The sequence below is a fragment of the Bacteroidales bacterium genome (assembly GCA_035353855.1).
Classification (GTDB): Bacteria; Bacteroidota; Bacteroidia; order Bacteroidales; family CG2-30-32-10; genus DAOQAK01.
This window is the reverse complement of record DAOQAK010000036.1, coordinates 1-42,115: the sequence shown is the minus strand read 5'-3', so window position 1 is coordinate 42,115 and position 42,115 is coordinate 1. Positions and strand designations below refer to the sequence as shown.

General features: G+C 32.5%; 37 protein-coding genes and 1 riboswitch. Of the genes, 24 read left to right on the top strand and 13 right to left on the bottom strand.

The features are described from left to right. Positions 1-205 precede the first annotated feature (205 nt). Entirely contained in the window at positions 206-2,665 is a 2,460-nt protein-coding gene (locus PKK00_10240) for a DUF5916 domain-containing protein (protein HNW98775.1), read from the bottom strand. Between the two features lie 920 nt (positions 2,666-3,585). After that, positions 3,586-6,036: a TonB-dependent receptor gene (locus PKK00_10235; GenBank protein ID HNW98774.1), complete on the bottom strand. Its 2,451-nt coding sequence runs from the start codon at positions 6,034-6,036 to the stop codon at positions 3,586-3,588. A gap of 52 nt (positions 6,037-6,088) precedes the next feature. After that, positions 6,089-6,200, bottom strand: a riboswitch (TPP riboswitch). Positions 6,201-6,295: 95 nt separating this feature from the next. On the opposite strand from PKK00_10235, the gene aroQ reads away from it, so the two are divergent. Continuing rightward, positions 6,296-6,715, top strand: a complete 420-nt coding sequence (gene aroQ / locus PKK00_10230; protein HNW98773.1) for a type II 3-dehydroquinate dehydratase — start codon at positions 6,296-6,298, stop codon at positions 6,713-6,715. Between the two features lie 361 nt (positions 6,716-7,076). Here aroQ and PKK00_10225 read toward each other — a convergent pair whose 3' ends face one another. After that, positions 7,077-8,105, bottom strand: a complete 1,029-nt coding sequence (locus PKK00_10225) for a glycosyltransferase family 2 protein (GenBank protein ID HNW98772.1) — start codon at positions 8,103-8,105, stop codon at positions 7,077-7,079. Positions 8,106-8,177: 72 nt separating this feature from the next. Here PKK00_10225 and yidD point away from each other — a divergent pair, with 72 nt between their 5' ends. Genes yidD through PKK00_10205 form a run of 4 tightly spaced genes read left to right on the top strand, consistent with a single transcriptional unit; the run spans position 8,178 to position 10,337 of the window. Beyond that, the gene (gene yidD, locus PKK00_10220; GenBank protein ID HNW98771.1) at positions 8,178-8,666 is read left to right on the top strand and encodes a membrane protein insertion efficiency factor YidD; all 489 of its coding nucleotides are present in this window, start codon (positions 8,178-8,180) and stop codon (positions 8,664-8,666) included. Beyond that, positions 8,663-9,187, top strand: a complete 525-nt coding sequence (locus PKK00_10215) for a hypothetical protein (protein ID HNW98770.1) — start codon at positions 8,663-8,665, stop codon at positions 9,185-9,187. The genes yidD and PKK00_10215 overlap by 4 nt, the downstream gene beginning before the upstream one ends. A 39-nt stretch (positions 9,188-9,226) precedes the next feature. Beyond that, complete coding sequence (locus PKK00_10210) at positions 9,227-9,541, top strand: hypothetical protein (protein HNW98769.1); 315 nt, start codon at positions 9,227-9,229, stop codon at positions 9,539-9,541. After that, positions 9,474-10,337 carry a hypothetical protein gene (locus tag PKK00_10205; protein HNW98768.1) on the top strand — a complete coding sequence of 288 codons (864 nt, stop codon included), beginning with the start codon at positions 9,474-9,476 and terminating at the stop codon, positions 10,335-10,337. The genes PKK00_10210 and PKK00_10205 overlap by 68 nt, the downstream gene beginning before the upstream one ends. Here PKK00_10205 and PKK00_10200 read toward each other — a convergent pair. Continuing rightward, entirely contained in the window at positions 10,331-11,797 is a 1,467-nt protein-coding gene (locus PKK00_10200) for a GWxTD domain-containing protein (GenBank protein ID HNW98767.1), read from the bottom strand. The genes PKK00_10205 and PKK00_10200 overlap by 7 nt on opposite strands. Before the next feature lie 321 nt (positions 11,798-12,118). Between PKK00_10200 and PKK00_10195 the strand changes: the two genes are divergently transcribed. The 5 genes from PKK00_10195 (at position 12,119) to PKK00_10175 (ending at position 15,828) form a co-directional block, all read left to right on the top strand. Beyond that, the gene (locus tag PKK00_10195; protein HNW98766.1) at positions 12,119-12,529 is read left to right on the top strand and encodes an Rrf2 family transcriptional regulator; all 411 of its coding nucleotides are present in this window, start codon (positions 12,119-12,121) and stop codon (positions 12,527-12,529) included. A gap of 2 nt (positions 12,530-12,531) precedes the next feature. After that, a complete protein-coding gene (locus tag PKK00_10190) occupies positions 12,532-13,377 on the top strand; it encodes a 4Fe-4S binding protein (GenBank protein HNW98765.1) in 846 nt (281 codons plus the stop codon). Between the two features lie 101 nt (positions 13,378-13,478). Further along, entirely contained in the window at positions 13,479-15,125 is a 1,647-nt protein-coding gene (gene hcp, locus PKK00_10185; protein HNW98764.1) for a hydroxylamine reductase, read from the top strand. 80 nt (positions 15,126-15,205) lie between these two features. Next, positions 15,206-15,541 (top strand): cupin domain-containing protein, encoded by a 336-nt coding sequence (locus PKK00_10180; GenBank protein HNW98763.1) that lies wholly within the window; start codon positions 15,206-15,208, stop codon positions 15,539-15,541. Further along, the gene (locus tag PKK00_10175; protein HNW98762.1) at positions 15,538-15,828 is read left to right on the top strand and encodes a nitrous oxide-stimulated promoter family protein; all 291 of its coding nucleotides are present in this window, start codon (positions 15,538-15,540) and stop codon (positions 15,826-15,828) included. The genes PKK00_10180 and PKK00_10175 overlap by 4 nt, the downstream gene beginning before the upstream one ends. A gap of 61 nt (positions 15,829-15,889) precedes the next feature. Here the strand turns inward: PKK00_10175 and PKK00_10170 are convergent, their stop codons facing one another. Continuing rightward, on the bottom strand, positions 15,890-17,557 hold the full coding sequence (locus tag PKK00_10170; GenBank protein ID HNW98761.1) for a glycosyltransferase family 39 protein: 1,668 nt from the start codon (positions 17,555-17,557) through the stop codon (positions 15,890-15,892). A gap of 150 nt (positions 17,558-17,707) precedes the next feature. Between PKK00_10170 and PKK00_10165 the strand changes: the two genes are divergently transcribed. The 6 genes from PKK00_10165 (at position 17,708) to PKK00_10140 (ending at position 25,587) form a co-directional block, all read left to right on the top strand. Further along, positions 17,708-19,300, top strand: a complete 1,593-nt coding sequence (locus PKK00_10165; protein HNW98760.1) for a hypothetical protein — start codon at positions 17,708-17,710, stop codon at positions 19,298-19,300. Further along, complete coding sequence (locus PKK00_10160; protein HNW98759.1) at positions 19,297-20,571, top strand: DUF5723 family protein; 1,275 nt, start codon at positions 19,297-19,299, stop codon at positions 20,569-20,571. The genes PKK00_10165 and PKK00_10160 overlap by 4 nt, the downstream gene beginning before the upstream one ends. Further along, positions 20,571-22,022 (top strand): T9SS type A sorting domain-containing protein, encoded by a 1,452-nt coding sequence (locus PKK00_10155; GenBank protein ID HNW98758.1) that lies wholly within the window; start codon positions 20,571-20,573, stop codon positions 22,020-22,022. The genes PKK00_10160 and PKK00_10155 overlap by 1 nt, the downstream gene beginning before the upstream one ends. Positions 22,023-22,042: 20 nt before the next feature. Further along, complete coding sequence (locus tag PKK00_10150; protein ID HNW98757.1) at positions 22,043-23,509, top strand: glycosyltransferase family 39 protein; 1,467 nt, start codon at positions 22,043-22,045, stop codon at positions 23,507-23,509. Positions 23,510-23,670: 161 nt separating this feature from the next. Then, on the top strand, positions 23,671-24,246 hold the full coding sequence (locus tag PKK00_10145; protein HNW98756.1) for a LemA family protein: 576 nt from the start codon (positions 23,671-23,673) through the stop codon (positions 24,244-24,246). A 75-nt stretch (positions 24,247-24,321) separates the two neighbouring features. Continuing rightward, on the top strand, positions 24,322-25,587 hold the full coding sequence (locus PKK00_10140) for a replication-associated recombination protein A (protein ID HNW98755.1): 1,266 nt from the start codon (positions 24,322-24,324) through the stop codon (positions 25,585-25,587). Between the two features lie 28 nt (positions 25,588-25,615). Here the strand turns inward: PKK00_10140 and PKK00_10135 are convergent, their stop codons facing one another. From PKK00_10135 to PKK00_10120, 4 genes are all read right to left on the bottom strand, one after another. Next, positions 25,616-26,137 (bottom strand): GNAT family N-acetyltransferase, encoded by a 522-nt coding sequence (locus tag PKK00_10135; protein ID HNW98754.1) that lies wholly within the window; start codon positions 26,135-26,137, stop codon positions 25,616-25,618. Further along, on the bottom strand, positions 26,134-26,556 hold the full coding sequence (locus PKK00_10130; protein ID HNW98753.1) for a DUF3795 domain-containing protein: 423 nt from the start codon (positions 26,554-26,556) through the stop codon (positions 26,134-26,136). Before PKK00_10130 ends, PKK00_10135 begins: the two co-directional genes overlap by 4 nt. 112 nt (positions 26,557-26,668) lie before the next feature. After that, the gene (locus PKK00_10125; protein HNW98752.1) at positions 26,669-27,361 is read right to left on the bottom strand and encodes an ABC transporter ATP-binding protein; all 693 of its coding nucleotides are present in this window, start codon (positions 27,359-27,361) and stop codon (positions 26,669-26,671) included. 6 nt (positions 27,362-27,367) lie between these two features. After that, positions 27,368-28,831, bottom strand: a complete 1,464-nt coding sequence (locus PKK00_10120; protein HNW98751.1) for a DUF5687 family protein — start codon at positions 28,829-28,831, stop codon at positions 27,368-27,370. 149 nt (positions 28,832-28,980) lie between these two features. On the opposite strand from PKK00_10120, the gene PKK00_10115 reads away from it, so the two are divergent. Both PKK00_10115 and PKK00_10110 read left to right on the top strand, forming a co-directional pair. Then, positions 28,981-31,050: a tetratricopeptide repeat protein gene (locus PKK00_10115; protein ID HNW98750.1), complete on the top strand. Its 2,070-nt coding sequence runs from the start codon at positions 28,981-28,983 to the stop codon at positions 31,048-31,050. Between the two features lie 56 nt (positions 31,051-31,106). Next, positions 31,107-32,009, top strand: a complete 903-nt coding sequence (locus PKK00_10110; protein HNW98749.1) for a hypothetical protein — start codon at positions 31,107-31,109, stop codon at positions 32,007-32,009. Positions 32,010-32,080: 71 nt separating this feature from the next. Here the strand turns inward: PKK00_10110 and PKK00_10105 are convergent, their stop codons facing one another. The 3 genes from PKK00_10105 to mtaB all read right to left on the bottom strand — a co-directional run bounded on the left by PKK00_10105 (position 32,081) and on the right by mtaB (position 35,676). Next, the gene (locus tag PKK00_10105) at positions 32,081-32,875 is read right to left on the bottom strand and encodes an inositol monophosphatase family protein (protein HNW98748.1); all 795 of its coding nucleotides are present in this window, start codon (positions 32,873-32,875) and stop codon (positions 32,081-32,083) included. A gap of 22 nt (positions 32,876-32,897) precedes the next feature. After that, complete coding sequence (locus tag PKK00_10100; GenBank protein HNW98747.1) at positions 32,898-34,211, bottom strand: prolipoprotein diacylglyceryl transferase; 1,314 nt, start codon at positions 34,209-34,211, stop codon at positions 32,898-32,900. Between the two features lie 178 nt (positions 34,212-34,389). Further along, on the bottom strand, positions 34,390-35,676 hold the full coding sequence (gene mtaB, locus PKK00_10095; protein ID HNW98746.1) for a tRNA (N(6)-L-threonylcarbamoyladenosine(37)-C(2))-methylthiotransferase MtaB: 1,287 nt from the start codon (positions 35,674-35,676) through the stop codon (positions 34,390-34,392). 131 nt (positions 35,677-35,807) lie between these two features. Here mtaB and arcC point away from each other — a divergent pair, with 131 nt between their 5' ends. From arcC to PKK00_10065, 6 genes are all read left to right on the top strand, one after another. Then, the gene (arcC, locus tag PKK00_10090; GenBank protein ID HNW98745.1) at positions 35,808-36,752 is read left to right on the top strand and encodes a carbamate kinase; all 945 of its coding nucleotides are present in this window, start codon (positions 35,808-35,810) and stop codon (positions 36,750-36,752) included. Positions 36,753-36,904: 152 nt separating this feature from the next. Next, positions 36,905-37,417, top strand: a complete 513-nt coding sequence (locus PKK00_10085; protein HNW98744.1) for a zinc-ribbon domain-containing protein — start codon at positions 36,905-36,907, stop codon at positions 37,415-37,417. A gap of 162 nt (positions 37,418-37,579) precedes the next feature. Beyond that, positions 37,580-38,125, top strand: a complete 546-nt coding sequence (locus PKK00_10080; protein HNW98743.1) for a hypothetical protein — start codon at positions 37,580-37,582, stop codon at positions 38,123-38,125. A gap of 105 nt (positions 38,126-38,230) precedes the next feature. Further along, positions 38,231-39,178, top strand: coding sequence for a zinc ribbon domain-containing protein (locus tag PKK00_10075; GenBank protein ID HNW98742.1), 948 nt, complete (start codon positions 38,231-38,233; stop codon positions 39,176-39,178). A 122-nt stretch (positions 39,179-39,300) separates the two neighbouring features. Continuing rightward, the gene (locus PKK00_10070; GenBank protein ID HNW98741.1) at positions 39,301-40,302 is read left to right on the top strand and encodes an ornithine carbamoyltransferase; all 1,002 of its coding nucleotides are present in this window, start codon (positions 39,301-39,303) and stop codon (positions 40,300-40,302) included. Between the two features lie 219 nt (positions 40,303-40,521). Next, positions 40,522-40,953: a hypothetical protein gene (locus PKK00_10065; GenBank protein ID HNW98740.1), complete on the top strand. Its 432-nt coding sequence runs from the start codon at positions 40,522-40,524 to the stop codon at positions 40,951-40,953. A gap of 1 nt (position 40,954) precedes the next feature. On the opposite strand, the gene PKK00_10060 is transcribed toward PKK00_10065, so the two are convergent. Beyond that, positions 40,955-41,803 (bottom strand): universal stress protein, encoded by an 849-nt coding sequence (locus PKK00_10060; protein ID HNW98739.1) that lies wholly within the window; start codon positions 41,801-41,803, stop codon positions 40,955-40,957. Positions 41,804-42,115: the final 312 nt, after the last annotated feature.

Genomic DNA, 42,115 nt, shown 5'->3' with positions numbered 1-42,115 from the left:
ACTATACCAAATAATCAATAAATATTTTAGGGTGCCTTAACGCTGAAAACAGGAATGGTGAATCGTCATTGGTAAAAAAAACATATAACATTTTACTTTCAACCAAACCAGTTGCCCAAACCTACAACCATAGACTTCTATTTGCTATTTGCTCTCATCAATCCACCGCAGCAGAAATATTAAGGGGTTGGGAATAGGGGCTATTTTACTCTTTCCTTTTCTTCAGCATTTTCTTCACCGAATGATGATCGAGGTAATACAACACTTTTAACGAAATACTGTTGGTCTGTGGAGCTTCAATGGTTTTATTGATATCATCAAAATAACTCCGCACCAAAACACCTTCTTCGGTTTCAATTGCATTTTTATAAGCAAGCGACAACGTGCTGCCGGGCGCGAACTGCCACGAATACACAAGGTCGACATTAAAAACATTATAACTGAAATTATTATTCTTATCATAAGTTGTGTTATCCTCAACTTCGCCATTATCAAGCAATGTGTAATATTTAAGATATTCGCCGGTATTCCAGTAATGGCGCGTCGACAGGCTTAGCGACATATCATTCTTAAACATGTATTGCAAACCAAAATCATTTTCATAAGTTATCAGTTTACGGCCACCGTAAATAATGGTGTTATCATCTGTAATGTCCGCAAATCCTATATTATACGAATCAACATTATAGGTAAAACTGTAGCCAACCTGTAGTTTATCATTTATACGATACGTCAAGTTAGGATTAAACATGTATCCTTTTCCTTCATAGCGTTCAAGGAAATCGCCAAACTGCAAATTCAAACCGTAAATGATTGCTTTGCGCGGATTTGATGAATAGCCTGCGCTTGTATAATAATAGCGCGGGTTACGCGAATATCTTCCTTCAACTCTTGGCTCGTTGTAATCATACGTAACAAAAGGTGTTGCCATTGCACTAAAACTTAAATTCGCATAATTATTCATTACAAAATAAAAACTTATTTCACCCTGGCTTACATACTTCTTTTTAGTTTCAGGATTTATCCCATAATCAAATGATGCCGAATTATACGACTCACGGAAATATTTATTAGGCTTAAACGTATTGTACGAAACATAAACTCGTTCACGCATTTTATTCCCTATGATATAATAACCCATATCGCGCGAATCGTACGATTTACTAATGAACATATGAGAATAACCATATTGCAGGTTTCCTGATATCTTCTGGCAACCCAGGAAATACTGGTATCCCCTGTCGTCTGCATTATCTTTCAAGGAATCGAATTTCTGAAGTTTCTGACTAACGGTTCCAAAACCATCAAAAGAAATTGTTGCCTTTTTATTCTTTATGGAAAAGCCTGCATCGGTAACATTGGCATTATAATAATTTTTGTTATTCCTTGTAGTATTTGTATTTACAAGGTAAACTGAAGATGTGTTCTTAAATTTCTGGTCGAATACAACAGCATTATAGTTTGTCAAAGGCTCCGTTAGTATCTTCCTTGAATTACCCAGCGAGTCTTCAACCACAGCGTAAGCATTATCGGTAATTGCATTGAACAAACCAATGCCAAGTCCTTTATTATTCCTTCCCGAAAATTTTACAGCATTCAGAAGCCTTGTCTTCGAAGGGTTTTCTCTGATCGTTTCACCTTCACCCAGCATATAAGGAACATAATAATATCCAAAAGGTATCTTTCCTATTCGTCGTGAATAAAACAGGTTATCTTTCGTGAACAATTCTGTTCCTTCTTTGAAAAAGGGCCTGTTCTCATTATACGTTACTTCAGAATAACTAAGACTCTTCACTTTATTATCCGACTGCACCTGGCTGAAATCAGGGAGCAGCGTAAGGTCTAATGTAAACTTTTCATTAAGCCCGTATTTTAGATCAGCACCCACATTATATGAAGTTGATTTATCATAAACCACCGATTCGCCTGTGGTATATGCCGGGGCATTTTCAGCAAATGCAGTAACAAAAGGTGTAAGCGACAAACGTAATGGAGCTTTAATATTTGAAATACCTTTAAGTGTTCCCCATGCCAGGCGCGAGTTTGAAAGCGTAGGCGGTGTTAATGCCCACTGCACATATTCACCCGAACGTTTAATTTCACGTGTAAACTGGAAGCCCCACTCCTGCTCGGCAGTTGAAGGAAAACGTATTGCAGAGTAAGGTATTCTCATTTCAACCGTCCATCCTTTATCATTAATCTTAACAGCGCTTTCCCAAACAGCATCGTATGTAGGATCGGAATCTTTTGTTTCCATTTGTACTCCTGAAGCAGTTATCCCAAACACATATGCATCAAGACGATTATAGGTATCAAAGCCAATATAAAAAGCATCAGCAAGTATCGATTCACCATCACGCGAACCTAATGCATGCATAATGCTGTCGGGCGCCGAATCATAAAGCATAGCGGAAACATACACCGCATCATCATCATAAATAAGTTTCAGATCAATTTCATGTGTGGCAGCTTTGCCTTGTGTAGGACGTAACTGCAACATTCCTGTTGCAACAGGAATAGTATTCCATGCATCATCATTCAGGACACCGTCAATTTTAGGAGTAATAGTTGTCCTGCTTGCCGTATAGCTTCTTTTATCATTTTGTGCAAATGAAAAATTATATAGAAAAAGAAGAAATAAAGTTGCGTATATTTTAGTTTCCATAACCTTACGAAACGTTGAATTTTCATTTATACCGACAGAAAAGATTTTTGCAAAAATATTTTTTGTTTTCTGTACGGTATAACTCGTTCTAAACACTTTTGCCTTTACAAACCTGATAAGAACGAGTATAACTGCTATAAAGTTACAACACAGAATAAGGGGTTTCAAAATATAATCAACCATTTAAAAGAAAACTCAGTTCAATATCATAAACTTCTCATCGAAGCAAAATATTGAATGTTTTTGGCTGTTCATTGATAAAATAAAGGACTTGTTTTTCGGAAATGAATTGTCGGCTTCTTATTGATTTTACAAGTCATATACCAATTTACTTCATTCATCATTAAAAAAACATTATTTGAAAAACAAAATTTGAATTTTACTTTCGACCTTATTTCTTTTGTAAATCAATCTAATCTTGAATAGCTATTTTTCTGCAAAAGAACTCTTGTTATAAAAAGAGTTTATTAAGAATTTATTGGTTTAAGGATAAAAAAAAGCACTCAATTGAGTGCTTTTTTTATTAACTGATTTTACGCAAAATTATAATTTGTATCGATTGAAACAACATTATATTATTATACCGATTGTATATATGTAATAGTCCAATAAATTGTACTATAACATCTATGTCATCGGCATAACCATTGTAAAATTTAAAATATTCTTTGGACTATTTTAAATTAACAATTGGTATTATATGTCCCTTTAGGGACAACAGCTTGGTAAAAAAAGTACAACACACTTCTTATTGTACCGTAGGTACTACACTTTCAATACTATATAGCATTCAAACACGCTCAGCTATTTGGGTTGTGTTTATCTGCCTCGTCGGCAAGGCAGGCGGCATATACTCTTAAAATCCTTATTAATTATAGTTTTTTTTAAATTTTATTTTGAATCCTGTATAACATCAGTTATTAAAACTTCATTGTTATTCCGGCCAAATAATTTCGTCCTGCCTGCGGATAATAATAATTATTTTTAATCAACTTGCCTTTGGCATAATATGGATAAGTCCAACCATTCGATTCATATTCTTCCGATAAAACATTATTCACCAGCAATGTGAATTTTATTTCTTTCATGAATTTCGGATAAATGGAATATGCCAACCCTATATCGTTTACAAAATACGAATCGATTGCCCTGTCAGGGTTTGAAGTATTATCTAAATATTGCCTGCCAACATATTTTGACAAGAGTGTGATGAATGCATTTTTATAAAACTCATATTCTACCTGGCTTCCGGCAATTACCCGGGGTGAAAATGCAATATCGGTTTCCGAATAATTTGTATTCACTTGCGACCAGTCGTCCCAGTTATCAACGTATTCGGTAAAATCAAGAATGATGTTTTTACTAAAAGTGGCGTTCGCTTCAATATTAAGTTTTTTAACCGGCTTTATTCCCGCTTCAATTTCAACACCTGTACGGTAGCTTTTATCAATATTGGTACGGTTATATTCGCCCACATCGTTTATCTGACCGGTTAACACAAGCTGATTGGTGTAATACATGTAATAATAGTTAGCTGCAACTTTCCAGTTCCGGGATGTATGACTAATTCCTGTTTCCAGGTTTTGCAAATGCTCCGGTTTAGGACGGTTTGCAGGTGTTGACTGCACATAATCATCACGACAGGGTTCTTTATTTCCTATCCCGTTTGAAATATAAAAATCGTTAGAAGGACTGATTTTATAAACTATTCCAACTTTCGGGTTAAAGAAGTTCAGGTTAACCGCTTGTTGTACATTCTGCAGGTCATCATCATAACCAAAGAAAGAATAATAAATAGTGCGGTACTGAAGATCGGCATAAAAGTTTAATTTTTTATTTATATGATAATTCAGTTTACCGAAAATATCCACATCATTTTTTATAGCATTATCACTATAATACTTTTTATCGGGAAGACCATTGCTTGCATACTGCGCCCATGTAACCATTCCATAATGTTCGCCATCATATTTATTTGCCGCTCCGCCAATAGTAAATAAAAACTTTTTCCTGCTGTCATAATTCAGTGAATACGTAACACCATAAAAATCATTATCGAGCCAGCGCTGACGAACCAGGTCGGTTGAAGTAATAGTATCCTGACCAATGATAACAGAATCCAAACCATATTTATTCAGGGCATCATCGTTTTTAAATTCCTCATAATAACCGGCACCCTTTGTTAAATGCAGTGCTGCATTGGCATTCCAGTTTTTGTTGATCTCGTAAGAATAATGCAGCTGATAATTATCCTGCTGATAATTGTCCGTTTGATTGCTGTATGTATAATAATTGTACGTGCGACTATCTGAATTAATCATAGCATCATATTCCGCTTGTGTGATATACCAGTTATCAAGCATCTGCTGCATTCCTTCGTAATCATTCTTCAGCCTCGCTTCAGGAACACCATACCAGGCTTGATAGGTACGTTCCTTACCGGAAAATACGATCAATTTTAAAATACTTTTTTTACCATAATATCCACCCGAAACATAAAATGATTTCAAATCGGAAAAAGCCCTGTCGATGAAACCATCGGAATATAATTTTGATAAGCGGGCATCAAAAGCCCAGCATTTATTTATCAAACCACTGCCTGCCGAAAAAGTATTTTTATATGTATTGAATGAACCCAGTGAAGAACTTATAGTTGCATAAGGGTTTTCATTCAGTTTGCTTGTCTGGATATTCAGACTTGCTCCAAAAGCACCTGCACCATTGGTTGAAGAACCAACACCACGCTGAATCTGCATATTATCAACCGACGAAACGATATCAGGAAAATCAACCCAGTATGTTCCTTGTGATTCGGCATCATTGGTAGGAATGCCATTAATCGTAACATTGATACGTGTAGGATCGGTTCCACGAATACGGATACCTGTATATCCTACTCCCGTACCTGCATCTGAAGTTACCACAACTGATGGTGTCATGCTCATCATATAGGTAATATCCTGACCCATGTTACGGTTCTCTATTTCATTTTTTTCCAGCTTTGTTGAAGTTACCGGTGCATTTTCATCGGCACGGATAGCCTTAATCACAAGTTCATCTGCAAGAAAAGTTTTCTTCTTCATCAACACATTGATGACCGTGTCTCTTGTAATGTAATAACACTGAGACCATGTTTCATAACCAACATATGAAACTTCAATTTTTTGATTTCCTTTTTTTACATTTTTAAAAATGTAACTACCGTCATCCAACGAATTGCCTGTATTGAAACTGTTTCCAATTTTAACGGTAGCTCCTGTCAGTATACTTTTACTTTCAGCATCGCTCACAACACCCTTAATAGTAACCTGTGCAATCATAGGCAAATAAAGGGCAATGCAAAATGCCAGCACAGCAAATTTCTTTTTCATTTTATTAATTTTCGGTTAAACATCAGGAAAGCCTGAGGGTTTGCTTTCCATAAATTTATTTAACCATATTCCCTTCGCCGGCATTACCCGGGGCAGGTTCAATGGGTATGATCTCAGCCCGTTTTTCAATTAAAAAAAATTGTTGGGCACCCCCCTCTCAATTATACCGCAAAATTATTTTATTTATTGGATATAAAAAGCTTTTTAATATTTTTATCATAACACTTTTGAATTTTCTATATTTGCAAAAATTATATTTGTGAAACTTATAATTATCAACGGACCCAATCTAAACCTTCTCGGAACACGCGAAAAACAGGTTTACGGTGAAATTTCATTTGATGAATATTTTATTATGCTTAAAAATATTTTTCCTGAAATTGAATTGGAATATTATCAAAGCAATGTGGAAGGAGAAATCATCAATAAGATCCATGAAACCGGTTTCACTTACAATGGAATAATTTTAAATGCCGGTGGATATACACATACATCCATTGCTATTGCCGATGCTATTGCTGCGATAAAAGCTCCGGTTATTGAAGTTCACATTTCAAATATTTTTGCCCGCGAAGAATATCGCCATGTTTCGCTCATAGCGCCAAAATGCAAAGGAAGCATTTCCGGCTTTGGCCTTGATTCATACCGACTGGCAATTGAATCGTTCAATAAGAAATAACCATTGAACAGTTAAACAATTTAACAGTTGAACAATCGAACAATCAAATATGAACATTGAAAATTCTTAGTAAAACTTAGTTTCTTTGAACCTTCGTGGCAAAAAAATTAAATTCGTTTATTTAGGAAATATTATCTTTATTATGGGACGCGGACAAACACGGATGTTACGGATTTGTACGGATAATTATAAATTAAAAAATTCCGTCAACGATCAACTGTCTTCAGTCAGCAATATGTAATTTGCAAATATTTTAGGAACTAATGACTTCGCTGCAAGCGAATAATAACAATTAATGACTACGAATGACAATTAATGGCTATGAATGACTATAAAAGACTCCGCCGCACTTTACAGTAGTTTAAATAGAAAACCAATCGGAATCCAGTTGCTTAAAAGATTTTTTCTTCTTTACGTAATGCTCAAATACGATCGATTTTCTGTACACGCAAGAAACATCAATATGCTTCAATGTTTTTCTTTTCCTGACATGTTTTCCTATTGCAGAGTAAAATGCGAAATGTGCATGAATAACAGCAAAGAAATCCTTAACATGCCCTTCCGATAAAAATTTGAAAGCTGCTGCTGTATCTAGGAATAGTCTTACAAATATTACAGGGAATATTCTTTCTCGTGGAAGATTCTTGTAAAGCAGAATAAAATTATTCCTGAAATTTAAAAAAGTTTTTTTAGGATTTTTCTTCGGTAAAGTTCCGCCGCCAATATGGTATATTACTGATGCAGGACAATACATCACCCTGTATCCATTATTTTTCAGTCGCCAGCAAAAATCAATTTCTTCCATGTGTGCAAAAAAATCATCATCCAGTCCACCCACCTTATTGAAGACCGATGCTCTTACAAACATACATGCACCCGTAGCCCAGAATATCTCAGAAATATCATCATATTGATGTTCGTCTTTTTCCAGGTTTTGAAAAATTCGTCCGCGGCAAAACGGGTAACCTAATTTATCAATAAAGCCGCCGGCAGCACCTGCATATTCAAATTCATCCTTATTTTCATATGAAAGAAGTTTAGGCTGGCAGGCTCCTATCGTTTTATCGGAATCCATTAACTCAATCACAGGCTCAATCCACTTCTCGGTAACTTCTATATCAGAATTCAATAAAACATAATATTCCGCATCAATTTGTTTAAGGGCATCATTATATCCTTTAGCAAACCCATAATTCTTATTATTTTTTATAATACGGATCGTGGGATAATTTTCTTCTAAATAACTTACCGAATCATCATGTGAAGCATTATCGGCAATAATTATTTCAGAATTGGGAGTATTATATTTAATAAGAAATGGAAGAAACTTTTCAAGAAAATGTTTCCCATTCCAGTTTAATATTACAATAGCAACTTTTAATTGTGGCATTCGGTAATTTCTAAAATGCAAATTAAAACATTTTTTTGCTTAATAAAAAGTTCATTATAAATTTGTATTATCATGATGACACTTATAAACATTTTTTCAAAACTTCTTTTTTTAGTTTTTATTTTCACTTTTGGAAATAAATGTTACTCACAAAATATACAATATGATATAACTTTAATAAAAAATAAGTATAACACCTCTGATTCATCTGATGATTATTACAGAAATAGTTTTGTTAACAATACAGAAACTCTTAAATTTAAACATAAAAATTTCATATCGAGATATAATCCTTTCAGTTTAAGTGCTACTGCAATGATGTTTTTATACCAGCATGTTATTTCGCCGCAATTCTCAAGGCTTTGTCTTTATGAGCGTACCTGTTCGAATTTCAGTAAAACGGCAATAAAGGAATTCGGTCTCGTTAAAGGCATATTTCTTTCAGCAGACAGGATTATGCGTTGCAATATTTCAGCAATTCAAGATATTCACATCGACCATTTCGATTCCGAAGGATACGCCATTGATGAGCCAGCAAACTATCACTTCCGAAAAAAATGAAACGATTTATTTTTATTTTTTTATTTTTTATTTCGTTCCATTTAATATTAAATGCACAGAAAAGAATATCGTTTCAAGAACAAATTATTTTCTCCAATTATCTTGTTAAAATGCAACTTTGGGATGATATAAAAACATTTTTAAAAATAAAATTAAACGACACTACTTTATCAAAAGCGCAGAAAGATTCAATTCAATACATTGTTGGACAAGTGTATTATAAAACAGAAAATTTCGATACGGCATTTTTTTATTTTAAACTTATTGATAACAGCTCAGCATGTTATAACAATGCAATGTTGTATGCCGCATTTTGTCTTGCAGAAGTTCACAGGTACGATGAATGCGTAAAATTATTTTCATCAATTCCCCCTTCCGAAAACTTCAGCAGCGAATTCATTAATTTAGAAAGATCAGGAGCCATGCTCCTATCACGCGACACTTCAGGGTTTTCATCAGTTTCTGAAAATTTCACTTACAACGATAAAAACCTCCTTCAACAGGAAAAAAATTTAATATAACTTTCGAATGATTTTAAGAATAGAAAGAAAAAATCCGGATTGCTTGCAGGCTGCATGTCTGCAGTTATTCCCGGGTTAGGAAAAATATACGCCGGCAAACCTTACCAGGGACTCTCAAGTATGATTCCTGTTACTTTATTAGGAATTCAGGCATACGAAGCGTATCGGAAAACGGATATAAAAAGCGCCCGCTTTATTTTTTCGGCAGGATTATTCTCAATTTTTTATATAGGAAATATTTGGGGAAGTGTTTTAAGTGTTTCGGTTAAAAGAACAGAATTTAATAATGAAATTGATAATCAGATATTGCTTAATATGCGTATTCCTTTGCAAAGGATTTCAGGCAAAAACTGAAATACCTTTAGGTATAGCGTATGCCGACAGCATTTTTAATGCCGGTAATTACGCTATTGCTGCAATGGAATACGAAAAAATATTTTTCTTTTCAGAAAATTCTGAAGAGAGATCAATCGCACTTTTAAAAAAATCATATTGTTATAAAAGCCTTTCCAGGTTTGATAAAGCAACAGCAACATTAAACCGGATTGATATTGGTAGACTTCCCGATTCTGTTCAGTTTTCTGTACGATATGAAAAGGCCATCAATTCATTTTTATCAGACAACTATACTGATGCTGAAAATTATCTCGCCGAAATAAACTATTATACTCCCGACTCCTCACTTAAAGCAGAATGCCTGTTCCTCGAAATACTTACAAAAAACGAATTACAAAAATGGAATGAAGCTGATTCTTTAATTTATCTTTATTTATCAACCAATAATATAAAAATAGATTCTTCTGAATTAAAATCATTATTAAAAAAACCTAAGTTGCGAAACCCTAACACCGCAAAATTCATTTCATATATTATTCCCGGAAGCGGACAAATAGCGTCAGGACATGTTTTCAAAGGATTATCAAGTTTGATATTTTTTAGCAGCTCTGCCATGTTCACAGTCCTGAGTATTGAAAGCGGGTTTTATATATCAGGACTTACTACAGGATTGGTCATCTCCGATATGTTTTATTTTGGAGGTGCACGACATGCATCTTTTCTTGTCAACAAAAAAAATACGACAAAGAAAAATGCTTACAATAAGCAGATCCGCAACTTTCTTTTAAAGACAGAAAGCAATATGAATCAATGAGGATGATTATAGTAATCATCTGCTTTTCCACCAAAGTAATCATAACCCTTTGTTTTATCAGGATCATGTGTTGGTGTGTCCCTTTTATTTAGCTGCATTTGCCATGAAGGATTATAATATTCGCCATTTGCATTTGAATGAATAAGCTCATAATCATTGGTTACAAGGTCGGGTAAATAAAATACGAACTTTCTGTCTTTTTGGTTGGCAAGAGAATAATAATGCCATATTTCATAAGGATATGCACTGGGATCGGAAGAAACCGATGTGATATTATTTGGCGCTCCATATTGCAGATAAACACGTCCGCGATCGGTTTCATAACCTCTTTTTATAAAAGTACTATAACTTTTATTTACCTTTTTCACTTCTGCTAAATATTCTTTCCATGCTTTTTCAGGATCAATGGCATTCCTGTTTATCCAGAAATTAAGGAAGTACTGCTTTAATGTTTTAGTATCCGATAGCTTAATATTATTTTCGGCAAATGTTTTTTCAATTTGTGTTGAAATAGGATAAGTTGATTTGATATAATCTTTAAGTGTATCAATATTTGTAATATTATCCACAAATGTATTGGTAATGTCAACAGCAGCCAGGTCCTGTAGTTTCAACTGAGCATCTGGATTATTTCGCTGGAAGAACATTTTATTCGAAGCAAGGCTTTTGTTATCCTTATCTTTTACTTCAATTACAAGATTGTAATTTCCTGTTGGGAGATTTAAAATATCGAATTCATTAAAAACTACAATAACATTTTTAGGACTTTCTTTTTTAAATTTATAATAATCCGAAATTGTTTTTCCGGTTTCATATGCCTCAATATAATAATATACAAGGAATTTTTCATCTGCTTTTAAAATGGTATCCGTGTTATAAACTTCGGCATAAAATGTTATTTTGTTAATCAATTTCGGATAATAATTTATTGTAAAAGGAATTAAATCATAACCGTTTTTCGTAAGGATGCTCTTGGTTTCAGCAGCAGCTTTATATGATTCAACCAATTCAATTCCTGAAACATTAATTTTTGCACGAGGATAACTTATCGACAAAGATTCTGTTGTTGAATAAGGCCTTGCATTTGCTTTATTTTTATCAAGAATCTGAATCTCTACTTCGTAGTCACCATCTGGAAGCGGGAATCGTTGCTGGTCCATAAAAGTAAAATCAACTTTTGAAGTATCATCTATTTCAGGGCTGAGCAAATCAGTTTTTTTAAAATCTTTTAATACATCATTTTGCCTGAATACCATTGAAATCTGTACTGTTGCCTGAAATTTTCCGTTTGTATTTTGAATGAATTTTACAGTACTACCCAGAACAGATAAATAAGTTTCAATATAGGAACCATCTGTAGGGGAATGAAAAGTAGCATACGATAAATATGCCTGTATGTTTTTTGCATTAAGCTGTAATGCAAATATAATCAGTAAAAGAATAGTGTAGGTTTTTTTCATAACATTTGATTTATTACAAAGATAATGAATAATAATTATTTATTTTTTTTAACTTAGGCTATTCAAAAAGGAAAATCAATTATATATTTACAATATTATGATAAAACAATTCATAAATCCATAATGTATAAGTTAAAGGTCGTTCTTACAAAGTTTACGGTAATAATTAGCAAGACAACGGAATTTATATTTAAAATTACGACATATTAAATAATTAAATATCATTATCTTATATCATAAACTAAAAAAAATAAATAAAAAAACACTTGACATTAGAAATATTATTTATATATTTGCGTATTATAATACCTATTTACATATATGAGTAAAATAATACATATTTCTGATGCTGCTTCAATTGCAATTCACAGCCTTTCTATAATTGCCAGCTCGAAAAATCAAATTAATATTTCACAAATAGCCGAAATGACGGGTTTTTCCAAAAACCACCTTTACAAGATAATGCAAATTTTAGTAAAAAATAATTATATAAAATCAGCCCGGGGACCAAAAGGAGGTTTTGTTATTAATGGAGACAGTAAAAAAATAAACTTACTGGAAATTTATGAATTAATTGAAGGACGTGTTGTTGAATGTAATTGTACATCACAAAAAGGAAAATGTATTTTTAAAAAATGTATTTTCGGTGGGGTTCCCGAAAAGCTTTCCAAAGAGTTTAAAAATTACTTACAAAAAACTTTTTTATTAAATGTTGCACCTTTAAACATATGATCATGAAACGAAAAATTGTACATATAAACGAAGATTTATGTAATGGCTGTGGGTTATGTATTCCAAACTGCCAGGAAGGTGCATTACAAATTATTGATGGAAAAGCACGACTGATTAGTGATTTGTTTTGTGATGGCTTAGGTGCATGCCTTGGTCATTGTCCTGAAGGTGCTATTACTATTGAAGAGAGAGAAGCAGAACCTTACAATGAGAAAAAAGTAATGGATATTATTTCAAAACAAGGAGAAAATACAATTATTGCGCACCTCAGTCATTTAAAAGAACACAATGAAACAGAATACTACAATCAGGCTATAAATTATCTCAAAGAAAAAAATATTAAAATAACATTAAATATGAATAACATGGAAAAACATTCGTCGCATTGCGGTTGTCCGGGAGCAAAGGAAGTCGACATGCGTGAAGAAAATCAAAAAGAAACAAATTCGTTCGATGAAAAAATTCAATCACAACTCAGGCAATGGCCTGTACAGATGCACCTCATTAGTCCTAATGCAACATATTTTAAATATGCGGATGTGCTATTAGCAGCCGATTGTACTGCTTTTGCGATGGGAGGTTTTCATAATGAACTGATGAAAGGGAAAGCTATAGCTATTGCCTGCCCTAAACTTGATTCAGATACAGAAGAGTATATTGAAAAAATAAAAGCAATGATAGATGATGCAAAAATTAATACTTTAACTGTAGCAATAATGGAAGTACCCTGCTGTGGGGGATTACTGAAAATAGCACAAATGGCAGTTGAAAAAGCATCACGTAAAGTACCCATAAAACTAATAATTGTTAATATTAAAGGTGAAGTAGATAAAGAAATGTGGGTATAACATTAAATTAAGATTAAATTCAGATTAATTGTGATAATTTATAATTCAAAAGAAAAAATTTTTAAATATTTTTACTAAAAAAAGGAGAAAATAATATGAGTATGTTTTGTTATCAGTGCCAGGAAACAGCCAAGGGAGTTGGTTGTACCATTAAAGGTGTTTGCGGGAAAAACGATGACGTTGCTAACATGCAAGACCTTCTGATATTCGTATTGAAAGGAATTTCGATATACAGTGCTGAAGCAAGAAAAAAAGGGATAGAAAATGAAGAAGTGAATAAATTCATTTTCGACAGCCTGTTTGCAACAATTACCAATGCCAACTTCGATAAAAAGGTTTTTATTGAAAAAGTTCATAAAGGGTTAAAGTTAAGAGAAGAAATTAAAAATGATTTACAAAAAGCAGGCGGAAAAATTGAAGGTCCATTACACGAATCGGCTACATGGTATTCTGATGATGAAAAAGTATTTGAAGAAAAAGCAAAAACAGTAGGCACTTTATCTATCGCCAATGAAGATATTCGTTCGCTAAAACATCTTGTGTTGTTTGGTATTAAAGGAATAGCAGCATATGCAGAACATGCATTTAATTTGGGACATGAAGATAAAAGTATCTGGGAATTCATGCAACGCGGACTGGTTGCTACAACCAATGATTCTTTAACCAAAGATGATTTAATAAAATTAGTAATGGAAACCGGCGCTAATGGTGTAAAAGTTATGGCGCTTCTTGATAAGGCTAACACTTCTGCTTATGGAAACCCGGAACTGACAAAAGTAAATATAGGTGTTCGTAATAAACCGGCAATACTAATTTCCGGACACGACCTAAAAGACATGGAAGAACTTTTAAAGCAAACGGAAGGTACAGGTGTTGATGTTTATTCTCACAGTGAAATGTTACCGGCTCACTACTACCCAGCTTTCAAAAAGTACGAACATTTTGTAGGCAACTACGGAAATGCATGGTGGAAGCAACGCGAAGAATTTGAAACCTTCAACGGTCCAATTCTTTTTACAACCAATTGCTTGGTTCCTCCTCATATAAATGCAGGTTACAAGGATAAGGTATTTACAACAGGTGCTGTTGGTTTTGAAGGAATAAAACATATTCCGGAAAGAACAAAAGACGGACAAAAAGATTTTTCAGAAATTATTGAACTGGCAAAAAAATGTAACCCGCCACAGGAAATTGAAAAAGGTGAAATCATAGGTGGTTTCGCACACGCACAGGTTTTTGCTCTTGCCGATAAGGTTGTAGAAGCTGTAAAATCGGGCGCTATAAAAAAATTCTTTGTAATGGCAGGTTGTGATGGAAGAATGAAAGACCGCGATTATTATACAAAGTTTGCTGAAGCACTTCCAAAAGATACTGTAATTCTCACAGCAGGCTGTGCAAAATATCGTTATAATAAATTACCTTTGGGGGACATTGACGGAATTCCAAGAGTGTTAGATGCCGGTCAGTGTAACGATTCATATTCACTTGCTGTTATTGCGATGAAGCTGAAAGAAGTTTTCCAACTGAATGATATCAATGATTTGCCAATTGCATATAACATTGCATGGTATGAACAGAAAGCCGTAATTGTATTGTTAGCATTGTTATACTTAGGAGTTAAGAACATTCACCTTGGTCCAACATTACCGGGTTTTCTGTCACCAAATGTTGCAAAAATCATTGTTGAAACATTTGGAATAGCCCCGATAACTAGTGTTGAAGATGATTTAAAAATATTTTTGAGTTAAAAAATCACGCAAAGACGCTGAGACGCAAAAAAAAATGATTTATTACTTTTGCGTCTTAGCGTTAAATAAAAATTAAAAAAATGGAAACAAATATTTTTGAAGAAGCTACAATACTTGATTTTACTGAATTAGTAGAATATTCTGCCAATGGTATTGTAAGTAAAAGAGTACTGGAAAAGAAAGCAGGCAATGTAACTCTATTTGCCTTTGACAAAGACCAGAAACTTAGCGAGCACACCGCTCCTTTCGATGCAATGGTGCAGATTATAGAAGGGAAAGGTGAAATAATAATTAATGGAAAATCGTTTTTCCTTGAAAAAGGCAAAAGCATTATAATGCCTGCAAATGTTCCTCATGCGGTGAATGCTGTGGAAAAATTCAAAATGCTTTTAACAATGATCAAAGAAATTGCATGAGTATTGAAATTGAAAAACGAACAATAAAAGCCATGATAGAAATTTATTGCAAAAAAAATCATGGCACTCCTGCATTATGTGATATGTGCATAGATTTACTAACCTACGCCAACAAACGTCTTGATTTTTGCGCTTTCGGTGATTATAAACCTTCATGTAAAAAATGTAAAGCAAATTGCTATTCAGAAAAGAAACGTGAGAAAATAAAAGAAGTGATGCGTTTCTCGGGAAAAAGAATATTGTTAAAGAATCCTTGCTTGTCAATAAAACATCTCATCCGGTTTTAATAAATGTAAGGTATAGTTTTCTTTTTGTAATCGATATATTCAATATTAAAATTATTCCAAATCATTTTGTTTTATTTTCTTCTGATTTTTTAAATATTAAAATATATGATTCAGAACCCGGTTTATAACTATATGCTTCTTCGTTCCATTTATAAACAGTTGCATTGGAATAAATATCGGCAATACCGGCAATCATATATTTATTTTTTTGCAGATAAGGATCAATCCAGTTAAAAATAAATTTTTCCGAACCCGGCTGTACCAGCCATGATGTAGGCACATTGACAACAACAAAAAATTTCGGTTTTGCTTTCTCAATCTCGTTAATCATTTCTTTCTGCATCTTTAAACTGTTTTCATGAACTTCCATCAATCCATAAGTATAAATATAACCCGTTGCGGAATGTCGGTTTGCATAAAAACAAATTTGCGGCTCGGAGCCTAACACAGCTACTTTATCCGAATCATCGGAATTTGCTTTTATATATTTTGCAATGGTTAACGATTGCGTGAATGGATTAGAACCATATATGCTATCACAAATTGCATTCGGTTTCATTTTAAATAAATAATTTTTTTGCGAACTTATCCCAACGATAAAGGGAAGCACAAACAAAATAAAACTTACTATTTTTAATGCATTGTATTTTTTATCTTTCAAAGACAACTCATATAAATAACTTATAAAAATTCCGAACAATATTGAAATTGCCGGTAACACTGTTATAAAGTAATGCTGACGATAATAAAATCCAGGACATACACTTAAACACGAAAAAATAAGGAACAAAATAATAAACGTGAGTTTAAAATTCTTCTTAAGCAATGGATGAAAAAACATTGTAATTAAACCCAGCCCGGAAATTATCCATATAAAATAAAAATCACCTGCCAGTGGGAAAAAACTATAATTGAATAAAATCATAGCATCATTAAATTTCACAGCCGTTTCGTATGATTGAGCATATACAATTGTCCAGAACCAGAATTTATCAAACACTCCGTACATCTTTAAAACTATAAAAGTCAATACAACCGGAATAATTCCACCTAATGCGAAAATTAAAAATCTTTTAACATTAATGAGTATTGCATCTTTTCGCTGAATATAAAAATTAATGAGCATTATAAGTGCGCCGAAAACGCAAAATAAAATACCCTGTTGTTTCATTATTGGCGCAAGACTCAGGAATATTCCCGATAAAAAATAATGAATCATTTTATTTTCTTTAAGTGCTTTATAAAGAAACAATGTTCCTGCAAGTGCAGGTACAATTACAAAATGCGTAGCATGTCCGGCAAACCCTAAAATATTCATCCCTAATGATAAAAATGCAAATGCTGTTGCAGAGACAAGAGCCGCATATTCATTTATAAGTTTCTTCACTAAAAAGAAAATCAAAAATATTGAAGTCAGATTCATAATCAATAATCCTGCATGAACACCTTTTATTGTCTGTCCGAAAATCGACATAAAAAATGCATACATATAATATGTTCCGGGGAACTTCATGTTGTAAGCTATCTCGTAAGGAGGGATTCCCTGAAGAATCAACTGCCCTATATATGCATATTCGCCTTCATCACGCTCCAATGGAATACTCAATAAACGTAAGCGTAAAACAGTTATGAGCAGCATTACCAGTGCCAGTATAATTAAAAAGGTATAATTTTTCTTATTTGCTTTTACAGTTTTTGCTGTTGCTTTTGGTTTCGATTTATTTTGCATTCGCTTACAATTTTATCAATCAAATATTTTTTTGAAGTGTTTCAAAAATACTAAAAAATATTTCAACTGATAAATATTTACTTTGAGGATTAATTCATTAAACCGTCAATAGATATTTTCGTATATTTACAACTTTCATTTTGCTTTCAAATGAAGAATTATATAAAAATAATCTTATTCATTTTCTGTATCATATCACTATTTTCCTGCCGGAAGAATATTGGCAAAGCGAGCTGGGATATTGATGCAGACACTCCTCTGTTCAATTCATCATTAACAGTTAACAATATTCTTGCGGATTCCCTAATACAGGTAAATGCAGATTCATCATTAAAAATAGTATATAACAATACGCTTTACAGTTTTTCTACTGATTCACTGGTAGACTTTCCCGACACGATAAAACAAACTATTTTTCATATCCCATTTACTGTAACAGCACAACCCGGACAACAAATACTGAATACTACCGATAATAAAAATCTTGACCTTAATGGAGCTGTTGTAACTAAATTGATCGTAAAATCAGGGTTTATAAGCTTTAAATTTAAAAATACCATTAAAGAAAAAATCCTTTACAAGTATCGTATCCCCTGCGCTACAAAAAACGGGATTCCCTTTGAAATAAACGAAATGGTTCCTGCAGCATCCCTTAGTGAACCTGTTATTTTTTCGAAGCAGACAGATATTTCAGGTTATAGTATTGACCTTACCGGTGTGAATGGCACAAGTTATAATGTGCTCACTTCAATCACACAGGCAAGTGTTGATGTTAATGGTCATCCTGTTGAAATCACTCCAAATGACGGTTTCGAGATCCTTGTTAATTTTGATGAACTTACTATTGGTTATGCAAAAGGTTTCTTCGGAACACATTTAATTAAAAGCGGACAGCAAACATCCAACTTTGACCTGTTCAATAAAATTACAGAAGGCACGATTTCACTGGAAGATATTCACATGGCGCTTTCAATTACTAACGGACTTGGAGTTGATGCAAGCGCCATTATTCATGAAATAAAATCTATAAACAGCCATACTGGAAATACCGTTTCACTAAACAGTCCGATAATTGAATCGGTAATAAATATCAACCGTGCACAGGAAACATATAATCCTGCATCACCTGCAAATTCTTCTGTTTACGAATTCAATCTCGACAATTCCAACATAAAGCAACTTGTTGAAAACCTTCCTGACAAACTGGAATATTCATTGGATGTTACAACGGATCCACTTGGGAATGTGTCATGCGGAAATGATTTCATTTATAACCCTTATGGTTTTAAAGCAGCGTTGGATCTTGAAATTCCTTTATCGCTCATTGCAACAAATCTTACACTTACCGATACCATTGATTTTAGTCTTAATGAACCGGAAGGATATTCCGTGAACAGTGGCATACTTACACTTATTGCCAATAATGGTTTTCCTTTCGATGCAACGACTCAACTGTTTTTACTTGATGAAAAGAATATGATTACTGACTCGCTGATAACATTGAATAACACAATATATTCACCGCCCCTTGATGCGCAAAATAAAGCTATCGGGAAAAAGAAATCATATATTAAAGTTCCTGTAAGCGGCAATAAACTTGAGCATTTATATAATACCCATAAAATAATTATTGTAGTTCGATTCAACACAGCACAACAGGGAAGCTATATAAAAATATACAGCGATTATGTTATTGATTTGATTCTTACAGGTGATTTTAATCTGACAGTTAACGAAAATTGAAACAAATTTTATTCATATTAATACTGGTTACTGCTACGTGCAAACTTAATGCACAGTTTGACAACAATGTATTTCCGCAATCAAATTATAAATCATGTGTAGAAGCAAATTCAAATATTGATTTTGTTTCATCCTCCATCAGCAACCAGTTCATGAATACTTTTCTATGGAAAGACCATATTGACAGTACTACCAAACAATGGATGTACAACGCTCTTAAAAAAAATAATGTTACCGGTTTTGATTTCGATAATACCATTTCGTGTATCACATTTCCCGATACATTCGTTGGAGTATCTGATATTGGAGTGTTTGCTTCATTCGGAAAACATTATCATGCAGATATAAATATGACAGATGATGCATTAAGACTTTTTTTTGGTGGCAACAAACAATTTAAAGGCGCTACGGCCGACATTGCACAATCATCGTTAAACCTGGTAAGTTATCAGCAACTGATGTTCGGCATATTAACTAAATTCGGTCAAGGCAGCACTCATCATAAATTTGGTGTAGGCATCAGTATAAATCAAGGGATCAAAAATATTTTTATGAATATTGAACGAGGCAGCCTTTATACTGCACCTGAAGCTGAATATATTGATTTTTCAGCAGAATATGAATATTATCAAAGCGACACATCAAACAACTGGAATATAAAAGGCATGGGGACTTCGCTCTATTTCTATTACACATTTCAAACCAAAGAAAATGACCGTTTTAATTTTCAGATTTCCAACCTCGGTTTTATCCATTGGAACAAAAATTCCCGGAAATTCGCCAATGATACCACGATTCATTTTGAAGGAGCTACCATTACCGACCCTCTGAATATTGAAGAAAATATTTTTGAGAATGCAAATGTGGACAGCATCAAGAATTCATTTTTATATTACAATGAAAAGGAATCCTATTATATGATGCTTCCTGCTTTGGTAAGGATTTCATATCTCCATAATTTTTCCGATAAATTCAGCATGGAACTTTCTGCAACTAAAAAGTTTTATTGTCATTACCAACCATTCCTTCTTTCTAAAGCACAATATTATTACAACAAAAATAATATGCTGTCATTAAACCTTAGCTACGGAGGTTATGCGCTGAATCGTTCATATGTTACTCATAATATTAATACAGGAATTGAATATGTTCATCAATTCAAAAATAATTGTTCTGTGCAGTTAGGTTCGAATTATATAAATGGACTTATTTACGCGAACTCTCAAACCGTTCAAGGAGTTTACGTATCATTAAAAAAATATTTTTTCTGATGAAGTTTTTATTTTCAATATGTGTCCTATGTTTGTTCTTTGCAGGAAATGCTATTTCACAGGATTCGGTATTCATCAGGTCATATGGATTAACAGGATATAATTACGGTGAAAAAATTATACAGGATGCAGACACAGGTTTCTTAATACTTGGAAACAAAAGTGGTTTTGTCGGCAACACCGACGTATACCTTGTAAAAACCAACAAATACGGCAATCTGGTTTGGGATAAAGCATTTGGAAGTGATGAAATAAATTGGGCCGACGATTTTATTTTCACATCAGAAAATAAATATGTAATTGCCGGCTACTTGAGTATCCCTGCAAATAATAACGATTACAACTTTATGTTGATTAATGCCGATGCTGATGGAAATATGCTATGGATGAAAAACTATGGTGGAAATAATTGGGACATTGCACACAGTATTATTGAAACAACAGACGGAGGCTTTATTATTGTTGGCGAAACATACAGTTTTGGCAAAGGTAATAATGATGTATATATTTTAAAAACTAATAAAGATGGAGATTCACTTTGGTCAAAGACATACGGCGGCATTAATAATGATGTTGCTTATGATATCAATAAGTGCCATGATGGAAATTATATCATTACAGGATATACCAACAGTTTTGGCAAAGGGGAATATGATGCATACTTATTAAAAATTAATTCTTCGGGCGATACATTATGGACAAAGACATATGGTGATTTACTCGACGATAAAGCATATGCAGGGATTGAAACGAAAGATCATGGAATCATTTTCGCAGGTTCTACAAAAAATTATAATGTTCAGAATCAAGATGGGATTATTTTAAAAGTTGATTCACTCGGGAATTATCTTTGGAAACAATTAATAAATGGGCAGGAAAATGAAGACTTAAGTGATATTATACAAGACAAACATGAAAATTTCTTTTTTGTTGGATATACTGAGAGCTATGGATATGTAGGTTCAAAAGATTTTTCAATTAGTTATAGAGACAAGGATGGGAACTTTATTACAGGAATTACATACGGCGGCGAAAAACAAGATTATGCCAATGCATGCATAAATACAAATACTGGCGGTTATGCAATTGTCGGAACAACCGAAAGCATGGGCCCGGGCATATCAAATATTCTGGTGATAAAAATGGATAGCTTATTACATACCAATTCTACAAATTATATTCATGTTTTGGATATTTCTGAACAAGAAAAAAATGATATTATTATATACCCTAATCCTGTTTCGGAATATTTATTTATCAACATTTCAGAAACAAATACATTAAAGAATATTTCAATATACAATATTACAGGAAATATAATCTTTCAAAAAGAAATAGATAATTATAACAATTTATCAATTGGTTTTAAAGAAATCCCTGAAGGTGTTTACATCATTAGACTTCAATATAAAGACAGGATTATTACACAAAAAATAATTCATACGAAATAAATTATATAATGAGTTCATTTATGAATGAAAAGAATAGTACATCATTATTTTACAAACGTTATTCTGTCTTAATTATATGTTTCATTCTTTTTTGTTTAAATTTTATTTTAAAATCCATATTCATCGATAATCGCGATATAGCTAATGATGAGCCTTTTACTATATACTGGGCACAAGCAAGTTTAAGCGATATTTTCCAAATACTTCACAATGAAAATAATCCACCTCTTCATTTTTTATTATTACATTTCTGGGTTAAAGTTTTCGGTATAAGCCCTATGTCAGTAAGGTTTCTTTCGTTATTATTTACCTCTTTAACTTCTGTTATTATATTTTTAATCGGTAAAAATTTTTATAACTTTTTTACAGGGATTTCTGCAGGATTAATATTTTCCTTCACAACAACACATTTCTTTTTTTCTCATGAAGCAAGGGTTTATCCATTATTTGCAATGCTTACAGCATTATCTTTATATTTCTTTCTAAGCATCATAAAAGAATCAAATCAAAAGAAATACTATATTTTTCTTTTCATTTCAAATATGCTTTTAATCTACTCGCATTATTTATGCTTCATAATCCCTTTCATCGAATGCCTTTCTATAATTATTATCAGGGAGAGAAATAAATTCATTAAGCCATTTTTTATTTTAATGTCATGCCTTGCAATTTCATACATCCCAATGATATTTATTTTCATTGAACGATTTTCGAATACAGCATCTAACGGGACTTGGGTACCAAAGCCCGAAATTGGCCAACTATATGGATTTTTAAATTTATTTATCAATAATAGAATCAACATGCTCATCTTGATAATTATCTTTATTACAGGAATTGCAGTTATTCTTAAACAGAAAACTTTCCAGTTGGTTATTAATAATGTATTGAATCAAAATACAATTATCATCTTTATCTGGTTCTTTATACCTTACATTTTAATGTTTCTAATTTCATTTAAATTCCCTGTATTTATTGATAGATATATACTTTTTATTTCCGTCCCGTTTTATGTATTTATTGCAATAATTACAAATATTTTATTTTATAAAAAAATCTATAAAATAATTGTATCAACTATTTTTATTGCATCACTAATTTTTACATTAAATCTAAATCCAGACAATTTCAGAAGAATGAAAGAGTTATCAGAGCTAATAAAAAAAATTAAGACCAATAATTCTTATGTTTTAATTGCTCCCGGTTATGCTGATTTAGGTTTTACATATCATTACGATTTAGAAAGTTTTAAAGATTATAAAAATTATAAAATACGTTTAAATGCACAAAACATTTATCCTGTTTATAATAAAACTGAAGCTTTAAAAATTCTAAATATTTTACCTGAAGATTGTATATATATTCAAGCAGGTTCTGAATTTCAAGATCCGGATAATAAAATATACAATTACATCGTGTCGAGGTATAAAAATGTATCTCATTATAAAGTATATCAAATTTATCAGATACATAAATTTTATAATTAAGATGATTTGAAAGTTTCATTGAAATTTATTTATTAATTTAGCATTGCTAATTCATAAAATATTTTGACATGGAACAAAACACTCCTACTGCTGCGGGGAATATGAATTTCAACGCACCAAAGCCCCCAATAAAACCTAAAACCGGTTGCCTTGGAACTACAATGATACTTTTTATTGTTGTCGTATTACTTGTAATTTTATTTATTCCAGGATGTATAAAATACAACAAGATGGTTTCAAAAGAACAAAACGTAAAAACACAATGGGCACAAGTTGAGAATAAATATCAGCGAAGAGCTGACCTTATTGAAAACCTTGTTGAAACGGTAAAAGGCTATGCTACTCACGAAAGAACAACTTTCACAGCAGTTACAGAAGCAAGAGCAAAAGCAACATCTGTAAATATCAATGCAGATAAACTTGATGATGCTTCATTAAAAGAATTCCAGAGTGCTCAGGATAATTTAAACACTTCATTAAGCAGACTACTAGTGGCTGTTGAAGCATACCCTGAATTAAAAGCCAATACAAATTTTTTGTCATTGCAAACACAGTTGGAATCTACCGAAGATTCTATTGTAGCAACAAGAGCCAAGTTCAATGAAGTAGCCAGGGATTACAACACGTACATAAAAAAATTCCCAAACAACATTGTATCCGGAATGTGCGGATTTGATGAAAAGGCTTATTTTGCTGCCGACGAAGGCGCTAAAAAAGCTCCGAAAGTAAAATTTTAAAATAACAAATAATTATAAAAAGGCTTTGAATCTCGTTTGAGAATTCAAAGCCTTTTTTTTCAAAAAATATTTTTTATGAATTCTATTCCCTTAGCTGAAAAACTTCGTCCGACAACGTTAAATGATTACATCGGACAGAAACATCTTGTTGGTGAAGATGCCATTTTACGTAAAGCTATCGAAGCAGATAATATTCCGAGTATGATTTTCTGGGGACCTCCGGGAGTCGGAAAAACAACGCTGGCATTTATAATTTCACAACAATTGAATCGTCCGTTTTACACGCTTAGCGCAGTAAATAGCGGAGTGAAAGATGTTCGTGAAGTTTTCGAGAAAGCAAAAAAAGATACAGAACATGCTGTATTATTTATTGATGAAATTCATCGCTTCAGCAAATCACAACAGGATTCGCTATTAGGTGCAGTGGAGAAAGGCATTGTTACATTAATTGGCGCAACAACCGAGAATCCTTCTTTCGAAGTCATATCGCCTCTCCTGTCACGCTGCCAGGTTTATATTTTAAAAGAACTCGAAAAAGATGATTTGCTTTTGCTTCTTGAAAAAGCTAGAATATTTTTAGAAAAAGAAATAAATAAAAAAATAGCAATTGCGGAAAACGAAGCGCTGCTAAGGATTTCAGGAGGTGATGCAAGAAAGCTTTTAAACGCAATTGAGCTTGTTGTTCAGAACAGTAAAGAAAAAAATATTGTAATCAGCGATGAAATGGTTTTAAAAATCATTCAGAAAAATATTGCATTGTATGATAAAAAAGGTGAACAGCATTACGATATTATTTCAGCCTTCATCAAATCATTGCGCGGCAGTGACCCAAATGCAGCAGTATACTATCTTGCACGAATGATTGCTGCCGGCGAGGATCCGAAATTTATTGCACGCCGTATGTTGATAATGGCTTCCGAAGATATTGGTAATGCAAATCCCAACGCACTGTTATTAGCCAATTCATGTTTCCAGGCTATTGATGTTATCGGGTATCCCGAATGCAGAATCATTTTAAGTCAGACTGCTGTATACCTTGCCACATCAGTAAAAAGCAACGCATCGTACATGGCAATTGAAAATGCATTAGCAGAAACTGAAAATTCCGGCGACCTCACTGTTCCTTTACATATACGTAATGCCCCTACAAAACTGATGAAAGAATTAGGTTATCATAAAGGATATAAATATGCTCACAGCTATGAAAATAATTTTATTGATATGGAATATCTTCCTGAAAAAATAAAAGGGAAAAAGTTTTATGAACCCGGAAAAAATTCTCGTGAAGACGAAATTCGTCAACGATTACGGGCATTGTGGGGAAAGAAATATGAGTATTAAAATTCTGAAGTGTGCCTGACAACTCGTATTAACGTGGATATTGCTCAAGTTTCCACCAAATCATTTCATCTGCTTTATTAAACAGTTTAAAATTATTTTTCACCAAAACACGATGTGAAGCTAAATTAGTTTGCTGTGTTTCTGCAATTATTGATTTTATATTAGGTTGCCTAAACGCCCAATTGGCAATGGCTTCAATAGCTTCAGTCATGTAACCTTTACCTTTGAATGCGTCATATGTTCCATACCCGATCTCTACTTCGCCCTTATCATTTGGTTCTCCTTTAAAACAAATATCTGCTACCATTTGATTCAGCACTTTGTCAATAATTATCCACAATGTGAAAAATAAATAATTTTTCTTATCATCAGCAACAGCGGGTAATATATCTTTATTCAAAGCCGCTATAAGTTCAGGCGGAATTTCTCTTTTAGCTTTAGTTAAATTAAATTGTTCTTCTAAAATATAATTTGTCTGCACATATAAATCCAGCTGTTCATAGGTTAGTGGAATAATTTTCAATCTTTTGGTTTCCAGTTCCGGGTTCATAAATTATATTTTACTATTGTTCCACATTTAAAACAAATTTTACGATGCACGCATATTGTACTACCGCATTTTTTGCAAGCCCATCGTGCATTCTCGTTTTGAATGAATTTCAGCAATCCAATTTTCTTAATATTTTCAAGGTTTTCGATCATGCTCATTTTATACTTGGTTCTGTATCTCTTGTCTAATTGCTTTAACCGAAGGCATGGATATTTCTCGCAATCGTAACAAAATTTAGATTCCGTTTTATTTAACAGTTCACAATTTTTAATGATACAACGAGCACAGGTCTTTGCTTTATAACCAATCTTGCTCCAACATCCTTTGCATACATTTTTATCACGAAGGTATGCCATGCAAATAGCACAGTTCATGCCACAGGGCGCAATTAATATTTCATTATCTATTTCCTTTTGCATTATCAAATTACAATAATTTATATCATTCCTAATCAAATGAAAGCTATATGCTACTATCTTTCAACAAATTCATTTTCAAGCAAGGTTAACACATACGCCAATCACTTACCATTTATCTCACATTAAAGTAATTTTCCAACTCAGATAAAGTGTCTATATTGGTGTTTTTATCATTTATAATTATTCCTTTTTCCAGTAATAATATTCTGCTACAAATTTCCGTTACGTGTTTTAAATCGTGACTTGATATAATCATTGTAATACCTTTATCATGTAGGCTTTTTAATTTCATTTTAAGCCATGACTGAGAACTCGGATCCAAATTAGCAAAAGGCTCATCAAGAATCAATATTTCAGGCTCAGATAGTAATGAGGCCAAAATACCTATTTTGTTTTTATTTCCTGATGAAAGTTCTCTAATATATTTTTTTGATAAAATATCATCTGTATAAAAATTTGCATTCTCGTTTAAAAAGTTATTAATATCAGAACTGTTTTTACCATGCAAACATGCGATGAACTCAAAAAATTCCATTGGAGTTAAATAAGGAATCAAGAATCTTTCGTCTAAATACGAACCCGTATAATTTTTCCAATCGTCAAATTTTGAAACCAATTTATTTTTTGATTTAACAAAACCGTTTGTTGGCTCAATCAAATCTAATATCAAACTTAACATTGTTGTTTTTCCAGCTCCATTATTACCAACAAGACCAACACATTCATGTTCATTTATACTTAGGCTATCTATTGCCAACGCTATTTTCTGCTTATAAATCTTCCTAAGATTGCTAATTTCTATCATATCATACTATTTTTGCCTAAAACTATATGTCATTATGTATTTCCTTTTCACGAATTGATTGACTACAATTTGTATAAGATATTGATTGAACATGATCCCTATCAATCCTATCACGCCTAATGTATAAAAAACATACTGCGAAAATCCTAATAAATTGAATAAAAAATAAATTAAAATTGGAAATCCTAAGGGTATAACAAAAAACAAAGAATTAACAATAGTTATTCCCTGATAATTCATAAACTGGCTTTGTTTCATATCAATACTCAATTTGTTGTATGTCCCAATAAATAATAATATAATTGATGATATTCCTATGTTGTAAAATAACATTGCAGTCATAGGGAATCCAAATTCGTAATTTATAAACAGGCATGGTAATGAAAGAATATATCCAATAAAACTTGTAATTGCCAACAATAAATATTTCGATTTAATATAGGCGAAAGAAGAAACTTTATTTGCCATATAACAATCAAAAAAAGAGCCTTCCCATCCATACAAAAACTGACCATATGTAGCAGCAAAAGCATAAGTCTGTAAAAATGGAATAAATATCAGATTAAATTGGTTGATTAAAAAATTTTCATTTGAAAAGAAGAATCCATACAACAAAAAAATAATACTAATATACAACATAGATTTCGGTCTGCTATTTCGCAATATTAGTTTAATTTCAGTTCCAATAAGGCTACCTGCTTCACCAAAACGATTAAAAATACTAAACCTGCTATTTGCACTATGCATACTTGATTGAGTATATTCGATATAGGAATTCTTTTTCAGAAGAAAATAACCAAGTAAATATGAAAGTATTAAAATTATAATTGGAATGACACCGAGCAATAAAGTATTTGTAATATATAATATTGCTTCAGAAAAATATACAGAGCATGAAACCATACCGTTTATGTCAAGAAAAATAAATACTACAACTATTGCTAATAGAAACATTATTAATAAAGGTCGTTTAGAAAAATATTTTTTTAATGAAAAATTCAGGAAATTATTTGTTGCTACTAATGAAACCATTGTAATAATCCAGATCAAACAGAATGATAAAGGTTTCGAAGCACAAATAACTTTAATAAAAAATGGGACGATAAGCAATATTGCAATAATATTAAAAAAGCTTAAAACACTTTTTATTAAAATATAATGCAGCAAAATTCTTTTTTTAATAGGAAGTGTAATGTAATGTTGAATAGATAATGTAGGTAATTGTTGATTTAAAAATCTTATAATTAAGTCAAGTGTAAAATAATAAAATAAAAAACCCGTAAATACTTGAATAATATCTGCATTTTCGTATTTTATTATTATAATTTTATCAACAAAATAACCAATGACAAATACCAAAAACATTAAATATACACTTAAAATTCCTAGTAATATATTTACCCAAATGCTCTTTTGCCAAAAAGGTGATCGTTGTTTTTCTTTCCATTGATGGATAAGTAATTTTAACATTTGCTTTTTGTTAATGAGTACCTATTTATATGCAATTGTATTATTAATTTTTCATGTAAATATATAATTATCTTAATAATATTCCATAATATTCTTTTTAAAATTATTCCTATTTTTGATTTTCAAAATATTCAAGCAATATTACTTTTATGAGTAATAAATCTATAAATAAAAAAAAGTCAACGAACCCGAAAACCCATACTGTTGCTGCAAAGCAGTTTAAGCCACAACCATTACCAACGCGTAACGACAATAAAAATACCTGGTATGCATTATTTGTGCTGGCAATAACTTTTATAAGCTTTTTCCCTTCGCTGAAATGCGGTTTCACAAATCTTGATGACCAGTATTATGTTTTAAATAATCCTGATGTAAAAAATCTTTCATTTAGCAATATCAAAATTTTGTTTTCAAACTTCTATGTTGGGAACTACCAGCCATTGTCGATGCTGACATATGCCATCGAAAATAAAATTTCCGGATTAAATCCTTTCACTTATCATTTCACTAATTTCATTTTGCATTTACTTAACACCCTGCTTGTTTTTATTTTTATCAGGAAATTAAGTTCCAATATACATGTTGCTGTAATTGCATCAGCATTGTTCGGGATACATCCGCTGCATGTTGAGTCAGTGGCATGGATTTCCGAAAGAAAAGATGTTTTATATGCTTTCTTTTACTTGTCAGGGTTAATAACTTACCTGAATTATAAAGAAACGAAAAATATTAAAATATACCTGCTTACCATTTTGCTTTTTATTTTTTCATGCCTTTCAAAAGCAATGGCAATACCGTTTTCGATAATGCTTATACTTATAGATTATCTTCAAATGAAGAAAATAAATTTAAAGATATTAATTGACAAAATTCCTTTTCTGGCAATATCATTTGTATTTGGAATTGTTGCAATTTATGTTCAGAAAATGCAGGGAGCATCAACTTTCATAAATAATGTGGGAAATGTATATTCATTTACTGACAGATTTTTCCTGGCATGTTATAGTTTGTTTTTTTACTTGTATAAAATGTTTCTTCCTTTAAACCTTGCTGTAATACATCCATATCCATACAAAGTCAGCAATTCTCTTCCAATGATATATATTATTTCACCGGTAATAATTTTGCTTATTACAGGAGCAGTAATTTATTCAGCTAAAAAAGGTAAAAAAATAATTTTCGGATTTTTATTTTTCTTCTTCAATGTACTCCAGGTTTTGCAGATACTTTCAGTTGGCTCTGCAATTGCTGCCGACCGGTATTTTTATATTTCATCTATCGGGCTGTTTTATATCATGGGCGAATCATTCAGGGAAGTTATGGAGAATGTAAAATATAAGAAATACAAACAAATTGGCATTGTAATAATGTTTATTATAATTTTTGTTTTGAGCTTTCTTACTTTTAATCAAACCAAGGTTTGGAAAAACAGCAAAGAGTTGTGGACTCAAATGATCAGTGTTTACCCTAAAAATGAACTCGCTTATTACAACAGGGGGGTTTACTATCTTGATGCAAAAAAAACAGACCTGGCATATAGCGATTTCAGCTATGCCATTGAACGAAACCCAAACTATAAAGATGCTATTTCTGCACGAATAAAAATACTTTCCGACAAGAAAGATTTTCCCACAGCATTGGATGACTTAAATAAGTTGATAAAGTTAAACCCTGATGATTTTGAAACCTATAACTTACGCGGCATGACATACAGGGAAATGCAACAAAATAAGCTGGCTAAAGAAGATTTTATAAAAGTCACACAGTTGAAACCTGATGATTATGCCGGCTATATGAATCTTGCAATTCAATTATGTATCGAAGGAAATATGAATGAGTCATTACTTAATTTTAATAAAGCCCAGAAACTTTCACCTAATTCATATGATGTTTATTCTAACAGAGCAAACTATTATGCCATAACAAAAAATTATGATCTGGCAATTACCGATTATAACAAGGCAATTCAGTTAGATTCCAATAACACCAACACATATATTAATAAAGCCCTTCTTGAATCTGAGTTCAAAAAATATGATGAAGCGTTGAAAGATTATAAAAAAATTACAACACTTGAACCCGGCAATGCTAAAAGTTATTACGAAATAGCATTAATATATTTTCAGAAAAACGATAAGAAAAGCGCATTTGAAAATGCTCAGAAAGCAAAAGAACTGGGTTATGCTGTTGATCAAAAATTCATTGAAAGTTTAAAATAACCTTTACTTCATAATTTTTTTTCACTATATTCGTTATATAATAAAACTCCTCTGCCATGAAAAAAATAATATTTAATTCGTTCGTTTTCGCTTTATGTTTAATAGCATTTAATTCATATAGCGACACTATTAGCGTTAAGCAGGCTGTTGAAATGAAACTGGTAAAAGTATCGTTCACTAAAACACCTCCATCCGAAAACACAGGGACTTATACTTATTCATACACGGGTGCATGCATTACCATGTCAATAGAAAACCTTACCGCTAACAATGTAAAAGTTTTTCTTGAAGCCGGTCGCTTCATGTACCCCGACGATACTTCGGAACAACGCATGATTGTTACTAAAGAACAAATGATTGCACTGTATAAAAATCAGAAAAGGAAATTACCGGTGTATGCCATGTGTTCCGAAATGCACGACAGGGCTCCTGATTCGTCTTCATATTTTGCTATGGGAAATAAAGCCGAAGGTAATTTACTGGCTCTTGCTCAAATGATTTCAAAAAACAACTGGCAAAGCATGGCAGCACAAAGCGCTATCTGGGCAATGACCGATGATAATGATTTTTCCGATATTTATAGTGATGACAAAAATGAAATGACCACTTTACGTAATTTCGTTAAAAAGGTGAAAGGCATTACTACGCCCACAGTTCCTGCCAATGACAATTTTAAAATAAATACCGAATCTGAAAACACCTATCTAAAATATAAAAAAGGCGAAGTCTCTGGTTCATTCGAGTTCACCTTAAAAAAAGATATCAATCTAAGTATGATGCTTTATAATGATAAAGGGGAAATTACAAGAAAAAGTTTTACTAATATTACATTTAAAGCCGGTACTAACACCCTTGATTATACCTATACCTATTTCAATGTCCCACTAGGAAACTACTATGTAAAACTCCTGGATGATAAAGGAACTGTTTTTCTTGAAAAGATGATAACGTTTAAGTAAACCTATTTGAGATTTGAGATTTTTGATTTGAGATTTTTGAAATCAATTTCTTAGAATTTGTGTCTTATAACTTATTTTCGGTAAACTGTTTTTATTACATTGATCAGTTCTTCTGACAGTGCACTGTTTGAAGCAACAATCTGTTTGCCGAATATGAAATTATCATTTCCATGAAAATCGTAAACCTTACCTCCTGCCTGTTGCACAATAAACGAGCCTGCTGCAACATCCCATGGACTTAAACCGTATTCGTAAAATCCTTCAAAACGACCGCAGGCAACATAAACCAAATCAACTGCAGCAGAACCTAAACGGCGCAAACCATGTGTATTTTTCATAAAATAGGTGAACAGGTTCATGTATCTTTCCAGGTCGGAATAATCGCAATAAGGAAAACCCGTTGCCAGCAATGCATCCGACACTTTCGTTCTTCCTGATACTTTTATTTCTTTCCCGTTCAAAAATGCAGGACTGCCTTCCCATGCATAAAAACATTCATCAAGGTTAATTTCATAAACCACACCCACAACAGCTTTATCTTCACACATCAATGCTATACTTATAGAATAACAAGGCAATCCATGAATAAAATTTGTAGTGCCATCGAGAGGGTCAACAATCCAGTTATATTTTTCACCTTTGCATGTTACCGTTTTTTCTTCTGCAATAAAACCTGCTTCAGGTAATATTTCCAATAGTTTCGACACAATCTGCTTTTCAGAATTTTTATCTACATATGTTACGAAATCGTGTAAGCCTTTTGTTTCAATATCAGCCAATTTTATTTTGTCGATCTCATTTTTCAAAAACCGACCTACTTCCCTTGCCAACACACAAACTTCTTCACAAATATTTTTATAATCCATTTTTTGATTTGAGATTTGAGATTTATGAATTTAATTTTTCTTCACCGATATTTTTCTTATTTTTCAAAATATAAACCAGCAATATAATTCCGGTAATAATCAGCATCATGGAAATTATTTCCGCTTGTGTAACATTCCAGTCCAAAATATGATATTTGATATTAACACGAATTTTTTCTATAAAGAATCTTTCAAATCCATTCATTATAAGAAATATTGAAAATAAAATTCCTGAAATTTTAATTCGTTTCCTTATCAGCCACAATACTATAAAGAATAATGAGCAAACAACCGTTTCATAAAATGGTGTTGGAAATACAGGTATGGGCAACTGAGAAAAATGTTTTTGGTTTTTATTATATAAAAATTTAGTTTCTACACCTTGATCATTTACATTGTTTGGATATGGGTATGCAACCATCCAGTTAGGTATAAATCCGGGAGCTTTAACTGTGATATGAGGAATATTTTTAAGTGAATCTGTTTTGAATTCATAAAAATAATATGTTTTATTTTCCTCAAGAGTTTTTATAAATGCAGAATCATCAGCAAGTTCAACTTTTGATTCAGGTGTAGTAATATATGCTGAATTCAAAATTCCCCAGTCGCCATCACCGGCAGTCTGACAACCAATTCGGCCAATTGCATATGCTATCATTATTGCGGGAGCAGCAATATCACAAATTACAAGCGGACGAATTTTATTCTTCCTTGCATATAAAATTATTGCAATAGCTGCACAAATAAGCCCTCCGTAAAAAGCAAGCCCACTGAATGAAAATAATGCTTTTATAAAATTACCAATACTCTGAAAATTCTCAACATTCTCAAGCATATCAAATAATTTTGATCCAAGTATTCCAAATACAGCACCAAGCATAATAATATTCCCGGTAAGTTCGTATGGATGCACTTCCACTTCTTCCAACCGGGGTTTATCGAGTTTCGTTTTTTGTTTTTCATAGTATCGGTAATAAGCCATGGCAAACGCGCCAACAATACCTGCAAAAAAATTACCTTCTCCTGAAAACATGAATTGCTGTGGGTTTTCAACAAATGTTTTGTAATTAAAAATTATTCCCAGTAATTTATATCCTATAATAAAACCAAATAAAGCCATCCAAAACAATTCCTGTTTTGATGCAGGTTTACCAATCATCACATTTTTTTTAAGAGAGAAAATAATTCCTTCATTTTCTTTTCTTCTTAGCTCCAATAGTAAAAGCCATGCAGCAACGATAAATGCTATCGCCACAAAAAAGCCGAAGCTTTGTACTGGTAAAGGTATATATACCCCGAAAATATCTTTTATTAAATCTGAAATTGTTGGATACATTTTTTGATTTATGATTTGAGATTTTAGATTTTAGATTTACAAATTTATTCTTTGTTCAACTGATAAATTGATTAATTGTTTTATTGTTTAACTATTTATCTTTTTGCCAACTGACGACTGCTTCCCCTTGTCTACTTATCAACTTGTCTTCTTGTCAACTTGTTAACTTATCTTCTTGTCAACTTATCAACTCGCCTGCAAATATACCGTCTTTTTCAATTTTAAGCAGTTTTACTTTTTTAATTTGGTTTATCAATTCCTTATTAAAAGGCGTTTTTACTTTAATATAATTTTCAGTAAAGCCATACATTATTCCATTATCATTGTCGGATTCAAAAAGAACATTTTTAATTTTTTCGATATTATTTTTTAGAAAAATATTTTTTTTCTTTTCCGATAATGCCAGTATTTTTTTACTTCTTTCGTTTCTAACGGAATTCTGAATAGCATCAGTACGTTTTGCTGCCGGTGTATTTTCCCTTTCAGAATAAGTAAAAACATGCATGTATGAAATATCGCACGATGAAATAAAATTAAATGTATCATTAAAATCATTATCCGTTTCGCCCGGAAAACCTGTGATTAAATCAATAGCAATGCAACAATCTGGAATTAATGATTTTATTTTTTCTATCCTGTTTCTAAAAAGTTTTGTATCATATCTTCTGCACATTTCTTTAAGAACCTTATCAGAACCCGATTGCAGCGGAATATGAAAATGCGGTAAGAACTTTTTTGAGCTTGCAACAAATTCAATTATTTCATCTGTAAGCAAATTAGGTTCGATTGACGAAATTCGGATACGTTCTACACCATCAATATTATCAAGCTTTTTAAGAAGGTCGATAAGTCTTTCATTATTCTTTCTACCGAAATCGCCAACATTAACTCCGGTAAGTATCATCTCTTTAATTCCTGTTGAAACAATTTCTTCAGCAGTTTTCACTACTTCGGCAATAGTAGCGCTACGGCTACGACCACGGGCATATGGCACAGTACAGTATGAGCAGAAATAATCACAACCATCCTGTATTTTAAAAAATGAACGTGTACGGTCGCCTGTAGAATATGACGGGATAAACCTTTTTACCAGTTCTTCTTTTGATGAAATATTTTTTTCTTCTTTATCAATTATCTCAAGTAAATTGAATTTTTCATACGTTCCCAACACAATCCCTTTTTCATTTATTGCAACCAACTCTTCAGGACGGAGTTCAGAATAGCAACCCACAGATGCAATAATTGCATCAGGGTTTCTCTTCTTCGCCTGGTTAATCGCAGCTCTCGATTTTTTTTCAGCTTTTTCGGTAACTACACAAGTGTTGATAACATAAATATCGGCTTCATCCTTAAAATCTACAATCTGAAATTTTTCAGAAGGAAACGAACGTGAAAGCTGCGAAGTTTCTGAAAAATTCAGTTTACACCCTAACGTATAAAATGCTATTTTCTTTCTTTCTGCCATAGGTGGCAAAATTAGTAAAATAGAACAAACATACTCTTTAAAATATATTGCTATTTTTTTAGTAACGTTTTTAATTATTGGTAATTAAATAAAATTTTATAGCTTTGTCGGCTCATTTAAAAAATAAGCGTATGAAAAAACTAGCAGTAGTAGCATTTGGCGGCAATGCTTTACTTAGAGGTGACCAGAAAGGCACAATAAGTGAGCAGGAAAAAAATGTATATGATACCTGCTTGAGTGTTATGGAACTTATTAAAAAGGACTATAACCTTGTTATAACTCATGGCAACGGACCACAAGTTGGCAATATTTTATTACAGAACCAGGCCGGAGCTAAAATGTTCGGATTACCCGAAATGCCGCTGGATATATGCGGTGCATACAGCCAGGGATTCATCGGTTATATGATCGAACAACAATTACGAAACATACTTGAAAAAAATAAAATGGACAAGGATGTTATTACTATTGTAACTCAAGTTCTTGTTGACAAAAGCGACCCCGCATTCCAGAACCCTACAAAGCCGATTGGTCCATATTATTCAAAAGAAGAATCCGAAAAAATCGCAGAAGAAACAGGTTCTATTTTTTCCGAAGATCCTAAAGGTCGTGGATGGCGCAAAGTTGTAGCATCACCAAAACCTATTGTTATCGGAAATAAAAAATCCATTTCCCGTTTGGCTCACGATGGGCAGGTTATTGTTGCTGTTGGCGGCGGCGGTATTCCTGTATTCTATAAAGAACCCAATTTCCTTGAAGGTATTGATGCAGTAATTGACAAAGACCTTGCATCAGCATTATTGGCAGCAGAAATCGGAGCTGATGAATTATTCATCCTTACTGATGTTCCTAAAGTTTGCATCAATTTCAATAAACCCGGTCAGAAAGAACTCGATACGTTAACTGTTGCTGAAGCAAAAAAATACCTGGAAGAAAAACAATTTGCCGAAGGCAGCATGGCTCCTAAGGTTCGCGCTGCTATACAGTTTGTGGAAAATGGTGGTAAAATGACTATCATTACTGAAGCCAAACAACTTGGAAATCCAAATTGCGGAACTAAAATAGTATTGAATTAAAACATTCTTAATAATCCTGCTTTTATTATTAAAGCAAGGTTTCATAAAAAATGCTTCACCAAATTCTGTGAAGCATTTTTTTTTTCGGAATTAATCTTTTATCTTTGATACAAATCAGAAAATAAATTATTGTTTAACTAAATATTAAAACTATGTTTTGTCCGAAATGCGGTGCAACCTTAAAAGAAGGTGCAAAGTTTTGTCATGTATGTGGTTATAACATGTCTGAACCAAGTGTCAACCCTCAGCCACAGCAACCACAATACCAGCAACAACAGCAATATCAGCAGCAGCAACAACAACAAAACCCGAATTTTAATTATAGTAGTAATGAAGATAAGACTGTTGCAATTTTAAGTTATATAACATTTGTCGGATGGATAATAGCTATTATTATGCACAGCAGTAATAAAACTAAACTTGGCATTTATCATATTCGCCAAACATTAGGACTTTATTTAACAGGAATAATACTAGCCATCGTACAAAGCATTTTCGTTTTTATTCCTTTTATAGGATGGGTTATTTCAATACTTATAGGTATTTGCGGCATCGGACTTTTTGTTTTATGGATTATGGGTCTTATATATGCAATTAACGGGGAGATGAAACCTATACCTTTGATTGGCTACTTATCACAAAAATTATTTTCGGGAATAAATTAATTCAGAATACTTTTATAATAAACAATTCATTTAACTTTTTATTAAGGTTTTATAAAGGCTAACCACCTAAACGAAAGTATGAAAAAATAATGGAGACCAGAACCCATATAAAAACGGGGCTAAACCGAAAAGCCAAATGAGTAGGAAATAAAAAAATACAGAATGAGTAAAAATCAGACAAAAGGTATAATTATAATAATTGGAGGAATTCTTTCCATTTTTATTTTACAATTTCTTTTAGGCCTGATAGGTCGTCTCATTTATTCACTTAGTCATAGTTTAGGTTTTTTGACATTTTTATGGAACCTTAAACAATATTACATTTTTTACATCATTGCATGCATCATTGTAATAATTGGAATAAAATCTTTAATTACTAAAGACGAACCTATAAATGTAAATGAAATTGATATTCAGACGAATAAATTTATTAACATTAAAAAATCAGAAAATATGGAAAATAAAGTTATTAATGTTACATTAGTAGGTGGAATAATTGGAGCATTATCCAGTTCCCCTGTTAATAGATTAAATAATGCTATTCAAAAAGCAAATAGCGAAGGTTGGAAAGTTGCTGGTATTTTAGAAGCTAGTAGTGGAAATTTATTTCTTGCACTTCTAAGACTAATAATACTTTTGGTTACTGTATTTTTATATACTCCTACAAATGGGTATTATATAGTTTTAGAAAAACCTAAAAATGTTTAATAGATAATTTAAAAATTAGAAATGGATTATCTCCAAAAGCCGGAATTTAACTGGCTTTTTTATTAAAGAAAATTTTTCTACATTTATCCCTCAAATAAAAAAGTTATGATAAAAAAACACGACCTTTTATTTTGCGCACAATGCGGTGTGAAACTCGATGGTGATGAAGTAATATGTGCTGTTTGTGGATACAAGCTTGCAGAACTTCATCCTTACGTGGAACCAAAACAAACCGTTACACCTCCTCCAATTCCACAGGAACCAGTTATTGTTCCTCCACCAGTACCGGAAACACCTGTTACTCCTCCAACTCCACCTGTAGTTGAAACACCTGTAACTCCTCCTACTCCACCTTCAGTTACATTTTGTCCGAATTGCGGAACAAAGATAGAAGGCAATGAAATATTCTGCAATAATTGCGGAATATCCCTTTCAGCAGAACCTAACAATTTAAACCCACCTCCTAAAAATATTCAGACTCCGCCTACTCCTGTATTTGTTCCGCCAGTGCAGAATACACCTCCGCTAAATCAGCAGGCATATTACCAGCCACAGCAGCAACAATTTATTCCTCCTCAAATGCAAAATAAAAAAGGGATGGGCGCTTTAGGCTGGATACTTATCGGTTTATTAATCCTTATTGTATTAGGTGGCGGAATCATGGCATTCCTTCAATATAACGGGACTATTAATGTACCGTTCATGTCAAAAATAATCACTGCGAAACAAAGTTCCAGTGGAAACGAAAAGGCAGCATCTCTAACCACATATTATGTTGTTCACTCATTTGCTGCAACTAGTCGAAATAAATGGACTGCAATAGTTTCGAATATTATTTCAACTAATGAAAAATACAGCAACAAGCAAAATGCTATAAATCACTTTAAGAAAGCCATCATGACCAAATATCCAAAAGACTATAAACTTTTTACGTCGTATGTGGTTTGTGATGAATATAAAAATTTTACTGAAGCACAATCAGGTCACTCCGGAATTATCAAAGGGTATGGGAATAAAAAATATTCTATAAGGACTGTTGACGTTAAGTATTAATGCATTTCTTCAAAAAAAGAGGTGAAAAATTTTTCGCCTCTTTTTTTTATATCGTTTAGATTTATAATTTTGCCAACAATTATAAATATTAATTTCACTTTTAAAATGATAATGGAGGTTTTATGGCTTTTAATTTAAAGAACAGAAGTTTTGTCAAATTACTTGACTTTACACCTGAAGAAATAAAATTCTTTCTTGAATTATCAAGGGATTTAAAAAAGGCAAAATATGCCGGAACAGAACAGCAAAGGCTGAAAGGCAAAAACATTGCCCTTATATTTGAAAAAGATTCAACACGCACACGTTGTGCATTTGAAGTTGCCGCATTAGATCAGGGTGCTCATGTTTCATATATTGGTCCATCCGGTTCACAAATAGGAAAAAAAGAATCGATGAAAGATACTGCACGCGTTCTGGGCAGAATGTACGACGGTATTGAATACAGAGGATACGGTCAGAAGATTGTAGAAGAATTAGCACAGTATGCAGGTGTTCCGGTATGGAATGGGTTAACAACTGAATTTCACCCTACACAAATTCTTGCAGACTTCCTCACTATGATGGAACATTGCGACAAACCATTAAACCAGATAGCTTTCACTTTTGCCGGTGATGCTCATAACAACGTTGGTAATTCATTAATGGTTGGAGCTGCAAAAATGGGAATGGATTTCAGGGCAACTGCACCAAAAGAATGCTGGCCAGATGAAGCTCTTGTAAAACAATGTAAAGAAATCGCAAAATCAACCGGAGCAAAAATAACATTAACAGAAAATGTTGACGAAGGAGTAAAAGGCGTTGATTTCATTTATACCGATGTATGGGTATCAATGGGAGAACCTGCTGAATTATGGGAAAAACGTATTAAACTTCTGAAACCTTACCAGGTGAATTCAGAAATGGTTAAGAAAACAGGAAATCCAAAAGTAAAATTCCTGCACTGCTTGCCGGCATTCCATAACAGGCAAACTACAGTTGGCGAAGAGATTTTCCAGAAATACAAACTCGACGGTATGGAAGTTACAGAAGATGTATTCGAATCACCAATGTCTGTAGTATTTGACGAAGCTGAAAACCGTCTGCATACTATAAAAGCAGTTATGGTTGCAACATTAGGAAGCTAAATAATTTTATACTTCGGCTATTCGAGTATGTAAAAAAGCAATATCGAACGCTCAGTATAAATATATTTTTAAAAAGAGATTTGTTTAAGCAAATCTCTTTTTTTTTATTATTAATCGAAATAATAAACCCGAAACAATATTTCAGTAAATAACAGTATCACCCTGAGTTTTGATATAAAAAATATTTATTATATTTTTGTTTTATAAACCATTACATCTATGAAAAAAATTTTAATCGCTATTTTTATTTTATTATTCACTTATTCATTTTCAAATGCTCAGAAAAAAATTGAGACTACTCTTATTCCAAAAGAAATAATAAAAAACTTCAACACTAAATTTACTTCCGTAGAAAAAGTAGTTTGGAGAAAAATAGATGTTTTGTATGAAGCGGAAGTTTCATCTGGCAATAAAGTTTTCTATGCAACGTATGAAGCTAATGGTAACCTTATAGAAACATTGATAGAAATGAAAGTATCAGATTTACCTGCAGAAGTAGTTACAGGTGTTCACAATCTATTCTCTTCAGCTAAAATAAAGACAGCGGCTCTTGTTGAGCAATCTAGCGATGAACCGTTATATATAGTTCAGTTTAAATATAAAGGAAAACAAATCGAGATCACTTTCGATAAAAACGGAAAGCAAGCCTGATTTACATACCTCCAACTACAATACTTAAATCAACAGGGTTGATACACATTACAGGAATAAGTGAATCGTTGAAAAGTATTTGTTCTTCCCATTGCCCCACAATAAAACTTGGTAACAGGGTATCAGGATTTGTCATAATAAGAATAAGGTCGGCATCAATTTCCTTTGCATAGGATAAAGTCTGTTTTGGAAAAGAAGAACCTTTATCTGCAATTTTTTCGGTATAAGATATAGCATTCTGATCAAAAAACTTTTTAATCTGTTTTACATTTGCCTTTATCTTACCCATTCTGTATGATTCCGAAGAATACATTGCAAAAATATGAACTGTTGACTGGAATTTCCGTGCAATATGGATAGCCCATTTAACCTTTTGTTTCGATTCAATAGTATCATCAATAGGAAGAATAATATTTTGATATCCGTTACGGAAACCTCTCTTCTGAACAACGATGATTGGAACAGGAGATTTTTCGATAACTTTTAAAGCATAACTCCCCACGATATGCTGAACACCGATTTTACCATGTGTTCCCATGGTCATAAGGTTTACTCCGATTTCTTTTGTTACCTCAGCAATAGTTGAAAAAATACTTCCTTCACGAGCAATATAGTCGCATTCAATTCCGTATTGTGATGAAATCTCTTTTGTCTTTTTATCCAGTTTATCATGTATCGTGCTCCCGGTAAGCTTTTCTTTTTTCAGATATGATTTTGTTTCTTTATTTATTATATGCAGTAATGTTAATTTATAACTCTGCATTTTACATATTCCTGCAGCATGTTCAATAGCATAATCTGCTACCTCTGAAAAATCAGTGGGCACTAAAACAATTTTCTTCTTATCCATATTATAAAATTAAATTCTTTACGAAATTATACAATTTCTTTAAAATTTATTGTAAAACGGTAAAATTTTTCTACGAATCATTAATTATACCGACAGAAAAGAGTTTTGCAAAAATATTTTTTGTTTTCTGTACGGTATAACTCGTTCTAAACAGTTTTGCCTTTGCAAACCTGATAAGAACGAGTATAACATAAAAAAACGATTTAGCAATAACAGGTATAAATACCTTCTTTTATTCGGGCATAAATGCTCTTTATTTAGGGTCTGCTGATTATATCAATGTTCCAAATATTTCATTTTTCGGTTTCAACA

Coding starts and splice junctions, on each gene's coding strand:
- PKK00_10240 (HNW98775.1), bottom strand. CDS start 2,665: ATGGAAACTAAAATATACGCAACTTTATTTCTTCTTTTTCTATATAAT.
- PKK00_10235 (HNW98774.1), bottom strand. CDS start 6,036: ATGAAAAAGAAATTTGCTGTGCTGGCATTTTGCATTGCCCTTTATTTG.
- PKK00_10225 (HNW98772.1), bottom strand. CDS start 8,105: ATGCCACAATTAAAAGTTGCTATTGTAATATTAAACTGGAATGGGAAA.
- yidD (HNW98771.1), top strand. CDS start 8,178: ATGATGACACTTATAAACATTTTTTCAAAACTTCTTTTTTTAGTTTTT.
- PKK00_10215 (HNW98770.1), top strand. CDS start 8,663: ATGAAACGATTTATTTTTATTTTTTTATTTTTTATTTCGTTCCATTTA.
- PKK00_10205 (HNW98768.1), top strand. CDS start 9,474: ATGAAATTGATAATCAGATATTGCTTAATATGCGTATTCCTTTGCAAA.
- PKK00_10200 (HNW98767.1), bottom strand. CDS start 11,797: ATGAAAAAAACCTACACTATTCTTTTACTGATTATATTTGCATTACAG.
- PKK00_10195 (HNW98766.1), top strand. CDS start 12,119: ATGAGTAAAATAATACATATTTCTGATGCTGCTTCAATTGCAATTCAC.
- PKK00_10190 (HNW98765.1), top strand. CDS start 12,532: ATGAAACGAAAAATTGTACATATAAACGAAGATTTATGTAATGGCTGT.
- hcp (HNW98764.1), top strand. CDS start 13,479: ATGTTTTGTTATCAGTGCCAGGAAACAGCCAAGGGAGTTGGTTGTACC.
- PKK00_10180 (HNW98763.1), top strand. CDS start 15,206: ATGGAAACAAATATTTTTGAAGAAGCTACAATACTTGATTTTACTGAA.
- PKK00_10175 (HNW98762.1), top strand. CDS start 15,538: ATGAGTATTGAAATTGAAAAACGAACAATAAAAGCCATGATAGAAATT.
- PKK00_10170 (HNW98761.1), bottom strand. CDS start 17,557: ATGCAAAATAAATCGAAACCAAAAGCAACAGCAAAAACTGTAAAAGCA.
- PKK00_10165 (HNW98760.1), top strand. CDS start 17,708: ATGAAGAATTATATAAAAATAATCTTATTCATTTTCTGTATCATATCA.
- PKK00_10155 (HNW98758.1), top strand. CDS start 20,571: ATGAAGTTTTTATTTTCAATATGTGTCCTATGTTTGTTCTTTGCAGGA.
- PKK00_10150 (HNW98757.1), top strand. CDS start 22,043: ATGAATGAAAAGAATAGTACATCATTATTTTACAAACGTTATTCTGTC.
- PKK00_10145 (HNW98756.1), top strand. CDS start 23,671: ATGATACTTTTTATTGTTGTCGTATTACTTGTAATTTTATTTATTCCA.
- PKK00_10140 (HNW98755.1), top strand. CDS start 24,322: ATGAATTCTATTCCCTTAGCTGAAAAACTTCGTCCGACAACGTTAAAT.
- PKK00_10135 (HNW98754.1), bottom strand. CDS start 26,137: ATGAACCCGGAACTGGAAACCAAAAGATTGAAAATTATTCCACTAACC.
- PKK00_10130 (HNW98753.1), bottom strand. CDS start 26,556: ATGCAAAAGGAAATAGATAATGAAATATTAATTGCGCCCTGTGGCATG.
- PKK00_10125 (HNW98752.1), bottom strand. CDS start 27,361: ATGATAGAAATTAGCAATCTTAGGAAGATTTATAAGCAGAAAATAGCG.
- PKK00_10120 (HNW98751.1), bottom strand. CDS start 28,831: ATGTTAAAATTACTTATCCATCAATGGAAAGAAAAACAACGATCACCT.
- PKK00_10115 (HNW98750.1), top strand. CDS start 28,981: ATGAGTAATAAATCTATAAATAAAAAAAAGTCAACGAACCCGAAAACC.
- PKK00_10110 (HNW98749.1), top strand. CDS start 31,107: ATGAAAAAAATAATATTTAATTCGTTCGTTTTCGCTTTATGTTTAATA.
- PKK00_10105 (HNW98748.1), bottom strand. CDS start 32,875: ATGGATTATAAAAATATTTGTGAAGAAGTTTGTGTGTTGGCAAGGGAA.
- PKK00_10100 (HNW98747.1), bottom strand. CDS start 34,211: ATGTATCCAACAATTTCAGATTTAATAAAAGATATTTTCGGGGTATAT.
- mtaB (HNW98746.1), bottom strand. CDS start 35,676: ATGGCAGAAAGAAAGAAAATAGCATTTTATACGTTAGGGTGTAAACTG.
- arcC (HNW98745.1), top strand. CDS start 35,808: ATGAAAAAACTAGCAGTAGTAGCATTTGGCGGCAATGCTTTACTTAGA.
- PKK00_10085 (HNW98744.1), top strand. CDS start 36,905: ATGTTTTGTCCGAAATGCGGTGCAACCTTAAAAGAAGGTGCAAAGTTT.
- PKK00_10080 (HNW98743.1), top strand. CDS start 37,580: ATGAGTAAAAATCAGACAAAAGGTATAATTATAATAATTGGAGGAATT.
- PKK00_10075 (HNW98742.1), top strand. CDS start 38,231: ATGATAAAAAAACACGACCTTTTATTTTGCGCACAATGCGGTGTGAAA.
- PKK00_10070 (HNW98741.1), top strand. CDS start 39,301: ATGGCTTTTAATTTAAAGAACAGAAGTTTTGTCAAATTACTTGACTTT.
- PKK00_10065 (HNW98740.1), top strand. CDS start 40,522: ATGAAAAAAATTTTAATCGCTATTTTTATTTTATTATTCACTTATTCA.
- PKK00_10060 (HNW98739.1), bottom strand. CDS start 41,803: ATGGATAAGAAGAAAATTGTTTTAGTGCCCACTGATTTTTCAGAGGTA.